56 protein-coding genes (2 of these 56 only partly in view) are annotated in these 56,641 nt (G+C 68.9%); 33 read left to right on the forward strand and 23 right to left on the reverse strand.

Translation table 11 applies throughout. The features are described from left to right. Positions 1 to 144: the final stretch of a 3-oxoacyl-ACP reductase FabG gene (fabG, locus tag DDQ50_RS11970; RefSeq protein WP_116756937.1), read on the forward strand. Its footprint begins 567 nt before the window's first position; only the last 144 of its 711 coding nucleotides appear in the window; its start codon lies beyond the left edge, outside the window; its stop codon occupies positions 142 to 144. A 29-nt stretch (positions 145 to 173) separates the two neighbouring features. Here the strand turns inward: fabG and DDQ50_RS11975 are convergent, their stop codons facing one another. Then, positions 174 to 1,184, reverse strand: coding sequence for a LacI family DNA-binding transcriptional regulator (locus tag DDQ50_RS11975; RefSeq protein ID WP_116756938.1), 1,011 nt, complete (start codon positions 1,182 to 1,184; stop codon positions 174 to 176). Between the two features lie 142 nt (positions 1,185 to 1,326). Between DDQ50_RS11975 and DDQ50_RS11980 the strand changes: the two genes are divergently transcribed. The 8 genes from DDQ50_RS11980 to DDQ50_RS12015 all read left to right on the forward strand — a co-directional run bounded on the left by DDQ50_RS11980 (position 1,327) and on the right by DDQ50_RS12015 (position 9,944). After that, positions 1,327 to 2,586 carry an ABC transporter substrate-binding protein gene (locus tag DDQ50_RS11980; RefSeq protein ID WP_165829796.1) on the forward strand — a complete coding sequence of 420 codons (1,260 nt, stop codon included), beginning with the start codon at positions 1,327 to 1,329 and terminating at the stop codon, positions 2,584 to 2,586. 92 nt (positions 2,587 to 2,678) lie between these two features. Beyond that, positions 2,679 to 3,569, forward strand: coding sequence for a carbohydrate ABC transporter permease (locus DDQ50_RS11985; RefSeq protein WP_116756940.1), 891 nt, complete (start codon positions 2,679 to 2,681; stop codon positions 3,567 to 3,569). Further along, positions 3,569 to 4,468 (forward strand): carbohydrate ABC transporter permease, encoded by a 900-nt coding sequence (locus DDQ50_RS11990; RefSeq protein WP_165829797.1) that lies wholly within the window; start codon positions 3,569 to 3,571, stop codon positions 4,466 to 4,468. Before DDQ50_RS11985 ends, DDQ50_RS11990 begins: the two co-directional genes overlap by 1 nt. A gap of 45 nt (positions 4,469 to 4,513) precedes the next feature. Next, entirely contained in the window at positions 4,514 to 5,557 is a 1,044-nt protein-coding gene (locus tag DDQ50_RS11995) for a zinc-binding dehydrogenase (protein ID WP_116756942.1), read from the forward strand. A gap of 2 nt (positions 5,558 to 5,559) precedes the next feature. Then, on the forward strand, positions 5,560 to 6,357 hold the full coding sequence (locus DDQ50_RS12000; protein ID WP_116756943.1) for a sugar phosphate isomerase/epimerase family protein: 798 nt from the start codon (positions 5,560 to 5,562) through the stop codon (positions 6,355 to 6,357). Positions 6,358 to 6,379: 22 nt separating this feature from the next. Then, entirely contained in the window at positions 6,380 to 7,087 is a 708-nt protein-coding gene (locus DDQ50_RS12005) for a ThuA domain-containing protein (RefSeq protein ID WP_276308396.1), read from the forward strand. Then, complete coding sequence (locus tag DDQ50_RS12010) at positions 7,084 to 8,916, forward strand: glycoside hydrolase family 2 protein (protein ID WP_240614354.1); 1,833 nt, start codon at positions 7,084 to 7,086, stop codon at positions 8,914 to 8,916. The genes DDQ50_RS12005 and DDQ50_RS12010 overlap by 4 nt, the downstream gene beginning before the upstream one ends. Positions 8,917 to 8,927: 11 nt before the next feature. After that, positions 8,928 to 9,944 (forward strand): glycoside hydrolase family 43 protein, encoded by a 1,017-nt coding sequence (locus DDQ50_RS12015; RefSeq protein ID WP_165829798.1) that lies wholly within the window; start codon positions 8,928 to 8,930, stop codon positions 9,942 to 9,944. Between the two features lie 31 nt (positions 9,945 to 9,975). Here DDQ50_RS12015 and serB read toward each other — a convergent pair whose 3' ends face one another. Then, on the reverse strand, positions 9,976 to 10,638 hold the full coding sequence (gene serB, locus DDQ50_RS12020; RefSeq protein WP_116756945.1) for a phosphoserine phosphatase SerB: 663 nt from the start codon (positions 10,636 to 10,638) through the stop codon (positions 9,976 to 9,978). Then, positions 10,635 to 11,876, reverse strand: a complete 1,242-nt coding sequence (locus DDQ50_RS12025; protein ID WP_116756946.1) for a glucose-1-phosphate adenylyltransferase — start codon at positions 11,874 to 11,876, stop codon at positions 10,635 to 10,637. The genes serB and DDQ50_RS12025 overlap by 4 nt, the downstream gene beginning before the upstream one ends. A gap of 58 nt (positions 11,877 to 11,934) precedes the next feature. Here DDQ50_RS12025 and glgA point away from each other — a divergent pair, with 58 nt between their 5' ends. From glgA to DDQ50_RS12065, 8 genes are all read left to right on the forward strand, one after another. Beyond that, the gene (glgA, locus tag DDQ50_RS12030; protein ID WP_116756947.1) at positions 11,935 to 13,140 is read left to right on the forward strand and encodes a glycogen synthase; all 1,206 of its coding nucleotides are present in this window, start codon (positions 11,935 to 11,937) and stop codon (positions 13,138 to 13,140) included. A 10-nt stretch (positions 13,141 to 13,150) separates the two neighbouring features. Next, positions 13,151 to 13,936: an ABC transporter ATP-binding protein gene (locus DDQ50_RS12035; RefSeq protein WP_116756948.1), complete on the forward strand. Its 786-nt coding sequence runs from the start codon at positions 13,151 to 13,153 to the stop codon at positions 13,934 to 13,936. A gap of 165 nt (positions 13,937 to 14,101) precedes the next feature. Further along, positions 14,102 to 15,103: an ABC transporter substrate-binding protein gene (locus DDQ50_RS12040; RefSeq protein WP_116756949.1), complete on the forward strand. Its 1,002-nt coding sequence runs from the start codon at positions 14,102 to 14,104 to the stop codon at positions 15,101 to 15,103. 69 nt (positions 15,104 to 15,172) lie between these two features. After that, positions 15,173 to 15,931, forward strand: coding sequence for a 5-formyltetrahydrofolate cyclo-ligase (locus DDQ50_RS12045; protein WP_116756950.1), 759 nt, complete (start codon positions 15,173 to 15,175; stop codon positions 15,929 to 15,931). Then, on the forward strand, positions 15,928 to 16,725 hold the full coding sequence (locus tag DDQ50_RS12050) for an ABC transporter ATP-binding protein (protein ID WP_116756951.1): 798 nt from the start codon (positions 15,928 to 15,930) through the stop codon (positions 16,723 to 16,725). Before DDQ50_RS12045 ends, DDQ50_RS12050 begins: the two co-directional genes overlap by 4 nt. After that, entirely contained in the window at positions 16,725 to 18,317 is a 1,593-nt protein-coding gene (locus tag DDQ50_RS12055) for an ABC transporter permease (protein ID WP_165829799.1), read from the forward strand. Before DDQ50_RS12050 ends, DDQ50_RS12055 begins: the two co-directional genes overlap by 1 nt. Positions 18,318 to 18,480: 163 nt before the next feature. Beyond that, positions 18,481 to 18,732, forward strand: a complete 252-nt coding sequence (locus DDQ50_RS12060; RefSeq protein WP_116756953.1) for a type B 50S ribosomal protein L31 — start codon at positions 18,481 to 18,483, stop codon at positions 18,730 to 18,732. Between the two features lie 71 nt (positions 18,733 to 18,803). Continuing rightward, positions 18,804 to 19,064 carry a hypothetical protein gene (locus DDQ50_RS12065; protein ID WP_116756954.1) on the forward strand — a complete coding sequence of 87 codons (261 nt, stop codon included), beginning with the start codon at positions 18,804 to 18,806 and terminating at the stop codon, positions 19,062 to 19,064. Positions 19,065 to 19,190: 126 nt separating this feature from the next. Here DDQ50_RS12065 and DDQ50_RS12070 read toward each other — a convergent pair whose 3' ends face one another. After that, positions 19,191 to 19,967: a 5-formyltetrahydrofolate cyclo-ligase gene (locus DDQ50_RS12070; protein WP_116756955.1), complete on the reverse strand. Its 777-nt coding sequence runs from the start codon at positions 19,965 to 19,967 to the stop codon at positions 19,191 to 19,193. 188 nt (positions 19,968 to 20,155) lie between these two features. Here DDQ50_RS12070 and DDQ50_RS12075 point away from each other — a divergent pair, with 188 nt between their 5' ends. Together DDQ50_RS12075 and DDQ50_RS12080 are read left to right on the forward strand one after the other, a co-directional pair. Continuing rightward, a complete protein-coding gene (locus DDQ50_RS12075) occupies positions 20,156 to 21,124 on the forward strand; it encodes a 5-formyltetrahydrofolate cyclo-ligase (protein ID WP_165829800.1) in 969 nt (322 codons plus the stop codon). Positions 21,125 to 21,150: 26 nt separating this feature from the next. Then, on the forward strand, positions 21,151 to 21,771 hold the full coding sequence (locus DDQ50_RS12080) for a GyrI-like domain-containing protein (RefSeq protein WP_116756957.1): 621 nt from the start codon (positions 21,151 to 21,153) through the stop codon (positions 21,769 to 21,771). Positions 21,772 to 22,020: 249 nt separating this feature from the next. On the opposite strand, the gene DDQ50_RS12085 is transcribed toward DDQ50_RS12080, so the two are convergent. Both DDQ50_RS12085 and treS read right to left on the reverse strand, forming a co-directional pair. Further along, positions 22,021 to 22,746, reverse strand: a complete 726-nt coding sequence (locus DDQ50_RS12085) for a 3'-5' exonuclease (protein WP_116757431.1) — start codon at positions 22,744 to 22,746, stop codon at positions 22,021 to 22,023. 242 nt (positions 22,747 to 22,988) lie between these two features. Further along, complete coding sequence (treS, locus tag DDQ50_RS12090; protein WP_116756958.1) at positions 22,989 to 24,713, reverse strand: maltose alpha-D-glucosyltransferase; 1,725 nt, start codon at positions 24,711 to 24,713, stop codon at positions 22,989 to 22,991. Between the two features lie 66 nt (positions 24,714 to 24,779). On the opposite strand from treS, the gene DDQ50_RS12095 reads away from it, so the two are divergent. From DDQ50_RS12095 to DDQ50_RS12105, 3 genes are all read left to right on the forward strand, one after another. Then, positions 24,780 to 25,688, forward strand: coding sequence for an alpha/beta fold hydrolase (locus DDQ50_RS12095; protein ID WP_116756959.1), 909 nt, complete (start codon positions 24,780 to 24,782; stop codon positions 25,686 to 25,688). After that, the gene (locus DDQ50_RS12100) at positions 25,685 to 26,767 is read left to right on the forward strand and encodes a glycosyltransferase family 4 protein (protein WP_116756960.1); all 1,083 of its coding nucleotides are present in this window, start codon (positions 25,685 to 25,687) and stop codon (positions 26,765 to 26,767) included. The genes DDQ50_RS12095 and DDQ50_RS12100 overlap by 4 nt, the downstream gene beginning before the upstream one ends. Before the next feature lie 398 nt (positions 26,768 to 27,165). Continuing rightward, entirely contained in the window at positions 27,166 to 28,536 is a 1,371-nt protein-coding gene (locus DDQ50_RS12105; RefSeq protein ID WP_116756961.1) for an HNH endonuclease signature motif containing protein, read from the forward strand. A gap of 456 nt (positions 28,537 to 28,992) precedes the next feature. Here DDQ50_RS12105 and DDQ50_RS12110 read toward each other — a convergent pair whose 3' ends face one another. The 3 genes from DDQ50_RS12110 to DDQ50_RS12120 form a co-directional block, all read right to left on the reverse strand. Next, positions 28,993 to 29,454, reverse strand: coding sequence for a YbaK/EbsC family protein (locus DDQ50_RS12110; RefSeq protein ID WP_116756962.1), 462 nt, complete (start codon positions 29,452 to 29,454; stop codon positions 28,993 to 28,995). Between the two features lie 8 nt (positions 29,455 to 29,462). Further along, the gene (locus tag DDQ50_RS12115; RefSeq protein WP_116756963.1) at positions 29,463 to 30,077 is read right to left on the reverse strand and encodes a histidine phosphatase family protein; all 615 of its coding nucleotides are present in this window, start codon (positions 30,075 to 30,077) and stop codon (positions 29,463 to 29,465) included. Positions 30,078 to 30,142: 65 nt separating this feature from the next. Beyond that, positions 30,143 to 31,006, reverse strand: a complete 864-nt coding sequence (locus DDQ50_RS12120; RefSeq protein WP_116756964.1) for a Sir2 family NAD-dependent protein deacetylase — start codon at positions 31,004 to 31,006, stop codon at positions 30,143 to 30,145. Positions 31,007 to 31,094: 88 nt separating this feature from the next. Here DDQ50_RS12120 and DDQ50_RS12125 point away from each other — a divergent pair, with 88 nt between their 5' ends. Continuing rightward, entirely contained in the window at positions 31,095 to 31,892 is a 798-nt protein-coding gene (locus tag DDQ50_RS12125; protein ID WP_116756965.1) for a TrmH family RNA methyltransferase, read from the forward strand. Between the two features lie 98 nt (positions 31,893 to 31,990). Then, positions 31,991 to 33,544, forward strand: a complete 1,554-nt coding sequence (locus DDQ50_RS12130) for an APC family permease (RefSeq protein WP_116756966.1) — start codon at positions 31,991 to 31,993, stop codon at positions 33,542 to 33,544. A gap of 226 nt (positions 33,545 to 33,770) precedes the next feature. Here the strand turns inward: DDQ50_RS12130 and DDQ50_RS12135 are convergent, their stop codons facing one another. Then, positions 33,771 to 36,410, reverse strand: coding sequence for a transglycosylase domain-containing protein (locus DDQ50_RS12135; RefSeq protein ID WP_165829801.1), 2,640 nt, complete (start codon positions 36,408 to 36,410; stop codon positions 33,771 to 33,773). A gap of 167 nt (positions 36,411 to 36,577) precedes the next feature. Here DDQ50_RS12135 and DDQ50_RS12140 point away from each other — a divergent pair, with 167 nt between their 5' ends. Continuing rightward, positions 36,578 to 37,840 carry a D-alanyl-D-alanine carboxypeptidase family protein gene (locus tag DDQ50_RS12140; protein ID WP_116756968.1) on the forward strand — a complete coding sequence of 421 codons (1,263 nt, stop codon included), beginning with the start codon at positions 36,578 to 36,580 and terminating at the stop codon, positions 37,838 to 37,840. Between the two features lie 4 nt (positions 37,841 to 37,844). Here the strand turns inward: DDQ50_RS12140 and DDQ50_RS12145 are convergent, their stop codons facing one another. After that, positions 37,845 to 38,636, reverse strand: a complete 792-nt coding sequence (locus tag DDQ50_RS12145; RefSeq protein WP_116756969.1) for an SGNH/GDSL hydrolase family protein — start codon at positions 38,634 to 38,636, stop codon at positions 37,845 to 37,847. Positions 38,637 to 38,827: 191 nt separating this feature from the next. On the opposite strand from DDQ50_RS12145, the gene DDQ50_RS12150 reads away from it, so the two are divergent. Then, complete coding sequence (locus tag DDQ50_RS12150) at positions 38,828 to 40,687, forward strand: DEAD/DEAH box helicase (RefSeq protein WP_116757432.1); 1,860 nt, start codon at positions 38,828 to 38,830, stop codon at positions 40,685 to 40,687. A gap of 5 nt (positions 40,688 to 40,692) precedes the next feature. Beyond that, complete coding sequence (locus tag DDQ50_RS12155; RefSeq protein ID WP_116756970.1) at positions 40,693 to 41,547, forward strand: MSMEG_6728 family protein; 855 nt, start codon at positions 40,693 to 40,695, stop codon at positions 41,545 to 41,547. 39 nt (positions 41,548 to 41,586) lie between these two features. On the opposite strand, the gene DDQ50_RS12160 is transcribed toward DDQ50_RS12155, so the two are convergent. Further along, the gene (locus tag DDQ50_RS12160; protein ID WP_240614356.1) at positions 41,587 to 42,447 is read right to left on the reverse strand and encodes an NAD(P)H-hydrate dehydratase; all 861 of its coding nucleotides are present in this window, start codon (positions 42,445 to 42,447) and stop codon (positions 41,587 to 41,589) included. Continuing rightward, a complete protein-coding gene (locus DDQ50_RS12165; protein WP_116756972.1) occupies positions 42,444 to 43,169 on the reverse strand; it encodes a histidine phosphatase family protein in 726 nt (241 codons plus the stop codon). The genes DDQ50_RS12160 and DDQ50_RS12165 overlap by 4 nt, the downstream gene beginning before the upstream one ends. Before the next feature lie 86 nt (positions 43,170 to 43,255). On the opposite strand from DDQ50_RS12165, the gene DDQ50_RS12170 reads away from it, so the two are divergent. Genes DDQ50_RS12170 through DDQ50_RS12180 form a run of 3 tightly spaced genes read left to right on the forward strand, consistent with a single transcriptional unit; the run spans position 43,256 to position 45,068 of the window. Then, positions 43,256 to 44,329, forward strand: coding sequence for a VIT1/CCC1 transporter family protein (locus tag DDQ50_RS12170; RefSeq protein WP_377940299.1), 1,074 nt, complete (start codon positions 43,256 to 43,258; stop codon positions 44,327 to 44,329). A 2-nt stretch (positions 44,330 to 44,331) separates the two neighbouring features. Then, positions 44,332 to 44,622, forward strand: coding sequence for an acylphosphatase (locus DDQ50_RS12175; protein WP_205663627.1), 291 nt, complete (start codon positions 44,332 to 44,334; stop codon positions 44,620 to 44,622). Further along, positions 44,619 to 45,068 carry a GNAT family N-acetyltransferase gene (locus DDQ50_RS12180; RefSeq protein WP_240614357.1) on the forward strand — a complete coding sequence of 150 codons (450 nt, stop codon included), beginning with the start codon at positions 44,619 to 44,621 and terminating at the stop codon, positions 45,066 to 45,068. Before DDQ50_RS12175 ends, DDQ50_RS12180 begins: the two co-directional genes overlap by 4 nt. A gap of 21 nt (positions 45,069 to 45,089) precedes the next feature. Here the strand turns inward: DDQ50_RS12180 and DDQ50_RS12185 are convergent, their stop codons facing one another. The 8 genes from DDQ50_RS12185 to DDQ50_RS12220 form a co-directional block, all read right to left on the reverse strand. Continuing rightward, positions 45,090 to 48,506 carry an error-prone DNA polymerase gene (locus DDQ50_RS12185; RefSeq protein WP_116756974.1) on the reverse strand — a complete coding sequence of 1,139 codons (3,417 nt, stop codon included), beginning with the start codon at positions 48,504 to 48,506 and terminating at the stop codon, positions 45,090 to 45,092. Positions 48,507 to 48,567: 61 nt separating this feature from the next. Next, the gene (locus tag DDQ50_RS12190; protein WP_116756975.1) at positions 48,568 to 50,145 is read right to left on the reverse strand and encodes a DNA polymerase Y family protein; all 1,578 of its coding nucleotides are present in this window, start codon (positions 50,143 to 50,145) and stop codon (positions 48,568 to 48,570) included. After that, entirely contained in the window at positions 50,146 to 50,892 is a 747-nt protein-coding gene (locus DDQ50_RS12195; RefSeq protein WP_205663628.1) for a hypothetical protein, read from the reverse strand. 95 nt (positions 50,893 to 50,987) lie between these two features. After that, on the reverse strand, positions 50,988 to 51,182 hold the full coding sequence (locus DDQ50_RS12200; RefSeq protein ID WP_116756976.1) for a hypothetical protein: 195 nt from the start codon (positions 51,180 to 51,182) through the stop codon (positions 50,988 to 50,990). After that, positions 51,179 to 51,418: a hypothetical protein gene (locus tag DDQ50_RS12205; RefSeq protein WP_133245964.1), complete on the reverse strand. Its 240-nt coding sequence runs from the start codon at positions 51,416 to 51,418 to the stop codon at positions 51,179 to 51,181. Before DDQ50_RS12205 ends, DDQ50_RS12200 begins: the two co-directional genes overlap by 4 nt. Before the next feature lie 131 nt (positions 51,419 to 51,549). Further along, positions 51,550 to 53,190, reverse strand: a complete 1,641-nt coding sequence (locus tag DDQ50_RS12210) for a RecQ family ATP-dependent DNA helicase (RefSeq protein ID WP_240614358.1) — start codon at positions 53,188 to 53,190, stop codon at positions 51,550 to 51,552. Between the two features lie 88 nt (positions 53,191 to 53,278). Further along, the gene (locus tag DDQ50_RS12215; RefSeq protein ID WP_116756979.1) at positions 53,279 to 53,602 is read right to left on the reverse strand and encodes a hypothetical protein; all 324 of its coding nucleotides are present in this window, start codon (positions 53,600 to 53,602) and stop codon (positions 53,279 to 53,281) included. Positions 53,603 to 53,720: 118 nt separating this feature from the next. Continuing rightward, positions 53,721 to 54,089 (reverse strand): VOC family protein, encoded by a 369-nt coding sequence (locus DDQ50_RS12220; protein WP_240614359.1) that lies wholly within the window; start codon positions 54,087 to 54,089, stop codon positions 53,721 to 53,723. A gap of 97 nt (positions 54,090 to 54,186) precedes the next feature. Between DDQ50_RS12220 and DDQ50_RS12225 the strand changes: the two genes are divergently transcribed. Next, a complete protein-coding gene (locus tag DDQ50_RS12225) occupies positions 54,187 to 54,669 on the forward strand; it encodes an 8-oxo-dGTP diphosphatase (RefSeq protein WP_240614360.1) in 483 nt (160 codons plus the stop codon). Positions 54,670 to 54,675: 6 nt separating this feature from the next. Here DDQ50_RS12225 and DDQ50_RS12230 read toward each other — a convergent pair whose 3' ends face one another. Further along, complete coding sequence (locus tag DDQ50_RS12230; protein ID WP_116756981.1) at positions 54,676 to 55,143, reverse strand: LysM peptidoglycan-binding domain-containing protein; 468 nt, start codon at positions 55,141 to 55,143, stop codon at positions 54,676 to 54,678. Positions 55,144 to 55,274: 131 nt separating this feature from the next. Between DDQ50_RS12230 and DDQ50_RS12235 the strand changes: the two genes are divergently transcribed. Further along, complete coding sequence (locus tag DDQ50_RS12235; RefSeq protein WP_240614361.1) at positions 55,275 to 55,970, forward strand: HNH endonuclease family protein; 696 nt, start codon at positions 55,275 to 55,277, stop codon at positions 55,968 to 55,970. A gap of 99 nt (positions 55,971 to 56,069) precedes the next feature. Next, positions 56,070 to 56,477, forward strand: coding sequence for a hypothetical protein (locus DDQ50_RS12240; RefSeq protein ID WP_116756983.1), 408 nt, complete (start codon positions 56,070 to 56,072; stop codon positions 56,475 to 56,477). Here the strand turns inward: DDQ50_RS12240 and DDQ50_RS12245 are convergent. Continuing rightward, positions 56,468 to 56,641 carry the final stretch of a DHA2 family efflux MFS transporter permease subunit gene (locus DDQ50_RS12245; protein ID WP_240614362.1) on the reverse strand. The gene runs 1,245 nt beyond the window's last position, so only the last 174 of its 1,419 coding nucleotides appear in the window; its start codon lies off the right edge, out of view; it ends in the stop codon at positions 56,468 to 56,470. The genes DDQ50_RS12240 and DDQ50_RS12245 overlap by 10 nt on opposite strands.

Below are 56,641 nucleotides of genomic sequence, written 5' to 3' on the forward strand. Positions count from 1 at the left end.
GAGTACAAGAAGCAGATCCCCGCCGGTCGTTTCGCGACGGCCGACGAGGTGGCGAAGGTCGTCGCATGGCTCGCCGGTGATGACGCGGGCTACATCTCGGGGGCCGTCATCCCGGTCGACGGCGGTCTCGGGATGGGTCACTAGCGCAACTGCGCCGAACGGCGCGGCGGCGGTCAGAGGCCCGTCGTGCTCGCTCTGATCTCGAGCCGGTAGCCGACTGAGACCTCGCGGACCGGAGCTGTCCGAGCCTCCTGGCGTTCGGCGAGGAGCCGGACGGCGCTGTCCGCGATCGCGCCGACGTCCCAGGCGACCGTCGTCAGCGGCGGCACCATGAATGCCGCCTCGTCGATGTCGTCGAACGCGGCGACCGCGACCCGGCCCGGCACGCTGATGCCCTCACGGGCGAGCCTGCTCAGCGCCCCGGCGGCGACGACGGCGTTGAAGCAGAGGACGGCGTCGGGCAGCTTGCCCGACGCGAGGATCTGCTGCATCGCCAGGTCGCCATCGGCGCGGGCGTATCCCTCCGCGGCGACGGACAGATCCTCGTCGGCGACGAGGCCCATCCTCTCCAGTGCGGCGCTGAAGCCCCAGTGGCGGAGCTGGCTGGTCTGCAGGGACGCGTCGGGACGCAGCCCGATGGTCGCGATGCTGCGGCGGCCCGAGTCGAGGAGGTGCTGGGTGATCTCACGCGCCGCGGCGACGTTGTCGGACACGACGTGGTCGGCCGATCGTGCCAGATCGCGCTCGCCGATGAGGACGATCGGGGTGTCGCGGCCGCGCTCGGCGATGTCGACGGCGGTCAGCGACTCGGGGTGCAGGATGATGCCGTCGACGAGATAGGGCATGGTGTCGACGAGGGCGTCCTCGGAGGTCTTCCGTCCGCCGGTCTCCTCGATCAGGACCGTCCACCGCTCCTCCGCCGCGCGGGAGATGACGCGCCCCGCGAGTTCGGCGAAGTACGGATTGTCGAGACCCGGCACCGCGAAGGCGATGAAGCCCGTTCGACCGCGGCCCATGCTCCGGGCGGACAGATTCGGTCGATAGCCGAGCTCGGAGATCGCCGCTTCGACCTTCTCCCGGGTGCTCGCGGAGATGTGCGGATAGCCGTTGACGAAGTTCGAGACGGTCTTCTCCGAGACACCGGCGCGCGCGGCGACGTCGACGAGTCGCGGTCGTCCGGCCATGGCTGCACCTCCTTCATCCTCTGCGGAGACTACAGAATTTACAGCGCTGAAGGAAATCCTTGCGCCCGCGATCTACAGCGCTGTAACGTTCCGCGCAGACAGTCCGATGACGGGCCTGCCCACAGCTGACAAGGAAGTCACGATGAGGAAACAACTGATAGTCGCCGCGGTCGCGCTCAGCGCGATGACTCTCGCCGGATGCACCGGCGGAACCGGGGGAGGGGGAGGCGACTCCGACCCCGACAGCATCCGGTTCCTGATCGGACAGCCCGAGGACAACGCCGACCTCGACCTCACCAAGGCAGACCTCGCCGCCTTCACCGAGGCGACGGGCATCGAGGTCAAGCTCGACGTCGTCCCGTCCGAGAACATGCGCACCGTCCTCCAGACCCAGCTGCGCTCGGGGGAGGGACCCGACGTGTTCGGCTACGACACCGGCCCCGGATTCGCGGGAGCGCTGGAGGAGGCCGGCCTGCTGTACGACCTCACCGACGCCTACGCGGACAACGACTGGCCCATCTACGACTTCGCGCAGGAGCGCGTCACCTTCGGCGGCAAGATCGTCGGCATCCCGAACGACATCGAGAGCGTCGGTCTTTTCTACAACAAGGACATCTTCGACAGCCTCGGTCTCGCGCAGCCCGAGACCCTCGACGACCTGACGGCCGCCGCGGATGTCATCCGCGATTCCGGCGTCATCCCGTTCGCGGTCAGCGACAAGGAGGGCTGGCAGGGCGGGCACCTGCTGAGCATGGTCCTCTCCAGCGAGGTCGGCGGAGACGCGATGGAAGGTCTCATCGCCGGCGATACGAGCTGGGAGTCGCCCGAGGTGGTGGATGCGCTCGACGTGCTCGCCAGCTACAACAGCGACGGCCTCTTCACCCCGTCACCGACCGCGGTGACCTACGACAACGCGAACGCCCTGTTCTACTCGGGCAAGGCCGCCATCAACCCGACCGGCAGCTGGCTCGCCCAGGACATCGAGCGGAACGTCGACTTCGGCGTCGGCTACATCCCGTTCCCCGCACAGGACGGCCCCGGCATCTTCAGCGGCGGTCTCGGATCGGGCCTCTTCATCTCGGCGACGACCACCAAGGCCGACGCGGCGATCAAGTTCCTCGACTGGAACGTCACCCAGGAGCACGGCCGCTGGCAGGTCGAGGAGCAGCAGAGCATACCCGCGTTCCCCGTCGACACCGAAGGCATCGAGGCGACCCCGCTCTTCACCCAGATCATCGCCGACGCCGCGAAGATCGCCGACGGCACCGGTGACTTCGGCTACAACGTCGACGTGCTCATGTCCGACACCTTCAACGAGGCGATGTGGGACGGCATCCAGGCGATCCTGACCGGCCAGAAGGACGCCGACCAGGTGGCTGCCGATCTCGAGAAGAACTTCTGAGCATCGTGACGACCTCGCAACTACCCGTTGCCACCGCACGGGTCCGCCCTCGGAGACTGAGGGCGGCCCGTCCGGGCAGCACGGCGCCCGCGGTGACCCGGCGGGCGCAGACACGGCTCGGCATCCTCCTCGCGGCGCCCGTCGCGATCATGACCATCGTCTTCTTCCTCTTCCCGCTCGTGAACGCGGTCTACTACTCGCTCGTCGACTTCAACGGCATCAACCCGAACCCCGCGTTCATCGGGCTCGCGAACTTCGCGGAGATGATCTTCGACCCGGAGGTCTGGCACGCGCTCGGCAACAACCTGATCTGGATCATCGGCGGCACCGCCGCGCCCCTGATCATCGGCCTGCTCGTCTCGGTGCTCCTCTGGACCACCCGTCGGGGAGCGACGATCTACCGGATCATCTTCTTCCTGCCGTACGTGCTGCCGGGCGTCGCCATCGGCATCGTCTGGGGCTGGATCTACGACCCGGTCAGCGGTTGGCTCAATCAGGGGCTCACCGCGATCGGACTCGGCGGACTCGCCCGCGGCTGGCTCGGAGACCCGAACATCGCGCTCTACGCGGTGCTCGCGACCGCGGTCTGGGCTTCGACCGGATTCGTGATCGTCATCCTCCTGTCGGCCCTGCGCAACGTCGACGTCGAACTCGTCGACGCCGCCAAGATCGACGGCGCGAACCCGCCGCAGCGCCTCTGGTACGTCATCCTGCCGCAGATCATGCCCGTGTTCCTCATGGTGCTGACACTCACCCTCGTCGGCGGCTTCAGCGTGTTCGACATCATCTTCATCATGACCGGCGGCGGCCCCGCCGGCGCGACGAACACCATCGGCACCTACGCCTACAGCCAGGCGTTCGAACTCAGCCGCATCGGCTACGGCACGACACTCGCACTGCTCATCACGGTGCTGTCCGTTCCCTTCGCCGTCGCTCTCAACCGACTCCAGCGTCGACTCTCGCTCGACGGAACGGGTGCATGATGACCAGCTCCACACTCGCCCCCCGACGCCCGAACACGGCCGACCGGCAGGTGCCGACGAAGCCGGAGCTCCGGACGCATCGACTGCGTCCGCAGTTCGGCCGACAGATCCTGCTCATCGTCCTGGCGGTCTTCACCCTGTTCCCGGTGCTGCTCGTCATCTCGACGACGCTGAAGACGCCCGAGGACGTACGGGTCAATCCGTTCGGCTTCTTCTCGACGATCTCGCTGCAGAACATCATCGACGCGTGGACGGTCGGCCGGTTCAGCGACTACCTGCTGAACAGCATCCTGCTGACCGTCCCGAGCACCGCACTCGTCGTGATCTTCTCCACGATGGCCGGGTACACATTCGCCCGCCTGCCGTTCCGGGGGAGGGGTGCGCTCTTCTACCTGGTCGTGCTCGGTCTGCTCGTGCCCTTCTTCACCTACATGATCCCGCTGTACTTCCAGCTGCGATCGATGGGGCTGCTCGACACCCTCGCGGGCGCCGTCCTGATCCTCACCTCGACGGGCCTGTCGTTCGGCACCTTCTTCATGCGCGCCTTCTTCTCCGACCTCCCCGCGGAGCTGGAGCAGGCGGCTCGAGTCGACGGAGCGTCCGAGCTGCAGATCTTCCTGCGGATCATGCTCCCGCTCGCCCGGTCCGGCATCGGTGCACTGACCGTTTTCACGTTCCTCGGCAACTGGAACAACTTCCTCGTGCCGCTGCTCTACCTGCCGGGAGGCGACTTCCGCCCCCTCACCTCGGGCCTGTACATGTTCACCGGCGGGCGCTCGCTCGACATCGGGCCGCTCGCCGCGGGCACGCTCATCACGATCCTGCCCGTCATCGTCCTGTTCATCGTCCTGCAGCGTCAGGTCACCCAGGGCTTCCTCTCCGGAGCGGTCAAGGGCTGACGCCCGCCGCCTCCGGTCACCAGCCAACGAAAGGAAACACCACCCATGGGCCGTATGGTCAGCTTCATCTCCCCCCGCCTCGCCGAGGTCGTCGACGAGGAGTCGACCCCGCTCGCCTCCGACGAGGTCCGCATCGCGACGCTCTACTCCGGCATCTCCGCCGGTACCGAGCTCACCGCGTACCGGGGCACCAACCCGTACCTCAACAAGAGGTGGGACGAGGACCGTCGGCTGTTCGTCGACGGCTCGACGAGCTTCGAGTACCCGGTCAACGGTTGGGGTTACGAGGAGGTCGGCGAGGTGACCGAGATCGGCAGCGACGTCACCGACGTCGCGGTCGGCGACGTGATCTGGGGAACATGGGGCCACCGCTCCGAGACGGTGCAGAAGGCCGACCGGGCGGCGAAGCGCATCCTGTCCGCAGATGCGGACCCCCGCATCGGGATCTTCTCCCACATCGGCGCGATCGCCCTCAACGTCATCCTCGACGCCGACATCCACGTGGGGGAGACCGTCGCCGTGTTCGGCCTGGGCGTTCCCGGACAGCTCGTCGCCCAGCTCGCCCGCCTCAACGGTGCCCGGGTGATCGGCGTCGACGGCGTCGCCGCTCGGCGCGACCTCGCACTCCAGCTCGGCGCGGACGAGGTCATCGACGCGACGGCCGGCGGAGTCGCGGAGCGCATCCGCGAACTGACCGGCGGTCGCGGAGCCGATGTCTGCCTCGAGGTCTCCGGCAACTACCACGCCCTCCACGAGGCGATCCGCTCCGTCGCCTACAGCTCCCGCGTCTGCGTCGCCGGGTTCATGCAGGGCGACGGGATGGGACTGCGCCTCGGCGAGGAGTTCCACCACAACCGCGTCGCCGTGATCGCATCGCAGATCTCCGGTGTCGCACCCGCGCTCAAGCACCGCTGGGACGAGTACCGGCTGCAGAAGACCGCGGTCGACCTCGCCGTTTCCGGCAAGCTCAAGGTCATCGAGCTCATCTCCCACACCATGCCGCTCGAGCAGGGCCGCGAGGCGTTCGAGCTGCTCGACGAGGCGCCCCGCGACGTGCTGCAGGTCGTCCTCGACGCGAAGGCGGTCTGAGCATGGCGATCCGTCTCGCCGCACAGGAGTCGACCTGCGAGGGCGACACCCTCGAGGAGAAGTTCGCGTTCGCCCGGTCGGTCGGGTTCGACGGCATCGAGCTGTCGGGACGCGGTGACGGGGTCTTCCTGTCCCGCGTCGACGAGCTCCATGCCGCCTGTGCCGCCGGGGTCGAGATGCCGAGCGCCGTCGCCCACGTCGACACGTTCATCGGCGACTTCGACCCCGAGGTGCGCCGTGCCGCCATCGACGAGCTGAAGGACCTGCTCGGCGTCGTCGCCGCAGCCGGGGGCAACGGTTTCGTTACCCCGCACGCCTTCGGTCTGTTCTCCCGTCATCTGCCGCCGTTCCAGCCGCCGCGCAGCGACGAGGAATCGCGGCGCCAGCTTCTCGAAGCTCTCGACGAGGTCGCCGCCCATGCCGCAGGTCTCGGGGTGGTCGTCTACCTGGAGCCGCTCAACCGGTTCGAGGACTTCGTCGTCAACACGCTCGCCGACGCGAGCTTCTACATCGACGAGATCGCCTCGCCCGGGCTCGCGCTCGTGGCGGACACCTGGCACATGTCCATCGAGGAGTCGGACATCGGCGCCGCGATCCGTGCTGCCGGCGACCGCATCCAGCACGTCCAGCTCGGCGACAGCAACCGGCTCGAACCGGGCGCGGGGCACTACGACTGGGACGAGACCCTCGACGCGCTCGACGACATCGGCTACGACGGCTGGCTGGCGATGGAATGCGGACTCAGCGGACCCGCGCGCGACGTGCTGCCGCGGGTGGCCCGCCTCCTCCGGCGCGAGTGAGACGACGGTGTTGAGGATCACGGTGTGGAACGAAGGCGTCCACGACACGCATCCCGAGATGCTCGAGCGCTACCCCGACGGCATGCACGGAGCCATCGCGGCAGGTCTCGCCGAGCACCTGCCCGATGCCGAGATCAGGACCGCGACCCTCGCGGATGCCGAGCAGGGACTGCCCGACTCGCTGCTGGAGTCGACCGACGTCCTGCTCTGGTGGGGGCACGTCGCCCACGACCAGGTCGACGACGCGCTCGTCGAACGGGTGAAGCAGAGGGTGCTCGCCGGAATGGGACTCCTGGTGCTGCATTCCGGGCACTTCTCGAAGATCTTCATCTCGCTGATGGGGACGACCTGCTCGCTCGTCTGGCGCAACGCCGGCGAGCGGGAGGTCGTCTGGACGGTCGCCCCGGGGCACCCGATCGCGGAGGGAGTGCCCCAGCCGATCGTGATCGAGCAGCAGGAGATGTACGGCGAGCACTTCGACATCCCGACGCCCGACGAGCTCGTGTTCATCAGCTCCTTCGCGGGCGGCGAGGTGTTCCGCTCCGGCGTCACCTACCGTCGCGGCCGAGGGCGGGTGTTCTACTTCAGCCCCGGTGACGAGGCGTACCCGGTCTACCACCACCCCGACGTGCGCCGCGTACTCGCGAACGCCGCCCGGTGGGCGATGCCACCCGCCGTCCAGTCCCTGCCCGGCGTCACCAACCCGGAGTCGGGCTGGTACCTGCCATGACAGTGATCGACGCCGAGGGTGCGGTCCACCCGCGCCCTCAGCTGACACGTGGCCGGCACGCACTGCTCGACGGCGCCTGCGGTTTCGCCTTCGACGCCGACGACGCGGGGATCCGCGAGCGGTGGATGGACGACGCCGAACGGTTCGACCGCACCATACGTCTGCCGTTCAGTCCCGAGTCCGCCGCCTCGGGCATCGCCGACACCGGGTTCCACCCGATCGTCTGGTACCGCATCGAGGTGACCCGCGAGCAGCTCGTCGCGGCGGGTTGGCCGACCCAGGGAGAGCGTCTCTTCGTCAACTTCGGCGCCGTCGACCGGATCGCGGACGTCTGGTTCGACGGACAGAGGGTCTGCCATCACGAGGGAGGCCACACCGCATTCGCGTTCGACGTGACCGACGTGATCGACCCCGACGCCGCGATCCATGTCCTCGTGGTTCGCGCCCAGGACGACCCGTTCGATCTCGAAGCGGCGCGCGGCAAGCAGGACTGGCAGGAGTCGCCGCACTCGATCTGGTACCACCGCTCCACCGGCATCGTGCGCAGCGTCTGGCTCGAGGCCGTCCCCGCCCTTCATGCCGTAGCGGTGCACTGGAGCGCGCGCCCGCAGCAGCACACCGTCGGGCTGGACCTCGAACTCAGCCGACGCGCGGCACCCGGCACGACCGTCAGCGCGACCGTGTCTCTCGGCGGCGTCGTCCTCGGTGGCGCGATCGCCGAGGCGACCGGTGACCACGTTCTGCTCGAGCTCTCACTGCCCGCCCTCCGCAACGGGCAGGCGCTCGAGGACTTCGTCTGGTCTCCCGAGACCCCGGTGCTGATCGACGCCGAGATCGTCGTCGAAGAGGGAGGGCACGGGGACGCGAGCGGCAGCCCGGCGACGGGGGTCGACCGGATCGGGTCCTATTTCGGCATCCGCTCCGTCGCCGTCGACGGTCGACGGCTGCTGCTCAACGATCGGCCCTTCACCGTGCGGGCCGTTCTCGAACAGGGCTACTGGCCCGACTCGCACTTCACCGCCCCCTCGGAGCAGGCGCTCCGCGAAGAGGTCGAGCTGATCAAGCGGCTCGGCTTCAACTCAGTCCGCATCCACCAGAAGATCGAGGACCCCCGCTTCCTGTACTGGTGCGACCGTCTCGGACTCTGCGTGTGGAGCGAGGCCCCCGCGGCCTACGAGTACACGCCGCGCGCCGTCGAGCGGTTCACCGCCGAGTGGACCCGGTCCGTTCGGGCGGCCGCATCGCATCCATCGGTCATGGTCTGGGTGCCGGTCAACGAGTCGTGGGGTCTGCAGCAGATCTCGCACGACCCGCGCCAGCGTGCGTTCTCGCGCGCTCTCGCCGACCTCACCCGTGCTCTCGACGACAGCCGTCCGGTGGTCTCGAACGACGGATGGGAGCACACCGATTCGGATCTCGCCACCGTGCACGACTACGAGTCGTCGGCCGACGTTCTGCGCGAGAGGTACCGCGACCACGACGCGGTCGACACCCTGCTGTCGGGCATCGGGCCGGCAGGCCGGCGGATGGGGACCGGATTGGTGGGCAAGCCCGCGATCCTGTCCGAGTTCGGCGGCATCCGATACGACGTCACCGGAGCCGACGGCACCTGGGGGTACTCGACCGTCACGACAGCGACGGAGTTCGACCACTGCCTCCGGGCGGTCTTCGACGCCGTCACCGGGGCCTCCGGGCTCGACGGGTTCTGCTACACCCAGCTCACCGACACCGAGCAGGAGACCAACGGGCTCTGCGACCCCGCACGGACGCCGAAGATCCCCGAGGCGCACATCCGCGCGATGGTGCTCGGGCACCCGTTGCCGGCCTGAGGGGACCGGGAGTGGCCGAGCGACGAGGGCGGCGCGCACTGGCGCTGAGCGGTGCGGCCGCCCTCGCCCTGTGCCTCCTGTCGGCGTGCACCGGCACGACGACGGACGGGTCGGCCGTGGACATCGATCTGCCGGAGCCGTTCCTCATCGACGCTGACTTCCCCGATCCCGACCTGCTCGAGGTCGACGGCGGGTACGTCGCCTACGCCACCCAGTCGGAGGACTCGAACGTCCAGGTGGCGGTATCCGACGACCTCGAGTCGTGGGCCCTGCTCGAGACGGATGCGTTCCCGGACCTGCCGGAATGGGTCATCCCCGGGGACACGTGGGCGCCGGAGGTGAGCGCGTGGGGGGACGGCTACCTGCTGTTCCACACGAGCACCGACCTCTACACCGGGCGTCAGTGCATCGGTCTGGCCGCCTCGGCATCACCCGTCGGGCCCTTCGTCGAAAGCAACGACCGGGCGCTCGTCTGTCCCGAGGACGGCGCGATCGACGCGAGCCTGTTCATCGATCCCAGCGGCTCGCCCTACCTGCTGTGGAAAGTCGACGGGAACTGCTGCGGCGGGAACGGCAGCATCTGGATCTCGCCCGTCGATCCCGGCGCCCTTGACTCGGCGGTCGCCGGCGTCGCCGCTGCGTCCATCCTGGTGGGCGAGCCGATCCGGCTCCTCGACACCGACGAGCTCTGGGAGGGCGACGTGGTCGAGGCTCCGACTCTGATCAGCCGACCCGACGGGCGCTACGTGCTCTTCTACTCGGGCGGCGCCTACGACGGCCTCGAGTACGCGATCGGGTGGGCGTCCTCGGATTCGGCGACCGGGCCGTTTGTCAAGTCGAGGGAGCCGCTCCTGACGACGGAGAGCTCGGACTTCGCCTTCATCGGACCCGGCGGTCAGGACGTCATCGGCGACACGATGGTGTTCCATTCATGGGATCCGGATCATGCCTATCGGGGCATGCATACCGCTCCGCTCGAATGGACCGACGACGTCCCGAGCGTCGTGCTGCCCCGCCGACCCGACTGATGCCGCCGCGCTGACGCCGAGCGGCTGCGCGTCAGCCGCGCAAGCCCAGGAGGGGCAGGATCTGGCTGAGGTCGCGCACATCGACCGCGACATCGGCGGCGGTGCGCACGGGAGCCTTCGCATCGAAGGCGATCGAGAGTCCGGCGATCCGCATCATCTCGAGGTCGTTGGCGCCGTCGCCGACCGCAACCGCGTGCGCGAGGTCGACACCGGATGCGGCCGCCCACTCGCGCAGAGCCTCGGCTTTGCCCGCGGCGTCGATGACCGGACCGATCACCTCACCGGTGAGGACCCCATCGCGGACGCCGAGCCGGTTGGCCCGGTGGAAGTCGAGCCCGAGGTCGGCGGCGAGAGGATCGAGCACCTCGTGGAACCCGCCCGAGACGACCCCCACCCGGCCACCCGCAGCGTGCACGCCCTCGATGAGGGGAACCGCACCCGTCGTCAAGCGCACTCGGGCGCGGACGTCGTCGATCGAGGACGCGTCGAGACCGCGCAGGGTGATGACCCGCTCGCGGAGACTCGTCGCGAAGTCGATCTCGCCATTCATCGCACTCGCGGTGATCGCCGCAACGGAGTCGCGGCTGCCGGCGAGGTCGGCGAAAAGTTCGATGACCTCGTCCTCGATGAGGGTCGAGTCGACATCGAGCACGACGAGAGGCGCGGGGAGCGAGGGCGCGAGCCCCCGCGTCACGCCGATACGCGTTCTCCCTTGCCGACGACGGTGATGCCGGTATCGGTCACGGTGAACCCGCGAGACCTGTCGAGCTCGTGATCGATACCGACGCGCGCACCCTCCTCCACGACCACGTTCTTGTCGAGTATCGCCCGCGAGACCACGGCGTTCGGATAGACGCGAGTGCGATCGAATAGGACCGAATCGGTCACGACGGCGCCCGATTCGATGGTCGACCACGCGCCGAGTACGCTTCGCTCGATGCGGGCGCCCGAGATCAGGGATCCGAGCGACACGATCGAGTCGACCATCGTCCCGTTGTTGCCGAGCGCGTCGCGCACGAACTTGGCGGGCGGCGAGTTCAGCTGCTGCGTGAAGATCGGCCACGACCGGTTGTAGAGGTTGAAGACCGGGAGTGCGGCGATGAGGTCCTGGTGGGCCTCGAAGAAGGACTCGATCGTCCCCACGTCGCGCCAGTAGAAGCGATCGCGGTCGCTCGCGCCGGGGACCTCGTTGCGGTTGAGGTCGTAGACGCCGGCGTCTCCCGAGGCCACGAAGGCCGGGATGATGTCGCCGCCCATGTCGTGATTCGACGACGGCAGGTCGCCGTCACGTCGGACCGCGTCGATCAGGGCCTCGGTCGTGAAGACGTAGTTGCCCATCGAGGCCAGGACCTCGCCGGGGGAGTCGGGCAGACCCTTCGCGTTCTTCGGCTTCTCGAGGAACTCGGCGATGACCTCGGGGTTGTCGTCGTCGACCTGGATCACACCGAACTGGTCGGCGAGAGCCATCGGCTGGCGGATGGCCGCGACGGTGACACCGAGGCCCGACTTGATGTGGGCGTCGATCATCTGACTGAAGTCCATGCGGTACACGTGGTCGGCACCGACCACGACGACGATGTCGGGCTTCTCATCGTTGATCAGGTTGAGGCTCTGCAGGATCGCGTCGGCCGAACCCGTGTACCAGCGCTTGCCGAGACGCTGCTGCGCCGGCACCGAGGCGACGTACGAGTTGAGCAGACCCGACAGACGCCACGTCTCGGCGACGTGACGGTCGAGGCTGTGCGACTTGTACTGGGTCAGTACGACGATCTGCGTCATCCCCGAATTGATCAGGTTCGACAGAGCGAAATCGATGAGGCGGTACGTGCCGCCGAATGGGACTGCGGGTTTCGCCCGATCGGCCGTCAATGGCATGAGGCGTTTACCCTCGCCACCAGCCAATACGATGCCGAAGATCTTCTTCGATGCCATGGGCTGAGTGTATGCCTTCGCGCCTGCGAGTACCCACTCGCTGAGATAGCGTTGGCACGTGCGAGTTGATCTTCTGACGAGGGAATATCCACCTGAGGTGTACGGCGGAGCGGGGGTGCATGTCGCCGAACTGGTCAAGGCCCTCCGTCTCGACCTCGAAGTCCAGGTGCGTTGCTTCGGCCTTCCGCGCGATGAGCCCGACACCCACTCCTACCTCGTGCCGCAGCAGCTCGCGGGAGCGAACCCGAGTCTCGCGACGCTCGGCGTCGACCTGCAGATCGCTCAGGACACCGCCGGCGCCGACATCGTGCACTCGCACACCTGGTACGCCAACGCGGCCGGCCGGATCGGCTCCCTCCTGCACGGCATGCCCCACGTCGTGACCGCGCACAGCCTCGAGCCGCTGCGTCCCTGGAAGGCCGAGCAGCTCGGAGGCGGGTACCGCGTATCCAGCTGGATCGAGCGCGAGGCGTTCGAGAACGCCGACGCCGTCATCGCGGTGAGCGACGGCATGCGCCGCGACATCCTCCGCTCCTACCCGAACCTCGACGAGTCGCGCGTGACGACCGTCTACAACGGCATCGATCTGGAGGCGTGGCATCCGGTTGTCGACCCCGACCTGGTCCGGTCCCTCGGCATCGACCCCGACCGCCCCTCCGTGGTCTTCGTCGGTCGGATCACCCGGCAGAAGGGCCTCCCGTACCTCCTCCGTGCAGTCCGTGCGCTGCCGGGCGATGTGCAGGTCGTGCTCTGCGCCGGAGCGCCTGACACGCCCGAGATCATGGCCGAGGTCACCGACGCGGTCCGCGTCCTCCAGAGCGAGCGCACCGGCGTCGTCTGGATCGACCGTCTGCTTCCCCGCAACGAGCTGAGTGCGATCCTCACCTCGGCGACCGTCTTCGTCTGCCCCTCCGTCTACGAGCCGCTCGGCATCGTCAACCTCGAGGCCATGGCCTGCGGTGCCGCGGTCGTCGGCACCGCGACCGGCGGCATCCCCGAGGTCGTCGACGACGGCGTCACCGGGAGACTCGTGCCCATCGAGCAGCTCGACGACGGCACCGGCACTCCCATCGACCCCGACAGGTTCATCGCGGATCTGGCCGCCACGCTCATCGAGGTCGTAAGCGATCCCGAGCGCGCCCGCCGGTACGGCGAGGCCGGTCGTCGCCGCGCGGAGGAGAAGTTCAGTTGGACGCAGGTCGCGGCCGACACCCGACGCGTGTACGAATCGGTGCTCAGCGGCGGCTCACTGGCGCGTGGATAGGCTTCTGAACATGAGCACGGTCCTCGAACTGTCCGACGTCACCATCACCCGCCAGGGCACGACCATCCTCGACTCCGTCTCGTGGACCGTCGACAGCTCCGAACGGTGGGTGATCCTCGGACCCAACGGCGCAGGCAAGACCACCATGCTGCAGGTGGCCGCCGCGCTCATCCACCCCTCGCTCGGTACCGCCACCGTTCTCGACCAGCGCCTCGGCTCGACCGACGTGTTCGAGTTGCGGCCCCGCATCGGTTTCGCGTCGACGGCGATGGCCCGCCGTGTGCCGGCGAGCGAGCTCGTCATCGATGTCGTCCTCACCGCCGCCTACTCCGTCACCGGACGCTGGAACGAGCAGTACGAAGAACTGGATGTCCGCCGCGCGAGCCGAGTGCTGTCGGAGTGGAAGCTCGGACACCTCGAACAGCGCCGCTTCGGCGACCTGAGCGACGGCGAGCAGAAGCGCGTCCAGATCGCGCGAGCCGTGATGACCGATCCCGAGCTGCTCCTGCTCGACGAGCCCGCCGCGAGTCTCGACCTCGGTGCCCGCGAAGAGCTTCTGCAGCTGCTCGGCGGATACGCGAGCTCGCCCTACGCGCCCGGCATCATCATGGTCACCCACCACGTCGAGGAGATCCCCCCGGGGTTCACCCACGCACTGCTGCTCTCGAACGGCAGGATCACAGCTGCCGGGCCGATCGAGGAGGTCATCACCTCGGACGTCCTGTCCGAGGCGTTCAGTCTCCCGCTGACGGTCGACCACGTCGACGGCCGCTTCTCCGCTCGCGCCACCGCCTGACCTCCGCTCTCCTACTCGACCACCAGGTCGGGAGGGGCGTACACATTCCGACTAAACATCTAGACGTTTAGTTGTTTACACGAAGGAAACAACTCCGATACGGGGTGGACACGACAGCTTCGTACTGTCGTGCTCACGCAGCTTCCCCCCTTCGATCGGAGTGTCATGTCACCCCTCTTCCCCCGACCCGCACGTCGCGCCGCCGTCGCGTTGATCGTCGTCGGCACCATCGGGTCCCTCGCCGCATGCTCCTCGTCCTCCGATGATGCGGCGGCGGAGACCGACGGTCTCACCCCCCTGACTCTGCAGTCGTCCTGGATCAACGACGCCGAGTTCATGGGCTACTACATCGCCCAGGACAACGGTCTCTACGAGGACGAGGGCATCGACCTCACCTACCTGCCGGGCGGGCCCAGCGTGATCCCCGAGAGCTCGCTCCTCGCCGGCGACGCCGACATCGCCATCACCAGCCCCGACACCACGATCAGCGCGATCGCCGACCAGGACGCCCCGTTCGTGATCATCGCCGCCCAGTACCAGCAGAACCCGCTGGGAGTCGTGAGCCTGGCGTCGTCGGGCATCGACGGACCCGAGGACCTCGTTGGAAAGACGGTCGCCGTCCCCGATGTGAACCGGCTCGCGTTCGACGCGATGCTCACCATCAACGACATCGACCCGTCGTCGGTCACGGTTGTGCCCTACTCGTACGACCCCACGCCGCTCGTCAAGGGGGAGGTCGACGCATCCCTCGACTTCGTGACGAACGTGCCGTTCACGATCAGCGAGATGGGGGAGACGGCGAGCTCGTTCACGCTCTACGACGCCGGCTACAAGATCCCGAACGACACGATCGTGGTCACGAAGGATGCACTCGAGAACAACCGCGAGGCCATCGCCGCATTCCTCAAGGCCACCGTCGCCGGCTGGGAGGAGAACTTCGTCGACACCGACGCGTACCCGACCAAGTTCGAGAACTCCTGGTTCGAGGGCACCGGCCGGTCGATCGACAACGAGCTGTTCTTCAACAAGGCCCAGCAGCCGCTGATCGAGTCGGCCGACGGCATGTTCGCCATGACGGACGACACCATCCAGGACACGATCGACTCCCTCGCCCTCGTCGGCATCACCGCGACCCCGGACATGTTCGACACGTCGTTCTTTGAGTGATCGACGGCGGTGCCGGCCCGCTCGGGTCGGCACCGCCTCCATCCTTCCGGACACCACGAGGAGACACCCATGACGCTCGACCCCGCACAGCTGTACCGAGACAGGATCTGGTCGGTCCTCGACCGGGTCGGCCGCCCCGACTCCCGATTCCACTGGGACTTCTCGTCGTTCATCGCCGACTTCGAGGGAAGCGACCGGGCGACCGGTCGCGTCGTCGCGCTCGACGCCTGGCGTGAGGCGGACCGGGTCTTCATCACACCCGACAACTCGACGGAGCTGCTCCGCCGAGAGGCGATCGCCGCGGGTAAAACGCTGCTCGTCACCACCTACGGCATCCGGCGTGGATTCCTGCAGCTCGACCCGGGCGTCGTTCCACCCGCCGAGATCAGCTACGCGGCGACGCTCGACGGTCTGGATCGCTACGCGACGCCGGTCACGCTGCGCGAACTGCGCGGGGGAGCGCCCCTCCGCCTGCTCGTCACCGGCGGTTCGGCGGTGAGCCGCAACGGCATCCGCTTCGGCAAGGGGCACGGGTACTTCGACCTCGAATGGGCGATGCTGTCCGAGATCGGGCTGACCGACGGTGCATCCGAGGTCGTCGACATCGTGCACGACGAGCAGTACGTCGACGAGGAGCTCACCGGTGAGGACCACGACGTCGCCGTCGACTGGATCGTCACCCCCGAACGCGCGATGAAGGTCGAGAACCTCGACCGGGCTCCCGGCCACGTCTTCTGGGACAAGATCCCCGGCACCGAGCACGAGAACCTCCCGCCGATCATCGAGCTCCGCGCCGAGCGCGACGCGACGGCGGCGGTCCGCCAGTGACCGGGATCGCGCTCGACGCGGTCACGCGGCGCTACGAGACGGCCGGCGGCGGAGTGCTCGCGCTCGACGGCATCGACCTGGAGCTGCCCGAGTTCTCCTTCACCGCTCTCATCGGCGCCTCGGGGTGCGGCAAGTCGACGCTGCTCCGTCTGCTCGGCGATCTCGACGCCCCGACGAGTGGAACGGTGACGGTCGACGGCGAGTCACCGTCGCGACTGCGCAAGCAGGGGCGCATCGGCGTCGCGTTCCAGGACCCGTCGCTGCTGCCGTGGCGATCCGTGCGACGCAACATCGCCCTCACCCTCGAGGCCTCGGGACGCAGGGTCGACTGGGCGCGGGTCGACGAACTGATCTCCCTCGTCGGACTGCAGGGCTTCGAGAGGTCGAAGCCGGCACAGCTCTCGGGCGGCATGCGTCAGCGCGTGTCCATCGCACGTGCGCTCGTGCTCGAACCCGAGCTGCTGCTCCTCGACGAGCCGTTCGGGGCCCTCGACGAACTGCTCCGCGCGTCGATGAATCTCGAACTGCAGCGGATCTGGCTCGAGCGCCCGTCCACGACGGTGATGGTCACGCACTCGATCTCCGAGGCCGTGTTCCTCGCCGACCGGATCGTCGTGATGGGATCCCGGCCGGGACGGGTGCACGAAGTCGTCGAGGTGCCGTTCGCTCGCCCCCGCGACTCGGCGCTTCTCAGCTCTCCCGAGTTCCACGAGCTGTGCGACGTCGTGTCCTCCACGCTGTCCGCTGCCATCACGGCGAGCGGGGCTCGTGACGCGGCGGCACTCGACTCATGATGACGACCGCGGCTCCGCGAACGATGCCCGGCCTGTCCCGCACCGCGCGGCACCGCATCCGCGTCGCGGCGATCACCCTCGTGGTGCTCGCCGCCTGGGAGGTCCTCGGACGATTCGGTCTCGTCGCGGGCGGTGCACTTCCCGCCCCGTCGGCGATCCTCGAGGCCTGGTGGGCCGACTGGGAGGAGTACCCCCGTCACATCCTCGCGACGGTCGGCACGGCCGCCGCCGGCTTCGCGATCGGCAACGGGGTGGCGATCGTCATCGCCATCGCCACCCAGCTCGTCCCCGCGATCGACCGGCTCATCCGCCCCCTCGTCGTGGTGCTGTTCTGCCTGCCCGTGGTCGTGGCCGCGCCCATCCTGGGCATCGCCTTCGACGACCCCTGGCCGAAGATCGCGCTCGCGGTGCTGCTCGTGTTCTTCCCCACCCTCATCGCGACCCAGGTCGGATTGCGCGGGGCGCCCGGGGACGCGGTCTCCGTCGTCCGCTCCGCGGGCGGCGGGGCGTTGCGGGCGCTGTTCCTCGTGCGACTGCGCGCCGCCGTGCCCGAGATCCTCTCGGGTCTCCAGATCTCGGCCCCGGCAGCCGTGCTCGGCGCGATCCTCGGCGAGTTCATCGGCGGACGCTGGGGTCTCGGCATCTACCTCGTCGGATCCATCAGCAGCGGGAACCCGGCGATCATCTGGGCCATCGGCCTGACGGCGACGGCGCTCTCCGCGATCCTCTACGGCGTGCTCGGCCTGGTCCGGCTCTGGTACGGCAGTACCGAGAAGCTGCTCACGCTCGACCTGCCGAGCACACGGCGGGTGGCGGGCTCGGCGTTACGGAAGGCCCTCGAACGCGTGGGCTGGCTCATCGCCGGCCTGGCCGTCCTGATCGGCGCCTGGTATGCGTTCATCGCGTCGACGGGATTGCCGGTCACGCTCATGAACTCGCCCACCGAGGTGTTCAACACCCTCGTCACAAGTGATCGCGCACCCGAGCTCCGCGCCGAGCTGGGGGAGGCCTTCCTGTCCAGCCTGAGCCCTGCCGTGATCGGAAGCGCGGCGGGCATCCTGTTCGCGTTCGTTCTCGCGACCCTGTTCGCGACGTTCCCGTCGATCGGCGCCTCCGCGATGCCGTTCGCGTTCATCAGCCAGACCGTGCCGCTCGTCGCGCTCGCCCCGCTCATCGCGCTGGCGTTCGGACGCGGACCCGCGACGGTCGTCGCGGTCACGGTCTCGGTCACCTTCTTCCCGAGCCTGGTCACGATCATGCAGGGGCTCGCCGGGGCTCCGTCCGGACCGCTCGATGTGCTGCGATCGGTGAACGCCGGTCGGTTCGCCGTGCTCAGCAAGGTGGTCGTCCCGAACGCGGTGCCCCATCTGCTCGCCTCGGTGCGGCTCGCGGTACCGCGTGCCCTGACGGGCGTCCTGATCGCGGAGCAGCTCATCACGGGCACCGGTCTCGGCGGGCTGCTCTCGCAGGCCCGCGGGTATCTCGACTACCGGCTGATGTGGGCCATCGCGGTCGTCGTGGCCGTGTTCTCGCTCATCGTCTACGGTCTCGCTCAGCTCGCCGAGGACGGGGTTCTGAAGCGACGACGCTGAATCAGCGACACCGTTCGCCGAGGCCCGTCATCGCTGGCGACCTCGGCGGTCTCCTGCTATCCTTGTCTGTCGGCCCTCTCGGGCCCCCAGGCCTTCCGCATTCTGCGGGACGGCGGGCTCACCGCCCGCCCCGCCACCTTCCGCTTTCGATCAAGGGTTCATCATGAAGTCCGGCATTCACCCCGATTACGCCACCGTCGTCTTCCGCGACCTCGCCTCGGGTGAGAGCTTCCTCACCCGGTCGACCGTCTCCTCGGGCAAGACCATCGAGTGGGAGGACGGCAACACCTACCCGGTCATCGACGTCGAGATCTCGTCGGCCTCGCACCCGTTCTACACGGGCAAGCAGCGCATCATGGACAGCGCCGGCCGCGTCGAGAAGTTCAACCAGCGCTTCAAGAACTTCGGCAAGTAACCCGAGCCGTTCTGCATTCGAAGGCCCCGTCGGACGACGGGGCCTTCGCTGTATCCGGAATGGAGGCCCCGGTGAACGACATCGTCTTCCTGGCCGTGTGGACCCTGATGGCAGTGGGGTTCACGATCCTCGGCGCATTCTTCCTCCGACACCTGGATGCGGTCACCGATCGGTTCCGGCGGCTGGGGACCGGCATGTTCGGAGACGGGATCGCCGATCGGATGTACAGGCGGGGCAACCTTCGCCTTGGAGCCATCGCGTTCGTGATCGTAGGCCCGATCTTCGTCGTCATCGGCATCGTCAGCCTGATCGGTGAGGTCTCCGCGCTGTAAACCGTCGAATCTCCCGCGCCGTCTCACCCTCCACGACGACACGCATCGGGGAGATCGCGGCCCGCACGGGCGAGAATCGACCGCAAACGCGACCTCTGGGCCGCGATCCCCTCGATTCGGGCGGGGTCAGAGGCCCATGGCCTTGAGGGCGCGCACCGGCGGCATGCTCGCGAACTGGTCAGCGCGCAGGCGATCCCAATCGATGCCGATCGGCTTCGTGCGATCGTTCTTCACCTCGATGACACGCGTGGGAGTGACGATCCAGTCGACGATCGTGTCGTTCGCGGAAGCCGACAGCTCCTCGTCGACGACCTGCACGTCGTGGCAGGCGACCACTATCGGGGTGTCCTGCGACGCGACGCCGAGGGCGGAGAGGATGCCCCACTCGATGTCGAAGTAGCCGTGCCCCTTGCCGAACCGCACGCCGTCCACGTTGACCGCCCGGCAGCCGCTCACGACGAAGTCGAGCGGACCGAGTGCGCGGATGCCGTCGAGATCGATCGGGGAGGAGAGCAGGTCGGCGCCGTCGAGGGTTCCGGCGAGACGCTCGAAACCGGCGGTGACGCTTCCGGGAGCGAAGTGCCGGAAGCCGAGTCGCACCGCGATCGTCTGGATGAGGTCGCGCCCCTCGAGGATCAGCGCCGTGCGGACCCCCTCGAGGTTGTTGTCGGGGGTCGCGTAGACCGTGCCGTCTCCGGACCAGAACGGAAGGTCCGTCAGGGTGTCGACGAGAAGCTCGCTACCCGGGTAGGCGGGGATGAAGTGCTCGATCTGATCGACGAAGCGCGTGTCGGGCAGCGCAAGGGGACGGAGAGCGGCGATCACCTCGTCGCGCACGCGCCGGCGCTGTTCGGCGTGACTCTCGACGCTTCGCGGGGTCGCGGAAAGTGCGGTCTCTGTCATGGCAGCCTGGTCCTCTTCACTCGGGGTCGGGTGGGATGTCCACAGCGGCTGCCACCAACCTGCTTAGACTATCAATCCGACCGCAAACATCTAGACGTTTCGATGCGGGCGACCGAGGCGCAGAGGCCGACACGATCCACGGATCGCCGGATGATGCGTTCCTCACGTACCGTGAAGGAGTGACCGCAATGGGCTCTGCAGGAGTACCGCTGCTCGAGCGATCCGCCGAGCTGCCCCCGCTGTACCGTCAAGCGCTGCAGGCGCTCGAGACGCTGGCGATGGCCACCTCGTTCGATGACCTCAGCCCGCTCCCGCCCGAGCCGCAGCTCGCGGCACGCCTCGGCGTCTCCCGCGGCACACTCCGTCGCGCCACCGATGAGCTCGCGCGCGAAGGGCTCCTGCGCATCCAGGCCGGACGCGGCACGTTCGTCAACAAGCAGACCCAGATCCGCCGGGTGGTGCGATCGCAGCTGATCGACCATGTGAAGCCCGACTCGCGGTTCGACCTCGACATCACCCAGTTCGTGCCCGACTTCGACGGCAGTGACGAGTGCACCCGCCAGACCCTCGAGCTCGACGCCGTCCGTGATGCGACCACCATCTTCGTGGCGCCCGACAACAGCCTCATCGGTCTGCGCCGATCGCTCCTGCTCCAGGGCAAGCGACTGCTCGTGCCGACCTTCGGCGGCCGCCGGGGAATGTTCCTGATCGACGGCAGCATCGGCGACCCCGCTGCGCTCGCCGGTGCGGCCACGCTCGACGGCATGGAGGAGCACGGTCGGGTGCTCGAGCTCCGGGAGCTCCGCGAACTCGGACATGTCGACGTCATGGTCACGGGCGCTGTTGCCGTCACCTCCGGCGGCGTCCATGTCGGCGGCGGTGAAGGCTACCTCGATCTCGAGTGGGGGATCCTCCGTGAGCTCGATCTCGTCGATGACGACGTGCCGGTCATCGCGGTCGTGCACACCACCCAGTTCGTCGACATCCCGCTCGACCCCAAGGCGTCGGACTGTCTGATCGACATCGTCGTCACTCCGGCCGAGACCGTGCGGCTCGATCACGCCGCCGGCAAGCCGTCCGGCCTCGATCGCGAATGGATCCGCCACCGCCGAGCGGCCGTGTCGAGCTACTTCCAGCAGCTGAACACCGACCGCTGACCTCGGCCGATCGTCGCGGTGCCGAGATGACGAAGACGGATCTCAAGAAGCTGATCGGCAGTTACACCGCGCACGCGGGGCGGTTCGAGGTGGTCACGGTGCCGCCGATGCGGTTCCTGATGGTCGACGGCCACGGCGACCCCAACTCGTCGGCGGAATACGCGGATGCGCTTGCGACGATCTATCCGGTCGCGTACCGGCTGAAGTTCCTCAGCAGGAACGAGCTCGATCGCGACTATTCCGTGATGCCTCTCGAGGCCCTCTGGTGGTCCGACGACCTGACATCGTTCACGAGCGCTCGCGATAAGTCCCGTTGGGACTGGACCACGATGATCATGATTCCCGACTGGATCACGGATGCGCACGTCGCGACCGCGCGGCGAGGGGTCGAGCTGAAGGGCGGGGCTCCCGCGCTCGATCGGCTCCGGTTCGAGCTGTTCGACGAGGGGGCGGCGGTGCAGACCCTGCACATCGGCCCGTACGACGACGAGGGCCCGACCCTCGCTGCCCTGCACGACGACGTCATCCCGGCCCAAGGGCTTCGGATGGTGGGCAAACACCACGAGATCTACTTGAGCGACCCCCGCCGCTCAGCCCCAGAGAAACTGAGGACGATCCTCCGCCAGCCGGTGACGTCAGCCACCTGAGCCCACCCGCCCGTTGAGCTCGTCGAAACGAAGGCACGCGCGCGGACCCCGGACTGATGCGCATCGCTCCGCTCAGCGAACGCCGAGCCCCGCCCGTCGAGCGCCGCCCCGCCCGTTGAGCGCCGCGAAACGAAGGAACGCACGCGACCCGAACTCGTGCGCATCGCTCCGCTCAGCGACCGGCGCAGCCCGCCCGTTGAGCGCAGCCCGCCCGTTGAGCGGAGCGAAACGAAGGGCCTGCTCAGCGGGTCAGTATTCGAGCTGGAGCTCGCGGACCGGCCAGAGGTCCGAGGTCGTGAACTGCGGATCCTTCACGCGGCGCATGTACGCGATGAAGCTCTCCGTCTGCTCGCGGCACCACGCCACCTGCAGTGCGTGCAGTTCATCGGCGGAGAGCCACAGCTCCGCGGCATAACGGCGGGCCAGAGCCTGAGCGACCCGGCCGGCGGCGATCGCGTCGGCGCTCGAGTCGTGAGCGTCGACGAGGCTCACCCCGTAGCAGTCGGCCGCAGCCGTGAGGGTGCGCTTGCCGCGTCGGTACTTGTCCACCGCCTTGTCGACGACGAGCGGATCGATCACGAGCAGCGAATCGTCGAGGGCCCGATGCCCGTGACGCACCGCCTCGTGCATGAGCAGGGTCAGGTCGTAAGGGGCGTTGTAGATGACGACGGGGATACGCCGATCGCTCAGATCGCGCAGCGCGTCGAGGATCTCGCCCACCACGTCGGGTGCGGGGCGCCCTTCGGCCCGCGCACGCTCAGTGCTGATGCCGTGGACAGCGGCGGCACCCTCGGGGATCTCGACCCCGGGATCGGCGAGCCAATCACGACGCTCCACCGGAACACCATCGGAACCTAGGACGCCGACATGGGCGCTCACGATCCGAGACGTGGCGGGATCGATCCCGGTCGTCTCGAGGTCGAACACCCCGAGCATCGCGGCCCAGGGCGGGATCTCGCCGGCGGTGAAGACCATGGGGGAGTCGGCCTCGACCGCGGCGGCCACCTCGGCCACCGCATCGGGACGGAACGACGACCCGGGAAGGGTGATCGGTTCGGTGCGCAGCGACTCGAAATCGAGTCCGTCGAGCGTGAGGTCTGTGTCCACGCCGCCAGGCTAGGCACGACCTCCGACGTCGACCGGTATCACGCGCCGACGTCGAACGAATGCCGAGACCGGTTGGGGGCGACGGGCGATACCCGACCCCGCCCCCTGGCTCAGAACTGCGCGGACGGATCCCAGATCTTCAGCCAGTAGAAGGCCTGGCTGCCGAGAGTGAACGTCACCGTGCCGTCGTCGGCGACCCGGGGGAACTCTCCGCCGCCGAACAGGTCGGTGAGACGGGCACCGGCGTGGTCGGCCATCGTGACCTTCACGGTGATCGGATTGTGCGAGAAGTTGAAGACGCACAGGACGTCCTCGGCAACGTCGCCCATGTGCTGCGCACCCGTCGACGCGCCCTCGTACGACCTCACGAAAGCGAGGGCCGACTCGTGGTCCGTGTCCTGCACCTCGAGCGAACCCAGCCCGAACGTCGGGTGGGCCTTGCGCGTGTGGATCACGTTGCGCACCCAGTGCAGCATCGACCGCGACTGGGCCAGCTGCGCCTCGACGTTCACGAGTGTGTAGTTGTAGACCAGAGATTGCACGACGGGCAGGAAGAGCTTGCCGGGGTCGGCGGACGAGAACCCGGCGTTGCGGTCGGGCGTCCACTGCATCGGCGTGCGGGAGGCATCCCGGTCCGGAAGCCAGATGTTGTCGCCCATCGCGATCTCGTCGCCGTAGTACAGGAACGGGCTGCCCGGCAGGGAGAACAGGAGCGCATGGGCCAGCTCCAGCTCGGCCCGTGAGTTGTCGAGCAGCGGGGCGAGGCGCCGCCGGATGCCGATGTTGGAACGCATCCGCGGGTCGTACGCGTACCAGCCGTACATCGCCTGGCGGTACTCCTCGGACACCATCTCGAGCGTCAGCTCGTCGTGGTTGCGAAGGAACACCCCCCACGCGGCGCCCACCGGCACATCGGTCGTCTCCCCGAGGATCCGGACCAGCTCGGTGGCGGTCTGCGCCCGCAGCGAATAGAAGATTCGCGGCATGATCGGGAAGTTGAACGCCATGTGGCATTCCGGCTCCTCCTCGGTGCCGAAGAACGCGGCGACCTCACGCGGCCACTGGTTGGCCTCGGCGATGAGGATGCGACCGGGGTAGTCGCGGTCGATCATCGCGCGGAGACGCTTGATGTACTCGTGCGTCGCCGGCTCGCCCTCGCCGTTGCCGCCCTCGGACTCGTACAGGTACGGGATCGCATCGAGGCGGAGGCCGTCGACACCCAGGTCGAGCCAGAAGCGGACGATGTCGAAGATCGCCTCCTGCACCGCGGGATTCTCGAAGTTCAGGTCGGGCTGGTGCGAGAAGAACCGGTGGAAGAAGAACTGCCGGCGGACCGGGTCGAACGTCCAGTTCGACTCCTCCGTGTCGACGAAGATGATGCGGATGTTGTCGTACTTCTCGTCGGTGTCGCTCCACACGTAATAGTCGCCGTACGGCCCCTCCGGGTCCTCCCGGGACTGCTGGAACCACTCGTGGGCGTCGGAGGTGTGGTTGAGCGGGAAGTCCATCACGATGCGCATGTTGCGCTCGTGCGCCTTCTTGACCAGCTCGCGGAACTCGTCGATCGTGCCGAACTCGGGCAGCACCGACTTGAAGTCCGACACGTCGTAGCCGCCGTCGCGGAGGGGTGACTGGTAGAACGGCGGCAACCAGAGCGCATCGATGCCGAGCCACTGCAGGTAGTCGAGCCGCGCCGTCAGTCCGCCGAGGTCGCCGGTGCCGTCGCCGTTGCTGTCGGCGAACGACCGGACCATTACCTCGTAGAACACCGACCGGCGATACCACTGAGGGTTCAGGGCCAGTCCCGGCAGGGTGATCGGTGCAGTGAAGCTCACGGCTCTCCTTCAAGGCGGCGGCGGTGTGCTCAGTCTAGATAGGCAATCCTGCCTAAACTGAAACGGATGAAGCAGGTCGTTTCGCCCTACGAGTCGGTGCTCGACCAGGCGGTCGGCCGACCGCGATCGACGACCGTGCTCGGCAGCCGCACCGCCTACTGGGAGTACGGGGCCGAGTCGCCGGAACGCAGTCTGGTGCTCGTGCACGGTTTCCGCGGCGATCACCACGGTCTCGAAGCGATCGCCGCTCATGTGGCCGCACTCGACCCCGGCCTCCGCGTCATCGTGCCCGACCTTCCCGGTTTCGGTGCGTCCGAGCCGCTGCGCGAGGCAGAGCACGACATCCACGGATACGCCGCGTGGCTGCGCCTGTTCACCGACGCCGTCGATGCGAACGGGTCGCCGGTTCTCGGGCACTCGTTCGGCACCATCGTCGTGTCGGCCGCTCTCGCCTCCGGCCTCGCCGCGCCGCGCGCGGTGCTCGTCAACCCGATCGCAGCCCCGGCGCTCTCCGGACCGAACGCGATCGGCACCCGTCTCGCGATCTTCTACTACTGGCTCGGCTCACGACTGCCTGAGAAACTCGGCTTCTGGGTGCTCCGCTGGCGTGTCGTCACCCGCGGCATGAGCGTCTTCATGGCGAAGACCCGCGATCCCGCTCTCCGCCGGTGGATCCACAACCAGCACGACCTGTACTTCGGCGCGTTCGCGAACCGCCGTGTCGTCCTCGACGCCTTCCGCGCCTCGGTCAGTCACGACGTCAGCGAATACGCGCGCGGCATCGGCATCCCGGTGCGACTCATCGTCGCCGAGAAGGACGAGATCACGCCCCTCTCCGCGCAGCGCACGCTGGTGTCGCTGTTCCCGAACGCATCGATGCATGTCGAGATGAACGTCGGACACCTCATCCACTACGAGCGCCCCGCCGAGACGGCTCGCGAGATCGAGACGTTCATCGGCTCGGCCGAGTCGTGAAGATCTTCTTCGACTGCCGGTACGTCAAGACCGACGGCAGTCACGACGGGATCGCCCGCTACTCCGAGCGTCTCGTCGCGTCACTCGGCGCCGGTCACGACGTGACCATGCTGATCAACGACGAACGGCAGCTCGCCGTCCTTCCCGATCTGCCGTGGAAGCGCATCTCGTCGCCCACGTCCCCGCTCGAGATCCTCGTCGCGCGTGAGGTCAACAAGCTGAAGCCCGATGTCGTGTTCAGCCCGATGCAGACGATGGGATCCTTCGGGCGGCGATACCCGCTCGTCCTGACTCTGCACGACCTGATCTACTACCGGCACCGCACCCCGCCGCGCAGCATGCCGACCTGGCTCCGACTGCTGTGGCGCATCTACCACCTCGCGTGGTGGCCTCAGCGGCTGCTGCTCAACGGCGCGGACGCCGTGGTCACCGTGTCGGAGACGACCAAGGGGCTCATGGAGGAGCATCGGCTGACCCGCCGTCCGATCGAGGTCGTCTACAACGCCGCCGACGGGGCGACCGTCGGTGCAGGGACGGGGACTCGGACGCGCCCCGACGGTGGCGTGCTCGTCTACATGGGCGCGTTCATCGGCTACAAGAACGTCGAGGCGCTCGTCCGCGCGGCCGCCCGCCTGCCCGGATACGAACTGCATCTGCTGAGCCGGGTCTCCGACGCCGACCGGCGCCGCCTCACCGCCCTCGCACCCGATGCCCGACTCGTGTTCCACAACGGGGTCACCGACGAGGAGTACGCGGAGATCCTCTCCCGCGCGACCGCTCTGCTCACCGCGTCGCTCGACGAGGGGTTCGGCATCCCGGTGATCGAGGCGATGCGAGCGGGCACCCCCGCCGTGGTCAGCGACATCCCGATCTTCCGCGAGATCGGGGGAGACGCCGCGATCTACGTCGATCCGCACGACGATGCATCGATCGTCGACGGCATCCGCTCCCTCGAGGACCCCGACGCGTGGAAGACACGGTCGGTCGCGGGGGTGACCCAAGCCTCGAAGTTCTCCTGGACCGCCTCTGCCGAGGTCTTGAACGCCCTGCTGGAGCGAGTAGCCACCCGCCCCCACTGACTCGGATATTCCGGGCGCTTAGGCGTGTTCGCTCCGGCGTAGAGGTTTGTCCGGAACATGCGGTTCCGCGTTCGTGATCACTCTTGGGCGGGGTCGTCGATTGAGTACGCGGTTCGGTGATCATTGGGCTCGGCGCGGGTTCTACTGATGCCGGGATGGGATCGGGATGGATCCGTGTTGGTGTGTTGGGGTGCGGTGTGCTGTGGGGCTGGGATGGGTGTTCCGGGCGTGTGCGCACGTTCCGGCCGGCCCCGGTGCCCGGAACGTGCGCGCACCCGCAGCACTCGTTTCCTTGCTGCTGACTGTCCGGAATAGGGTTCAGGTAGTGGTCTAATAAACCGTTGATCAGGGCTTATCTGGTCCGGTCAGTGTCGGTGGTTGGCGGCAGAATCAGGGGTATGAGCAGCCCCGTCGACCTCCTGAACGAGCGGGTGGGTGCGCTCGCGGGGCTCGTCGAGGGAATGCCGTGGGCTGACACCGCCGAGCTGGGGGAGCTGCTGGCGGGGGCGAAGGATGCCACCGTCCTCGATCTCGCCGCCCGGGTGGGGGAGGTCGTCCGGTTGGCCGACGCGGTCGCCGCCCGCATCGCGGGGGAGATCGAACGCCGCTCCGACCGGACCCTCGAGGCCCCGCTCGCGACCCGGTTGGGGGAGCGGAACGCTCCCGCGGTGCTCGCGTCGATCACGGGGGTGCACGCGACCCGGGCGAGGGATTGGTGCGAGGTCGGCACCCGCCTCGCCGGCCGGACCACGCTCATCGGCGAACCGCTACCGTCACTCCACCCGGTCGTCGCCGCGGGACTCGATCATGGGTCGTTGAGTCTCGATGCGGCGCGGGTGATCCTCACAACGCTCCGGCAGGTCGACCCCTTCGCCACTGTCGAGGACCTTGCCGGGTTGGAGGAGTTCCTGGTCGGCCAGGCGGGAGAGTTGCCGTTGACGGACCTGACGAAACTGTGTCGTGCATTGCCCGACCGGTTCAACCCCGACGGGATCGAACCCCGCGAAGAAGCCGCCCGCGCACGCGCCGACTTCAGTGTCATCGCCCACCGAGACGGCACCTATAGCAGCGTGATCCACTGGGATGCTGAATCCCTCGGGATCGCCCAAGCGGCCCTCCACGCTCGGATGAACCCCCGCAAGGTGACCTTCACCGACCCCGACACCCCTGGGGGTGATGAGGCGATCCGCGACACCCGGACCATCGGGCAGCGTCGTCTCGACGCGCTGACCTCGATCATGCGGGACTCTTTGCGCGCCGATACCGGGGACAGCAACGGCATCGACACCACCATCCTCGTCACCATCCCCCTCGAAGCACTCATGACCGGGGTCGGGACGGCGACCCTGTTCGGTGTTGATGCTTCGATCAGTGCCCGGACGGCACGGCGGATGGCGTGCGATGCGAAGATCCTCCCCGTCGTCCTCGACGGGAACTCCCAACCCCTCGACCTCGGCACCGCCCGCCGCCTCTTCAGCCCCGCGCAACGGCAGGCGATGGCCGTTCGGGACGGCGGGTGCATCTGGCCCGGCTGCGACGAACCGCCCTCACGGTGTCAATCCGCGCACATCACACCCTGGGCTGCCGGAGGACCCACCAATATCAGCAACGGGGTCCTGTTGTGTCCGTTCCATCACCGAAGATTCGACCTCGACGGATGGGACCTCGACACCGACCCTGCTACTGGGACCCGATACTTGATCCCACCAGCCTGGGTCGACGCCCGGCGCACACCACGACGCATCAGCCCGCCAGCCGTCGCTGCCTGAGATCCCTGCGTTTCGCTGCGCTCAACGGGCGGGCAGTACCGTCCGCCTTGCGGCCCTCGTTTCGACGGGCTCAACGGGCGGGGGCCCCGGCGCGGCTCGGGGCCTTCGTTTCGGCGAGCTCAACGGGCGGGCAGGGCGCCGTTCCTCGGGTCCTGCGTTTCGCTGCGCTCAACGGGCGGGGGTGGAGCGCGTCTCGGGTCTGCGTTTCGGCGGGCTCAACGGGCGGGCAGGGCGCCGTTCCTCGGGTCCTGCGTTTCGCTGCGCTCAACGGGCGGGGGTGGAGCGCGTCTCGGGTCTGCGTTTCGGCGGGCTCAACGGGCGGGGTATGAGGCCTGCTTTGGGTCCTTCGTTTCGACGGGCTCAACGGGCGGAGCCCCAGCGCGGCTCCTGGCCGGCGTTTCGACGGGCTCAACGGGCGGCGGGGCTGGTGCTCGGCTCGACGGGCACGTCGGGTGGTCAGTGGATGCGGGTGATCTCGGCCGCTGTCAGTGCCACCAGGCGGGCGGGGAGGATCGGGAACACCGCGTTCGGCATCCCCGCCGCCGCCCACAACTCGTCGAGCTCGAGCAGATCCTCATCGATCAGCGTCCGCAGCGGCGCCGGATGACCGAGCGGCGGCACACCGCCGATGCTGTACCCGGTCGCCGACTTCACCAACGCGGCATCCGCCTTCTCGAGCGGCGCACCCAGGTACTCCGCCACCAGGTCGGTATCCACCCGATTCACGCCGGACACCAGCAGCAGGATCGGCTCGCCATCCACCCGGAACACCAGGCTCTTCACGATCGCCGCAACCGGCACACCCAGAGTCGCCGCCGCGTCAGCCGCAGTATGAGCCGTCTCGGCAGTCTCCTGCACAGCGCCGCTCTCCCCGAGCGACAGCAGAGTCTCCCGGAACCGGATCGCGTTCTTGTGCACGCCGCCTCCTACAGCCCCTCGACCTGAAGCGGATCCGTCTCGACCTGGCCCGGCTTCCACTTCGTCCCGTTGAACTCGATCAGCCCGATCTCACCATCGGCGTACGCGAAGTGCTGCGACGACGCGTTGCTGATCATCTGCCCCGGCTCGGGCCACGCGTACGCGGTCACATCCCGAACCAGCGAGCCGATCACACCTCCATGCGTCACCACCAGCACCGACTGGTCGGGGTGACGCTCCGCCAACTCCACCAGCGCCGGCCGGGCACGCGCAACGACATGCGAACGCTTCTCCCGACCCTGGATGTGCTCGCCGCGCTGGCGAAGCGCATCCAACTCGACCCCGCTCAGCCCCTCCGCCGTGCCGTACGAGCGTTCACGGAGATCGTCGATGATCTCGATGTCGTCGAGCCCGATCTCCGCGGCGATGATCTGCGCCGTCTCCAACGCCCGCGACAGAGGGCTCGACACGATCGCGTCCCAATGCTCTGCAGCGAGACGCTGACCGGCTTCCCGCGCCTGGCGACGGCCCGTGTCGTTCAGCGGGATGTCGCTCGTCCCCTGGATGCGCCCCTGCAGGTTCCAGTCGGTCTGGCCGTGGCGCACGAGTTCGAGACGGGTCATCAGTGGGGCTCCGGGAAGTCGGCGCATGCGCGCAGGGGTGGTGGGGTTCGAGGACGTGCGGCAGGTCAGGTGATCAGACGTTCGACCAGCCCCGCCAGGGACTCGGTCGTGCCGGCATCGAGCTTGATCGTGGCCCGGGTGTCGCCCTTGGTCGCCCCACGGTTGATGATCACGATGGGGGAGCGAGCACGGCGGGCGACCTCGAGAAGTCGGATACCGGAATTCACGGCAAGCGACGAACCGGCGATGATCAGCGCATCCGCCCGTCTCACCAGCGCACTCGCCTCCGCGAACTTCTCACTCGGCACGAACTCGCCGAAGAACACCACCTCGGGCTTCAGCACACCGCCGCAGACAGTGCACTCGGGCACGACGAACTCGGACACATCGGCGACCTCGGCGTCGCCGTCGGGGTTGATGGTGACCGAGTCGGGCTGCTCGAGCCACGGGTTCGCCGCCTCGATCCGCTCGGCGACGCTGGCACGCGCGAAGGTCTGGCCGCAACGCAGGCAGCGGACCCGATCGACGGTGCCGTGGAGGTCGACGACGTGGCGGGAGCCGGCCTTCAGATGCAGGCCGTCGACGTTCTGGGTGACGACGCCGTTGACCAGGCCGGAGGCTTCGAGATCGGCCAGAGCACGGTGGCCATCATTCGGTTCCGCCGAGTCGAAACGCTTCCAGCCCAGATGGCTGCCCGCCCAATAGCGCTGACGGTAGGACGCCCCCGAGAGGAACTGCTGGAACGACATCGGCGAACGCTTCGGCGCACCCGCACCGCGATAGTCGGGGATACCCGAGTCCGTGCTCACCCCGGCACCCGTGAGAACGGACACACTGCGCCCGCGGAGGAGCTCGGCGACCCGGTCGAGGTCGCGCGAAAGGGAGGCCGCAGAATCGGCGCCCTGAGCCGAGGACGCTAGCGTGGTCATCGTTCCTCCCGAGTCCAGCGTAGACAGGCGCGGGAGCAGGTGGCGACCAGACGCCGCCGGCATCCCCTCTCGAGAGAGTGATATCCGCGTGCAGATCGTCCGACTCGACTCGCTCGACGCGCCCGAGCTCGACGACTACTCCCGCCTCACCGACGTCGCCCTCCGCCGTCGCACCGAGCCGGCCGGCGGTCTGTACCTCGCCGAATCGACGAAAGTCATCGCCCGCGCCCTCGCAGCAGGGCACCGTCCGCGTTCGGTCCTGACCCGCGAGTCGTGGCTGCCCGAGCTCGAGCAGCTCCTCTCCGGCTACCCCGACCTCACGGTCTACGTGGGGGAGGACGCCCTCCTCGAGCAGCTCACCGGCTACCACCTCCACCGCGGCGCTCTCGCCTCCATGCACCGGCCCGTCCTGCCGGAACCCGCCGAGATCCTCCGAGATGCGAAGCGGGTCGTGATCCTCGACGGACTCGTCGACCACACCAACGTCGGAGCGATCTTCCGATCCGTCGCAGGCCTCGGAGCGGACGCCGTGCTCGTCACTCCGCGCTGCGCCGACCCGCTGTACCGCCGCAGCGTGCGGGTGAGCATGGGAACGGTGCTCCAGGTGCCGTGGACCCGGCTCCCCGAATGGCGCGAGGCGACCCCGCTGCTCCACGAGCACGGCTTCGAGATCGCGGCACTCGCCCTCGGCGACGGAGCGATCCCGCTCGATCGCTACCGACCCGGTGAGAAGGTCGCGCTCGTTCTGGGAACAGAAGGCGACGGACTGGGCAGGCACGCACTCTCCTCAGCGGACACGATCGTGACCATCCCGATGCTCCACGGGGTCGATTCGCTCAACGTCGCCGCAGCCGCAGCCGTGGCGCTCTGGGCCATCACGCGCTGAGGCCCCACCGGGTTGCTTCGTCGCTATGCTCGGCTCAGCGCACTGCCGTCACCGTCGACGGGTCGCAGAACGCAGCCATCCAGCGAGGAAGTGACTGTATGACGCAGCAGACCGGCTCCGAACCCGTCATCGCCGACGGAGGCGGCAAGGGGCTGCGTGCCGGATCCCTCGGCCTCATCGGATCGACCGTGATCGGCCTCGCCTCCACAGCTCCCGTCTACTCGCTCGCGGCGACCCTCGGCTTCATCGTCATCGCGGTCGGCCCCCAGACGCCGATCGCGATCATCCTCGCCTTCATCCCCATGTTCTTCGTCGCCTTCGCCTACCGAGAGCTGAACCGGGCGGTCCCCGACTGCGGAACCACCTTCACCTGGGCCACCAAGGCCTTCGGTCCGCGGATCGGCTGGCTGGGCGGCTGGGGAGTGGCCGTCGCCGGCACCATCGTCCTCGCCAACCTGGCGCAGATCGGCGGCTACTACTTCTGGCTGCTGGTCGCGCCCGACGTGGCGGAGAACACGATCGCCGTCACGGCGACCGGCGTCGTCTTCATCGCCCTCATGGTCTTCGTCAGCTACCGCGGACTCGAGATCGGCGAGGTGCTGCAGAACATCCTCATCGCCATCCAGTACCTGGCGCTCATCCTGTTCGTCGTGTTCGCCCTCGTGGCGGTGGCGAACGGCACGGCCCCCGAGGGCGCGACTGCACCGCAGCTGTCCTGGTTCGACCCGTTCGCCTTCACCGACCTGTCGGGCTTCACCGAGGCCATCCTGCTCGCCCTCTTCATCTACTGGGGCTGGGACACCTGCCTGGCCCTCAACGAGGAGACCAAGGACCCGCAGCGCATCCCCGGCCGAGCCGCACTGCTCTCGACCGTCATCCTCGTCTTCACCTACGTGGCGGTCGCCGTCGCCGCGATGGCGTACGCGGGCCTCGGCACCACGGGCATCGGCCTCGGCAACTCCGAGAACGCCGACGACGTCTTCTACGCCGTCAAGGACGCCCTCTTCGGACCCTGGGCGTGGCTGCTCGTCGTCGCCGTCATGGTCTCGGCGGTCTCGTCCACCCAGACCACGATCCTGCCGACCGCCCGCGGAACCCTCGCCATGGCGGTCTACAAGGCGCTCCCACCGAAGTTCGGCACCGTCCACCCCCGCTTCAAGACACCGGCGTACAGCACCTTCGTGATGGGTGCCGTCGCCATCGTCTTCTACGTCGGCATGACGCTCGTCAGCGAGAACATCCTCGAGGACACGATCGCGTCCCTCGGCCTCGCGATCGCCTTCTACTACGGCATCACCGGGTTCGCGTGCGTCTGGCTGTTCCGCAAGCAGGCGTTCACGTCGGCCCGGAACTTCGTCTTCCAGTTCCTGTTCCCGCTCCTCGGCGGCGTGCTGCTGACGGCGGCATTCGTGAAGTCGGCGATCGACATGCTCGATCCCGAATACGGCTCGACGACGCTGCTCGGCGTCGGAAGCGTCTTCGTCGTCGGAGTCGGCTCGCTGCTCGTCGGCGTGGTGCTGATGATCGTCTGGTCGTTCTTCCCCGCCTCGAAGCCGTTCTTCCGCGGCGAGAGCCTCAATCTGCAGACCGACGTCATGGTGCCGGATGCGGAGCACCCGAAGGGCCGCTCGGTCGACGGCGGGCTGATCTGACGGAGGACCGACGCTGCGCGGAGGGGCACGGAACGGCCTCCGGGCCTGTTCGAAGTGTTTCCAGCCCTGCGATCAAGGTCGAGTAGCGCGAAGCGCGCGCCGGGACCGGTCGTGCAGGCCGCAGGCCGTCCCAAAACAGACTCGGCCCGGCCCGCAATGAGGAAGGAACGTGCGCGACAGGTTCACCTGCCGCGCACGTCCCTCGTCTACCACCGCTGGAGCGGCGCTAACAGGTGCGTTTGGTTACCGTGACCCGGACGGCGACATCGGATCTCGCGGCCGTGCCCGGTGAGGGATCCTGCGACTTCACGAGCGCCGGCGAATTGGGCTGCAGAGCGCCGTCGACCTCGCACTGGATCGTCGGAGCCGCGGTGAACCCGGCACTGGCCAGAGCTCCCGCCACCGCGTTCTGCTGGACCCCGGTCAGGTCGGGCAGAGCCTTCAGCAGTCCGTTGCTCGTGTAGACGGTGACGATCGAGCTCTTGCTGGTCTGACCCGACGGGGTGGTGCCGGAGACGGTGCCGACCGGCAGGTCGGAGTCCTGCTGTCCGCCGTCGAGGAACCCGAATCCGGCGCCCTCGATGATCGCCTTCGCCTGATCGATGCTGAGACCTCGGACATCGGGAACGGTCGCCTGCTGCCCGCGCAACAGCTCCTGCGATGCCGCCGGGAACTCGTCGCCGCCGTACTTGGCGTTGAGCGCGCTCATCACCCGGGGGGCGATCCGGTGCCGGGCGCTCGCGGCCTGTCCGCTGTCGAGGTAGTAGTTGCGCTCGTTGACGTGACCGGTGACGTTGAAGACCCCCGTTACGGTCGCGGCCTTGGTGGTCGCTCCGCTCATCCAGGTGGCCTCGGCCTCATCGGTCGTACCCGTCTTGCCCAGCGTGGGCGCGCGGTTCGTCAGAGACGAGTAGGTGGGGCTGCCGGTACCGCGCTGGAACGCCTGCTGCAGGGCGTACGCGGCCGTCGCGGCCACCTCGGGCTCGAGGGCCTTCGTGCACTTCGACGGCGGGACCGGAACCTCGGTGCCATCGGGCGCGACAATCCGTTCGATCGCGATCGGCTCGCAGTAGGTACCACCCGATGCGATCGTCGCGAAGGCGCCGGCCATCTGCAGAGGAGCGACCTCGTTGGTGCCGAGAACCGAGCTGGGCCCGTGGACGAGTTCGCCCGAGCGCACGCTGTAGGTCTCGTTGCCTTCGGCATCCAGGACGGGGTTGCCGGCGTCGTCGGTGATCATGTCCTCGACGCCGCGGTCGGCGCGGTACACGCCCATCGCGTTGGCGGTGCCGCTGATGCCGCAGAGATCGAGCTGCTTCGACATCGCGATGAAGCCGGTGTTCTCCGAGTTCATCGTGTTGTAGAGCGCCGTCCAGAACCCGCCGTTGCCGCCCTCGTCGTTGCGGGGGTTCCAGCTCTCGCCGAGCACGTACTTGCCGTCGGGTGAGCAGGAGTCCTTCCATGCCGTTCCGCGGAGGTCCTTGCGGCGGGCGTCGACACCCTCGTTGAGGCCGTGCCCCTCCTTCAGCCATTCGAGCAGCGTGAAGATCTTGTAGGTGGAGCCGGGCTGGAAGCCCGTCGATCCGCCGTAGTCGTAGTCGGCGTTGTAGTTGATGGCCGTCGCGGTCGGGTCGGCGGCGAGGTCCTCGGGATCGACCGAGTACCTCTTGTTCTGGGCCATGGCGAGGATCTTGCCGGTGCCGGGCTGCACGGTGACGACGGTCGCACCGATGTCGAAGTCGTCGAGGTGCCACGGCACGTTGTCGTTGATCGCGGCCTCGGCAGCGGCCTGCACGTCGACGTCGAGAGTCGTGTACACGTCGTAGCCGGCGGTGATGAAGTTGCGCAGACGCGCCTTCGGGTCGTCGCCGAAGAACTCGTCGTTCTTGAACACGCGGGTCACGTAATCGCAGAAGAATCCGGAGCCGCCGGCGAGGGCGCATCCACCCGACGGGGGCTGGATGGACGGCTCGACGGGAGCGGCGACGGCGTCGTCGTGCTCTTGCTGCGTGATCATCTTCTCCTCGAGCATGTTGCCCAGGATGTAGTCGCGGCGCGACTTGTTCGCCGCGTAGCCGTTCGCGGCGCCGTTGGTCTCGCTGTCGGGGTAGTCGAGTCGGTACTTCTCGGGGTTGTTGACGATGGCCATGAGGCTCGCCGACTGCTGCAGTGTCGCGTTCGCGGCGCTGGTGCCGAAGTAGTAGTTGGCCGCGGCCTCGATGCCGTAGACGGTGCCGCCGAAACCGGCGATGTTGAGATAGCCGAGGAGGATCTCGTCCTTCGTGTACCGCTTCTCGAGACCGATGGCGTACTTCATCTCGCGGATCTTGCGGGACTCGGTCTGCACCGTCGCCGCCTCGTAGGCGGCCGTGATCTCGTCCTGGTCGGTCAGGTCCTTGATCGCGTTCTGGATGTTGACGTTCTTCACGTACTGCTGCGTGATCGACGAACCACCCTGGATGGGACGACCGAGAGCGTTGTTCAGGACGGCGCGAACGGTGCCCTGGAGATCGATGCCGCCGTGGTCGTAGTAGCGGGGGTCCTCACCGGCGACCGCGGCATCCTTGACGAAGCCGTTGACCTGATCCCAGCCGACCTCGATGCGGTTCTGCTCGTAGAAGTAGGCGAGCAGCTTGGGGGAGCCGTCGGAGTTCGTCGCGTAGATGTTGGTGCGCTGCGACAGGGGCTGGATCTCGAGGTAGTCGGGCAGATCCTCGAAGATGCCGATGGTGTCGTTGGCGGCGACACTCGTCAGGGCGAGAGCAGGAGTGATGGCCACGGTCGCGAGGACTCCGGCAGCGACACTCATGCCGATGAAACCGAGGAGTCCGGCGATCCGGCTGGGCGTGCGTGCAAACGGCGACAAGGTTGGGCCCCTTTCGCCGGAAAGAATACGTGAGCGCACAGACGGTTCTGCCGTTAGCGCGCCGATCGTAACGATTCTGTTGCGACGAGGAGTTGCCGTCGGCACGCATGCCGGGGATGGCAGCGGGTCGGGAAGGGCCCTCAGAGGTTCTCGCATAGCCTGACGGGGTGTCAACGCGCCCAGATCCGACGCGACGACAGGTCTCGCGGCAGCAGCTGTACCGGCGTCGCCGCATCGCCGCCGCGATCGTCCTCGTCCTGACCCTCGGCATCGTGTCGGTCGCCATCTACCTGCCGACCGCTGCCGCCGCCGAACTGCCCGACGCTGCACCGACCGTTGAGACACCCGCGTTCGCACCGGCCGCTCCGGTCGCCGCGGCGTTCCCGGGCTACGGTCGCGGCGCGATAGGCGCTGTCGGATTCGACGGTGTACTCGCGTCGGCGGGTGACCAGGGGCAGTTCCCGATCGCGAGCATCACGAAGGTCATCACCGCTCTCGTCGTTCTGTCGGCCAAACCGCTCGCCGACGGGGAGGCCGGCCCCGACATCACCTTCACGGACGCCGATGTCGACATCTACTACGACGTGCTCGCGCAGAACGGCTCGCTCGAGCCGGTTCGCGAGGGGCTCGTGCTCTCGCAGCGCCAGGTCATGGAGACCATGCTGATCCCCTCGGCCAACAACTACGCTGAGTCGCTCGCGGTCTGGGCGTTCGGGTCGGTCGATGCCTACCTGACCGCGGCGAACGCCTGGCTCACCGAGCACGGTCTCACCGACACGGTGGTCGTCGACACCAACGGTCTGTCGCCCGGCGACCTGAGCACTCCGGCGAACCTCGTCGCGCTCGGCCAGCTCGCCCTCGCCGACCCGGTCATCGCCTCGATCGTGCGCACCCCCACGGCGCAGGAGCCCTACATCGGCGAGATCGACAACACCAACAAACTCCTCGGCATCTCCGGCGTCGACGGCATCAAGACCGGCACGACCGATGAGGCGGGCGCCTGCCTGCTCTTCTCGACCGACGTGGTGGTCGGCTCGCAGTCCGTGACGGTCGTCGGGGTGATCCTCGGCGCCGACAGCCATCCCGAGCTCAACGACGGCGTGCTCGCCCTGCTCGAGAGCGTCACGCCCGGGTTCCACGAGGTGACCCTGACGACCGCGGGGCAGCAGTACGCCGCCTATTCGACGCTGTGGGGCGAGTCCTCGACCGCGGTCACGACCGAGGCGCGTACGGCCCTCGTCTACGGCGACGAGACGGTGACCGCCGCGGTCGTGGCGGCCCCGGTCGAAGCCGCAGCCGCGGGCACCCAGGTGGGAACTGTCACGTTCACGGTCGGCGACGAGACCATCGACGTTCCGCTGACCCTCGCGGCCTCCATCGATGCACCGGACTTCTGGTGGCGGGTCTCGAACCCGCCGTGGACCAGGTGACGATCTAGTCCCGCGGGCCGTCCACCCGATAGGGGACCGCCTCGGGACGCTTGGGCAGGATGTTGTCGCCGGATGAGACGCGGCGGATGCGGCGGATCACCCACGGCACGAAGTACTCGCGCGCCCAGACCAGGTCCTCGCTGCGGGCGGCGCGCCAGGTCGACGGCGGCAGCGGTTCGGGGCGCATCGGCTCGAGCTCGTTCTCGACCCCGAGCGTGTCGAGCACCATGCGGGCGACGGTGTGATGGCCGAGCGAGTTCAGGTGCAGGCGGTCCCGGGTCCACATGCGGGCGTCCTGCACGTCGGTGAGCGCCCACTGGTCGGCGACGAGCGCGTGATGACGGAGCGCCTCGCGGCGGAGGTTCTCGTTGTAGATGGCGACCTTGCCGCGGAGGCGGGACAGCACGGGCGAGAAGCCGACGTCGACGCCGGTGAAGATCACGACGGTGGCACCGGTCGCGGCGAGCCGGTCGAGCGCGTCGCCGAACTTGCGTGCGAGCTGGTCGGGTTCCGTTCCGGGCCGGATCACGTCGTTGCCGCCGGCGGAGATGGTGATCAGGTCGGGTTTCAGCGCGATCGCCGGTTCGATCTGGTCGTCGATGATCTGCTGCAGCAGCTTGCCCCGCACGGCGAGGTTGGCGTACGAGAAGTCGGGCACGCTCTGCGCCAGGACCTCGGCCACGCGGTCGGCCCAACCGCGGTTCCCGCCCGGGCTGGCGGGCTCGGGGTCGCCGATCCCTTCGGTGAATGAATCGCCGAGAGCGACGTATCGACGCCATGGATGTCCGGACGTCACAGCACACCTCCACACCACGTTCGAGCGGGCCGGTCGACACGCCGACGATGCCCGCTGTTATGCATTCAACCACTGCTGCCACCCGGTCGCGCGACCCGGGACGGGTACCATTTGATCAAGTGAGCAACCCGCAGCAGATCCCCGACGAGCAGGCCCGGGGTGGGGGACTCGAGGCGATCGAAGGGTTCCCGATGACGGATCGGGCCTCGGCGACCGACGGCCGGAACGGCGCCTCGGCCGAGCACGACGCCCACCCTCACGCCTGGACCCAGGTGGGCCCAACCGACCATGCTTGGACGGGGGGACTCTCCCCGTCGTTCCCCGAGCGGGCGGCGTGGGGCACGGCCGGCAAGCTCCGTGCGTGGCAGGAGGAGGCGCTCACCCTCTACTTCGAGCGCGAGCCCCGCGACTTCCTCGCGGCCGCCACCCCCGGCGCCGGCAAGACCACCTTCGCCCTGCGTCTCGCGAAGGAGCTGCTCGCCCGCGGTCAGATCGATCGCATCACCGTCGTCGCACCGACCGAGCACCTCAAGAGCCAGTGGGCCGACGCCGCCGAGCGCGTCGCCATCCACCTGAACCCCTCCTTCCGAAACAAAGACCGCTGGTACGGGCGGCACTTCCACGGGATCGCCGTCACCTACGCGCAGGTCGTCGCCGACGCCGCCCTGCACCGGGAACTGACGGTGAGCGCGCGCACGCTGGTGATCCTCGACGAGGTCCACCACGGTGGTGACGCGCTCAGCTGGGGCGACGCCATCCGCGAGGCGTTCGAATCGGCGGAGCGACGGCTCTCCCTGAGCGGCACCCCGTTCCGCTCCGACACGGCGCCCATCCCGTTCGTCGAGTACGGACCCGACCAGCACGGAATCCGCGTCTCGCGCACCGACTACGCCTACGGCTACGACCGGGCGCTGCAAGACGGCGTCGTCCGCCCGGTGCTCTTCATGGTCTACGCGGGCAGCATGCGCTGGCGGACCTCGGCGGGTGAGGAGATGGAGGCGAAGCTCGGCGAGGGCAACACCAAGGACATCACCTCCCAGGCCTGGCGCACCGCGCTCGATCCGTCGGGGGAGTGGATCCCCTCGGTTCTGCGCGCCGCCGACCTGCGTCTCACCGAGGTGCGCCGCGGGGTGCCCGACGCCGGTGGGCTGGTCATCGCGACTGATCAGTTCGTCGCCCGCGCCTACGCACGAATCCTCGAGGAGATCTGCGGCGAGGAGGTCACGGTCGTCCTGTCCGACGACAAGGGCGCATCGGACCGGATCGCCGAGTACGCCGCGAACGAGAAGCGCTGGATGGTTGCCGTCCGGATGGTGTCGGAGGGCGTCGACATCCCCCGGCTCGCCGTGGGCGTCTACGCGACCTCGTCGGCGACGCCGCTGTTCTTCGCGCAGGCCATCGGCCGCTTCGTGCGCGCCCGTCGGCGCGGCGAGACCGCGTCGGTGTTCCTGCCGAACGTACCGAGCCTGATGGCGCTGGCGAACAGCATGGAGGTGCAGCGCGATCACGCCCTCGACCGCCGCGACTCCGACGAGAACCCCAACGGTCCGGGGCTCGAGGACGGCCTGCTCCAGGCGGCCGAGAGGTCCGACAAGGCATCCGACGCGCTCACCCAGGAGTTCGAGTTCCAGGCCGTCAGCTCGGACGCGATGTTCGACCGTGTGCTCTACGAAGGCGGCGAGTTCGGCTTCGAGGCCGACACGGGCAGCGACGAGGAGCTCGACTTCATCGGCATCCCGGGTCTGCTCGAACCCGACCAGGTGAGGGATCTGCTCCGGCACCGGCAGTCGCGTCAGCAGGGCCGGCGGGAGGCGAAACCGCAGCGCGAGGCCGGATCCGCCGAGCCTGCGCCGATGTACCGCAACCTGAAGGAGCAGCGGGCCCTGCTCAACTCCCTGGTCGGGTTGTGGTCGAAGACGTCGGGCGACAGCCACGGCATCATCCACGCCGAGCTGCGCCGCATCTGCGGCGGCCCCGCCGTCGCCCAGGCGAGCGTCACGCAGCTGCAGTCCCGCATCGAGCTGATTCGCAAGAGGATGGCCGGACACTAGTAAAGATGCAGACCTTCCTGCCGTTCGAAGATTTCGATGCATCGATGCGCGTGCTCGACCAGGCGCGTCTCGGCAAGCAGCGGGTCGAGACGCTGCAGGTACTGCGGTCGCTGCTGCTGCCGAGCTACGGCTGGCAGAACCATCCGGTGAGTCGGATGTGGCGCGGCTTCGTTCCGGGACTCACCGCCTATGGTCTGTCGAACGTTCGCGAGTGGACGGCTCGCGGCCACGCGGACAGCACGTCAGCGCTCATCCGCGAATTCGCCCCCGAGGTCGACGGTCTGACGCAGGAGGCCCTCGCGGCGCGCGGCCTCCTGCCGCGCTGGGTCGGGGACGAGGAAGTGCACCGCAGTCACCGCTCCAACCTGATCCGCAAGGACCCGAGCTTCTACGAGCCGCTCTTCCCCGGCACTCCCGGCGACCTCGAGTACGTCTGGCCCGGCGTCGGCATCGGCACGACGACGGGTCCCGAGCTCGGCGATCCGGTCTGGATCGTGCGAGCGCAGGACGATGCGGAACTCGATCTCTGGCGCACGCAGGACTTCGTCGCCGTCGGCGAGCTGTCGCCCCGGGGCAAGGACACCCCCGCCTGGAGAGCCCAGGTCACCGCGTTCGTCGACGCGATCGTCCCGGGAAGCGTCGCGGGAGTACTCGTCGGCAACGCGGATCGAGTCGAGCGGGTCGAGGTCAGCGGCGAGCTCGGCAGTTCGGTGACCGACGACGGTCGCGCCTACCTGACCCGGGAAGCGCATTTCGTCGGGTCTTGGGATCGCTCCGACTTCGCGATCCCGGCGACCCTGCAGGACCCGCGCTCGGTCTTCGAGACGAATCTCGCCGCGTCGCCCGGTTCGGCCCGGTAGATCGCGCTCAGAGAGGCGGAACCGGGCGACTCGGCGGTCTCAGGTCAGCTCTGCCAGCAGGCCGGGCAGTTCGACGGTCAGCTCGCGGGCCAGGAAGCCGAGCGGGCCGACCCTCTCGGAGAGCCGGTCACCGGCTCGGGCGTGGAGGTAGGTCGCCCAGCAGGCGGCTTCAGCCAGGTCCGTGCCTCGGGCGGCGAGCCCGGCGAGGGCTCCCGCGAGCACGTCTCCGCTGCCGGAGGTGCCGAGGCCCGGGCCGCCCGCCTCGATGCTCCAGAGCGCACCGTCGGGACCCGCGATGAGGCTCTGGCAGGAGACCACCGCGCCGAAGCGGTCGGCGATCTCGAGCAGGTCGGAACCGAGGCAGTCGATCTCGCGGCCTAGCAGGAGGCCCGCCTCGGTCGCGTTCGGCGTCAGCGCGAGGCGCCCCGTCAGGCTGTCGCCGAGGGAGTCGTCATGGGTGAGGGCTCCGAGTGCGTAGGCGTCGAGCAGCACCCGCGCCTCCGGGCCGATCATGGGGATGAAATTGCGCAACAGCTCGACCGTCTCGTCGGCGTCGTCGAGTCCGGGCCCGATGACGATGCAGTCCGCGTCGATCTCGTCGGTCAGACGCCATGCCGCCGACGAGGCGACGGCGCCTGCCCGTGTCTCGGGGAGTCCGGTGACTCCCGCCTCGGGGAATGCGACCGCCAGCGCGGGGGCGACGGCATCCGCGACGGCGAGAGTCAGCCGCCCGGCCCCTACCCGCAGAGCGGACATCCCGGCGAGGGCGACGGCTCCGGGGGTCTTCCGCGCGCCGCCGATGATGAGGACGTCTCCGCGATCCTTCTTCGACGAGCCGGGCGCGGGCAGCGACCATCCCCGCAGGGTGTCGGCGTCGATCGGTTCCGGGTCGGTGCTCACGCCGGTTCCCCGGAGTGCTCGGTGACCTCGGCGTCGTGGCGTGCGAGGTGGTCGATGTCGCCGGCGGCCGTCGCCACCCATTCGCCGTCCCGGTCCCGTTCGAGGCGCGTGATCGATGCGTTGGGGAGCGGGTAGCGGCGCACCTGATCGAGCAGGTCGGCTTCGTCGAGCCGTTCCGAGACGTAGCGGATCAGCGAGACGACGGCGTCGTGGCAGACGATGAGCACCCGCTGGCCGTCGCATTCCCGGTCGATGTCGTCGAGGACGCTGCGCACCCGCAGGGCGACATCGGCCCACGACTCGCCCCCCGGCGGCCGGTAGTAGAACTTGCCGAGGAAGCGCCGTCGAGCCGCTTCGTCGGGATGAAGGCGGTCGACGCCGCGGGAGGTAAGACCGTCGAGGATTCCGAGCTCGCGATCGCGGAGTCTCTCGTCGACACGGGTGGGGAGGGCGAGACCGACGACACCGAGCGCGATCTCCGCCGTCTCCCGTGCCCTTCTGTACGGAGAGACCCAGACGACGTCGGGTCGGTCACGGCTCTCCGGGTCGGTGAGGTGCCGCCCGAAGGCCTCGGCTTGCTCGCGGCCGGTGGCCGAGAGCACCACATCGGCGTCGCGCGCGGGGACGGAAATCCTGTCGGACTGTCGACGCTCGGCGTCGGAGGCGGCGACGTTGGCCTCGCTCTCACCGTGTCGGACGAGGAGGAGTTCGAGGGCGGCCATGGGGCGACACTAGCGGCCGGTTCCGGAGGTCGAGCCGTGAGGTCCCTGGTGATGGCCGGGGCATCTGGGACAATCGTCAGGTGACGATCGCCTCCGCATCATCCGAGCCCTCGTCCGCAGACGTCAGACGCTGGCGGCGCTACCTCGCCGACGAGCGCGCGGAGGCCCTCGTCTACCGCGACCTCGCCTCCCGGCGGGAGGGCGAGGAGAGGGCGATCCTGCTGGCTCTCGCCGACGCGGAGGGTCGGCACGAGCAGCACTGGCGCGATCTTCTGGGTTCCCGGTTGCGGTCGGAGCCTCCGATCGGTCTCCGCACCCGGGTGCTCGCCTTCCTCGCGCGCCGGTTCGGTTCGGTCTTCGTGCTCGCCCTGGTGCAGCGCGCCGAGTCGCGCACGCCCTACGACGACGACACCGACGCCACCGATCAGATGGCCGCCGACGAGCGGATCCACGAGGAGGTCGTCCGCGGGCTCGCCGCGCGGGGACGCAGTCGGATCTCGGGCACCTTCCGAGCCGCGGTGTTCGGCGCCAACGACGGTCTCGTCAGCAACCTGGCCCTCGTCCTCGGTATCGGCGCGACGGGCGTGTCGCCTCAGACCGTTCTCTTCACCGGCATCGCCGGCCTCCTCGCGGGGGCCCTGTCGATGGGCGCGGGGGAGTACGTCTCGGTGCGATCCCAGCGCGAGCTGCTCTCCGGCTCGGCACCCAGCGCCCTGGCGAACCGCGCCGTCGCGGATCTCGATGTCGACGCCAACGAGCTCGCGCTGGTCTACCGCGCCAGAGGGATGAGCGAGATCGACTCGCTGGCGAAGGCCGCCTCAGTTCTGGCGGGCCGGGAATCGCTTCCCGGAGTCGCGACGGGCGCTGATGAGCACGAGGCGATCGGCAGCGGCTGGAGTGCCGCGCTGTCGAGCTTCGTCTTCTTCGCCTCCGGCGCGATCATCCCCGTCATCCCGTACCTCATCGGTCTGTCCGGCCTGCCGGCGATCGTGCTCGCGTCGGGCCTCGTCGGGGTCGCGCTGCTGGCGACGGGGACCGTGGTCGGGCTGCTGTCGGGCACGTCGCTGCTCTGGCGCGCGATCCGGCAGCTGCTGATCGGTCTCGGCGCCGCGGCGGTCACCTACCTGCTCGGACTCGTGTTCGGTGCGAGCCTCGGATGACCATGACAGACATGGATCAGGAGGGTGCTGTCGCTCGCAAGGTGCTCGTCTCGGGTCGCGTGCAGGGTGTCGGATTCCGGGTGGCGACCGTGGAGGCCGCCCGCCGTATCGGTGTGGCGGGCACGGTGCGGAATCTGTTCGACGGCAGGGTGGAGGCGATCATCGAGGGCGCACCCCAGGTGGTGGAGCAGATGCTCGACTGGCTGCGCTCGGGTCCGCCGACCGCTCGGGTCGAGCAGGTGCAGGTGACGGAGGCGCGCCCGACCGGCGCCTCGGGATTCGAGTTGCGGTGAGCATCCCCACCCTGCATGTGGCGGGGCTCGCCGAGATGCAGAGCCGCACCCTCTACCAGCTGCTCCGACTGCGGATCGACGTGTTCGTCGTGGAGCAGCATGCCGCGTACGCCGACATCGACGGTCGCGACGCCGAGCCCGGCGCACTGCTGGTCTGGGCCGAGGACGAGTCGGGGACCGTCATCAGCACCGCTCGGGTGCTGCGGGAACCGGGCGGGATGCGGATCGGCCGGGTCGCGACGGCTCCGTCGGCGCGCGGGCGGGGGATCGCCGCGGCGATCATGAGGCACTCCATCAGCCTCTGCGGGGATGCGGAGATCCTGCTCGACGCCCAGGCGCAGCTCACCGACTGGTACGCCGGGTTCGGCTTCGAACTCGCGGGCGGGGAGTACCTCGAGGACGGCATCCCACACTTCCCGATGCGCCGACCCGCGGTGGGCGCCTGACCCTCCGCCGAGGCGACGGCGTCAGCGGAAGTCCCGGGAGACGTTCCGGACCCCGATGGTCAAGGGCTCGAAGCGGTCGGCGAGCACGTTGACGACGCCCTCGGGTGTGCGCTCGAGCACACCGCGGATGATCATGGCGGGTGCCTCCCGGGCGATGCGGCGGAAGCGCTGCCACACCCCAACGCTGCAGATCACGTTGACCATGCCCGTCTCGTCCTCGAGGTTGATGAACGTGACGCCCGACGCGGTCGCGGGGCGCTGCCGGTGGATGACGACGCCGCCCACTTCGATGCGCCGCCCCGTCTCGGCGGTGCGCAGACTCTCGGAGGACAGCACTCCCCGTTCGGTGAGGCGGGTGCGGACGAAGGTGATCGGATGCTCGCCCGGGGAGATGCCGGTGGCCCACAGGTCGGATGCCACCTGTTCTGCGTCGGAGAGGATCGGCAGAAGGGGAGGCTGCACCGTCATCACGGTGCCGGGCAGGTAGTCGGCTCGCTCCTTCGCCGCGGCTCCCGCCCCCCAGAGGGCCTCGCGCTGGCCGAGACCCATCGAGGAGAAGGCGTCGGCCGCGGAGAGCGCCTCGATCTGCGCCGCCGTCAGGCGGACCCGACGGGCGAGGTCGGCCTGGCTGGTGAAGTCGCCGCCACGGTCGCGTTCGTCGACGATGCGCTGCGCCACCTTCTCGTCGATGCCGTTCACCTCGGTGAGCCCGAGCCGCACCGCGTGATGGGCGTCGCGCCGGTGGAGGTGGTAGTCGATCGGTGCGGTCCTGTCGAAGCGGGCGGTCACGTCGGGCTGCAGATGATCGAGGCAGGAGTCGCGCCCGCTCGGGCCGGTCTTCTCGCCAAGGGGTTCGAGGTCGGCCCAGACACCGGAGCGCAGGATGTCGGGGCGAAGCACCTCGACCCCGTGCCGTTTCGCGTCGGCGGTGAGCGACTGCGGGGAGTAGAACCCCATGGGCTGTGCGCGCAGCAGCGAGGCGAGGAACAGTCCTGGATAGTGCAGTCGCATCCAGGCGCTCGCGTAGACGATGAGGGCGAAGCTGATCGAGTGGCTCTCGGCGAAGCCGAAGTCGGCGAACGCCTCGATCTGCCGGTAGATGAGCTCTGCCGTATCGCCGAAGATGCCGTTCTCGGCCATTCCGGCGAAGAGCTTCTCCTTCAGCGACTCGATCTTCTCGAGCCCGCGTTTCGACCCCATCGCACGGCGGAGCAGGTCGGCGTCCTCACCCGTGCAGCCGCCGACGACCATGGCGATCTGCATGAGCTGCTCCTGGAAGATCGGCACCCCCAGCGTGCGCTTGAGCACCGGCTCGAGCTTGGGGTGCAGGTAGCTGACCTGCTCCTCGCCGACCCGGCGTCGCACGAACGGGTGGACCGCCTTGCCCTGGATCGGACCGGGCCGGATGAGGGCGACCTCGACGACGAGGTCGTAGAAGCGACGCGGCTGCAGGCGGGGCAGGGTGGCGATCTGCGCTCGGCTCTCGACCTGGAACACCCCGACGGAGTCGGCCCTGCAGAGCTGGTCGTAGACCCCCTGCTCCTCGCGGGGCAGAGTGCCGAGATCCCAGCGTTCGCCGAAATGCCGGTCGGCGAGGTCGAAGGAGTACTGCAGGGCGGCGAGCATGCCGAGGCCGAGCAGGTCGAACTTGACGAGCCCCATCCACGCGCAGTCGTCCTTGTCCCATTGCAGCACGGTGCGGCCCGGCATGCGCGCATGCTCGATGGGGCAGACCTCGCCGACGGGACGGTCGGTGAGCACCATTCCGCCCGAGTGGATGCCGAGGTGCCGGGGGAACTTGAGCACCTGGCTGGCGAGGTCGACGACGGGGCCGGGGATGTCGTGGTCGTCGCTGTGCACGACACCTCCCCAGCGCTCGACCTGCTTCGACCAGGCATCCTGCTGCCCGGTCGAGTGCCCGAGTGCCTTCGCCATGTCGCGCACCGCGTTCTTCGGACGGTAGGTGATGACGTTGGCGACCTGGGCGGCGTTCTGCCTGCCGTACTTGTCGTAGACGTACTGGATGATCTCCTCGCGCCGGTCGGAGTCGAAGTCGACGTCGATGTCGGGCTCCTCGTCGCGCATGCTCGACAGGAATCTCTCGAACGGCAGGCCGTAGAAGATCGAGTCGACCGCGGTGATGCCGAGCAGGTAGCAGACCGCCGAGTTCGCGGCGGAACCGCGCCCCTGGCAGAGGATGCCGCGGCTCTTCGCCTCTTTGACGATGTCGTGGACGATGAGGAAGTAGCCGGGGAAGTCCTTCTTCTCGATCACGTCGAGTTCGCGTTCGATCCGTTCGACGGAGCTCTGCGGTGCCCCCGGGTAGCGGATCGGGATGGCCTCGCGCACGAGGTGCCGCAGCCAGCTCATCGGCGTATGCCCCTCGGGCACCTCCTGCTTGGGCAGGCCGGGGCGTGCGCTCTTGAGCGAGAAGGACAGGTCGGCGGCGAGGTCGACGGTGTTCTCCACGGCGCCGGGGTAGCGGGCGAAGCGGGCCGCCATCTCGGCCCCGGTCCGCAGGTGGGCGCCCGAGTTGGCCGGCAGCCAGCCGTCGAGCTCGTCGAGACTGCGCCGGGCGCGCACCGCGGCGAGTGCGCTCGCGAGACGGTGCCGTTCGGGCGTGGCGTAGTGGACGGCCCCTGTCGCGACCATGGGCAGGTGCCGGGCGGCAGCAAGTCGGGCGAGCGCGTCGTTGCGCAGCGAGTCGCCGGACAGTCCGTGATCGGTCAGCTCGACGACGACGCTGTCACGGCCGAACAGCTCGACGAGACGGTCGAGTTGACGCCCCGCAGCCTCGAGGTCGGGGGAGGCGGGATCACCGAGTGCGCTGCGGACGAGTCCCTTGCGGCATCCGGTCAGCACGACCCAGTGCCCGTCGGCTCGGGCGGCGAGGTCGTCGAGACCGAACCGGGGGCTGCCCTTCTCCGCCCCGGGCGCCAGTTGGGCGGCGGTGATCGCGGCGGCGAGCCGGTGGTGCCCCTCCTGACCGCGCGAGAGCACGACGAGGTGGGCGCCCTCGGGATCGGGCACCCCGTTCTGCGGCGCCGTGAGCCCGAGGGTCAGCTCGGCGCCGAAGACGGTGCGGACCGCGTGCTGCTCGGCCGCCTCGGCGAAACGGACGGCGCCGTACAGCCCGTTGTGGTCGGTCAGGGCGAGGCCCTCGAGTCGGAGTCGCAGCGCCTCCTGGAGGAGCTCCTCGGGAGAGGAGGCGCCGTCGAGGAAGCTGAAGTTGGAGTGGGCGTGCAGTTCGGCGTAGGGGACGACCGGACCCTCGACCTGAGGTATCTCGACGGCGGGCGGGCGGTACGGCGGGCGCTTGAGGGTCCAGGCCGGGCTGTCGCCCCCATCCGCCTCGAGCGGGCGCGTGTTCGGGCGGGACGCCTCGGAGAGACGCCGCTCGAGCTCCGACCAGGGGATCGGAGGGTTGTTGTAGCCCACACGTAAGTTTCGAACATGTGTTCGAGTTGCGCAACTCGGCCGTGCCGCTCAGCTGTCGGCCTCAGTCGTAGCGTGCCTCCACCCAGCAGGCGCCGCCCTCGATCACCACCAGCCAGGCGTCCCCCTGGGCGTCGACCACCTGGAACCGATGCAGCGAACGCGCCGCGTTCGGATCCCACCAGCGCTCCTCGACCGGCCACGGGCCCGCCCAGGACCCGACCCCCACCGTGCGGCCGGCGCCCGGGGGAGCGAAGCGGGCGGGCGGGCCGTTCACGGCACCGCGCTCGTCGACGGTGACGGGGTCGCCCGACGGGGTGAGGAGGATGCAGGGACGCGGATCGGGGAACACGGTCGACGGGGGCATGCCGAGCAGTGCGCCCGGCCATGGTCTGTCGGCAGGACGGGCGATGAGCTCGCGGTCGCCCCACGGCACGAGCACCTGACGATCGGCGAGCATGCGTCCGCCGCCGACGGCGACGGTGACGACCGCGGTGTGGCCGAGCATGCTCTGCACGCGGGACAGGCCGTGATGCAGTGCCGCATCGGGGCCACCGCCCCAGAGCCCCGGCTCGTGGTGCACCGCCTCGTCGACACTGTGCGGCAGGATGCGCACGCGCACGACGGGGGAGCGCAGACCGCTGTCGATCGCGCCGGTGCCCTGCAGCTGCCAGCGCACCCTGTCGACGACCTCCGCGGGAGTGAACGATCGGGGATGGAGCCAGGTGCGGGCCGACAGCTCGCCGGACTCGGAGGTGATCTCGACCCGCAGCCCGGTGCAGACGAGCCGCATCTCGGCCAGCCGGTCGAGGAACCGGTCGGCGGAGGCGCGCACTCCGAAGGTGACCTGGTCGACCCGGTCGAGGGGCGGCTCGAACGCGGTCTCGACGTCGAGTTCGTCGGGTGGGATGCGCGGGATGACCCGTCGCCCGTCGAGTCCGCGGGCGAGCCGGTGCGCCGTCATGCCCTCGATGCCGAAGCGTTCGCCGACCTGCGCCTCGGGCAGCTCGGCGAACATGCCGAGGTTCGGCAGGCCGAGCCGCCGGAGCAGCATGCCGAGCGCGGGCAGCCCGAGCACGGCGACGGGCAGCGGTGCGAGGAATGCCGGGGACCCGCCCGGCTCGACGATCGAGACGCGCCCCGATCCGAGACGAGCCGCCTGCTCGGCCGCGAAGGGTCCGTCGGCGATGCCGATGCGGGAGCCCGCCACCCCTGCGTCATCGAGGTGCGCGAGCAGGGACTCAGCTGCAAGACCCTCGTTTCCGAAGTAGCGGGCGGGCCCTTGGGCGCGCAGCGCGGCGATGCCCGGACGGAGCACCTGCACGCCCGGCATCAGCTCGTCGATGCGGTCGAGAACCGGTTCGAAGGCGCGAGCATCGAGTGCGGGATCGAACGGGAGGGTCAGCAGGGATGCGCAGCGCGACTGCGCCTCGCGGACCCGCAGCCCCCGTCGAACCCCCTCGGAGCGCGCCGCGGCGGAGCAGGCGTGCACCTCGCCCCTGTCGATCAGCGCCAGCGGCGCACCGAGCGGGATGCCATCGGCCCGGGCGGCGGCGAAGGCGGGCCAATCCGGTATCCACAGCACCATCGTGCGGGTCACCTGATGCGGGTCGGCATCGCCGACCAGGGCATGCGCGGCCATCTAGACGGCTCGTCGCAGGGGTGCGGACGCGAAGTCGATCTCATCGGGTCGCGCCCCGTCGATGCGCGGATCGGCGATCGACGGCGAGGGAGCCGCGACGGGCGAACCCGGCCCCGAGCCGGCGGGAAGCCAGACGTGCTTGCTGCGCGCGGGGCGGCCCCGCGTCTCGACGAGCACCTCGACGCGACGCCCGGTGATCATGCCGTGACCGTCGCCGATGCCGCTCCACTGACTGCCCTGCAGGGTCAGTCGTGCCTCGCTGCCCGGCCAGTCGCCGAGTGAGACGAGAGCGGCCTCGCGTTTGCGCAGACGGGCGGCGAGCCGTGAGGCATCGGAGTCGGACACGCGTCGCTGCGGCCGCACCACCACGACGGTGAGCACGTCGACGATGGCCGCCGTGACCGCGAGCCACTGGTCGCCCGGGTCGGGCACGAGCACGAGCCGTTCGAGGTCGATGCCGTGGGCGAGCGCCGCCTGCACACCGAACTCGGGAACGCCGATCACCCCGCACCAGGCGCCGGCGGCGGAGGGGGCGGCGAGCATGCTCATCGCGAGACTCAGCGACCCCTGCACGGAGTAGGCGCCACCTGCACGCATCATGCCGTCGGGGAGGAGCCCCTGGAACATGGGGTGGGTGGCGAGGGCCTTGGTCTGCAGGGTGGTCGCCTGCATCTCGCGGATGCGCGACTGCAGCTCGCGGACCTTGCCGAGCGGGTCGGCGGGGTCGGCGAGTGATGCTGCGCTCACGACTGCCACAGCCCAGTTTCGAACATGTGTTCGAGTCTGTCAAACGCCGCCGACACGGGCGGCGACCCCGTCAGGAGACGGGACCAGCCAGCCGGTCAGGCCCCTTCGACCTCGGAGGGGTCGGGCCCCTCGGGGTCGGCGCGGGTGTCGTCGAGGGTGAGGAGTCCGTCGGGATCCTTGGGATCGTCGACTCCCGTCAGCCTCTCGCCGACGGAGGCGCTCCCGTCGCCGTCGAAGACCGGCTTGTCCTCATGGTCGGGCGGGGGCAGCTGACCCTCGCGCGGTGTCACGAACGGTCCTCGACGGGGCCCTCGTCGTCGAGGCCGACGATCTCGTCGTACTCGAGGTCGTTCTCGTCGTAGGTGGGGGTCGCCTCGCCCGGCGCCCCGCCGGTGGGACCGTCGTTGCCGTCGCCGAGTCCGTCGAACACGGTCTCGCCCGCGACGGCGTCGTTGGTGACCGTCTCGTTCGCGAGGGCGGCCAGCCGCTCCTTGTCGAAGCCTTCGCCGTAGGGTGCGTCGCTCATCTTCTTCTCCTTGCTCGGAACCTTCACGGTATCGATGGCCGAGGTCGCAGCGATCCTCGCCCGGTGTGCTCGCAGAGGGCTCCCAGCAACGGGCCCGCCCGATCGGACCGCCACTGCTGCGGCGAGACGACTCAGACGCGTTCGAGCAGGTCGTGCTCGGCGATCGCCTCGAGGGACAGCACGCGGTACCCCTCTGTGCCGAAGAAGACGGTGATCCGGTCGTCCTCCACCTTCATCACGGTTCCGGAACCCCACTCGCGGTGCCGGACCGTCGCGTCGACGGGGAAGGGACCGGCATCCTGATCCGCCCCGTCGAGGTGCTCGTAGGCGGTGCCGGAGGTGCAGGTGTCGCAGTTGCCGCACGGCTCATCGCGCTCCTCGCCGAAGTAGCCGAGCAGGAAGATGCGTCGGCAGCTCAGCGTCTCCGCGTACGAGCGCATCATGGCGATCCGCGATTCGTCGATGTTCGCGCGGTTCTCCGCCTGGGTCACCGCGGCGGCGACAGCCTCGCCGACTCCCATGTCGGAGACCGCGCTGATGCCGTCGTCTCCGTCGACGGCGGCCCCGGCGTCGATCAGCAGGGACAGGCTCGGGCCGAGCTGACGACTCGACAGGAGGGTCGCCTCCGCGAGTTCGGCGGCGCTGACCGGCCGCTCCACCGAGGCGAGCGCGGTGGCGATCCGCTCGAGCCGGCTCCTGTTGGGCGAGTTCCCGGCGAAGAAGGACCGCAACGAGAGGTCCTCGGAGCGGTAGTGCAGCCGGGCGAGAGCGGGCTCGCCGTCGCGACCGCTCCGGCCGACCTCCTGGTAGTACTCGTCGACCGACTCCGTGACGGCCGCGTGCAGGACGAATCGGATGCCGGCTTTGTCGATGCCCATCCCGAAGGCCGATGTCGCGACGACGACGTCGTACTCGTCGGCACGGAACCCTTCGTGCAGGCCGCGACGATCCTTCGCGCCGAGGCCTCCGTGGTAAGCCGCGGCTCGAAGCCCCCGGGATCGGAGCTCCTCGGCGTACCGCTCGGTGTCGCGCCGGGTGCCGACGTAGAGGAGCCCGGGTTTCTGGAGGGATTCGACGTCCTCGACGACGGCGGCGCGTTTGGCGTCGTCGTCGGAGTGGCGGACGACCTCGAGTCGGATATTGGGTCGGTCGTAGCCGCGGCTGATGAGCACGGGATCGCGGAGCTCGAGGCGATCAACGATCTCCTGGCGGACGGGCCCGGCCCCCGTCGCCGTCATCGCGAGCACGGTGGGGCGGCCGATCGCATCCACCGCATCGTGGAGGCGCAGGTAGTCGGGCCGGAAGTCGTGACCCCACGACGACACGCAGTGCGCCTCGTCGACGACGAACAGGGACACGGATGCGGCGGCGAGGCGCTCGATCACGTCCTCGCGGGCGAGCTGCTCGGGTGAGAGGAAGAGGTACCCGACGCGGCCCCCCTCGACCTCGCGCCACGCCTCCTCGTTGGCGCGCTCGCCCTGAGCCGAGTTGATCGCGTACGCGGTGGGAGCGGTCGGACGGTCGCGGATCCCGGCGACCTGGTCGTCCTGGAGCGCGATCAGCGGCGAGACGACGACGGTCATTCCGGGCAGCAGAGCCCCCGCGACCTTGTACACGGCGGATTTGCCGTAGCCCGTCGGCATGATGGCGAGCACGTCCCGGCCGTCGAGCACCTGGGCAATCGCGTCGGCGAGGCCCGGTCGGAGTTCGGTCCAGCCGAAGAGTTCGTCTGCGGTGTTGGAGATCCGATCGGTCGTGGTCGATGAAGTCACAGATGCATGCTCACACGTCGAGGCTGACAGCATGCACGACGGATGATCGGACGTCGCAGCGGACCGACCGGAGGAGCTCGGGAAGCGGTCAGGCGGCCTTGGGGTCGATGCGGCCGATCATGGACCACACGGTGCGGGTGAGCTCGGGATGCTCGAGCGCGATGAGGCGGAGGATCCCGAATTCGAACTTCTCGGCTCGCTCCGGGGGAGCCGACGGGTGATACGCCTGGGAGCGCTGCTCGGTCAGGCCGAGGGCGGCGATGGTGTCGCCGCGCAGGATCCGAACGACCCGCTCGTCGACGCTCGGCAGCTCGGGGATGAACTGCCACGGATCCTCGCCGAGACGGCAGCGGTGCTCGATCTCGGCCTGCAGCTCGTCGCGTGCCTCCGCCCGCAACGTCGCCAGTTCCATCTGCGCCACCCCGGCCCCCTTCCCTCGTTCCGACCCTACGTCACACCCCATGGGCGTTTTCCCGGGACCGATCCGCGTGTCACGGACACGAAACATGACGGTTACGAAGGCGAGCGCCTCAGAGGATCTGCGCGACGATGACCTCGATGCCGGTGGGATCGACGAGGCGGGCGATCCGCTCGCCCCACGGCTGGTCCTCGGCGGCGGTCGTGACGACGGCTCCGATCGCGAGCGCGCGGGCGACGAGCGCGTCGACGTCGTCGACGTAGAACCAGAGCGACACCTGGCTGGGACCGCGGGTCGGGTCGGGGTGCAGCCCCAAGCCGATCTCGGCCGCCCCGATGTGCAGGGACAGGTAGGTGGGCGCGTCCTCGGGGAAGCGGTAGACGACCTCGCCGCCCATCACATCGCGGTAGAAGCCGAGGAGCTGCGGGAGGTCGGCGGAGACGACGATCGGGAATCCGCTCCGGCGGCGTGGTTCAGTCACGGTGTCCTCTTCGAGTGGTGTTCACGCCATCTTGGTGCACGCGGACGATCGTCGGCGACACGTCGGAAACATGAGCGGCGCGCCGTACGCTGATGCGGTGTTCGAAGTCGCCGTCACCTACCTGCTGCGCAGCACGGACTCGGGGGTGGAGGTGCTGCTCGGCGAGAAGCTGACCGGGATCGGACGCGGCAAGGTCGTGGGTCCGGGCGGCAAGCTCGAACCGGGGGAGAGCGCTGTCGCCGCCGCCGTGCGCGAGGTGTCGGAGGAGGTCGGCCTCACGGTCGGGGAGGCGGACGCGAGGCCCATCGCGCGCCTGGAGTACTCGTTCCCGCACCGCCCGGAGTGGAGTCAGGCGTCGACCGCGTTCGTCGCGACCCGCTGGTCGGGTGAGCCGCGCTCGAGCCGCGAGCTCTCGCCGGTCTGGTTCCCGATCGGCGCGCTGCCGCTCGAGCGCATGTGGGCGGATGCCCGGCTGTGGCTGCCGAGGGCTCTCGCGGGCGAGTTCGTCAGGGGCGAATGCTCCTACGGCGAGGACAACGACTCGGTCGCGGACTGGCGGGAGATCGCCTCTCCGCGGTAGGCCGGGTCAGCGCGTGGTCTGCCAGTCGAGGTTGATGATCTGCCCGATGTAGAGCGTCTCGCCCAGGTTCGGGATCGACGGGTTCATGCGCAGCAGCTGCTGCTGCGGTACATCGAATCGCTGGGCGATGTCGAAGAACGAGTCTCCGCTGACGACGGTGTAGGTCAGGAGATAGCCGTTGCCGTCGGCGCTCGCGGCGCCCTGGGCGCCCGGGATCGCGCCGGTGTCGTTCGCGGGGCCCTCGACGACGACGGGGGCGGGCGCGTTGGGCACGACGGGTGCCTCGACGGGCGCCTCCGCCACCGGGGTCGGAGTGGGGGTGGCCGTGACGACGACGGTCTCCGCAGGTTCCGGCGTCGCTGTCACGATGACGGTCTGCACGGGGGCGGGGGCCGTGCAGGCCGAGACGCCGACTCCGACGGCACCGAGCAGCAGCACGGTCAGGGTCGCCGTGCCTCGGAGACGCAGAGCCATGCGCCGAGCGTATCCGGGCGCACTCCTGTCCCGCATCCTCGTCCGTGTGCCGTGTCCGCACGGTCGGGTCGACCTCGCGCATGCTGGCGCGCCGGACGTGGATCGAGGCGGTGCCGACCTAGCCTTGCGGCGTGACGGCGCGTACTCGGGGCAGGCGGATGGGCCCGGCGGCTCTTGTCGTCCTCGCCATCGTCGTCGCGCTCTCCCTGTGGGTGGCCGCGCGGGGACAGAACGCCGACGCCCAGGGGGCTCCGTCGGAGTCGTGGGCGGGGGGTTCCGACCTCACCTCCGCCGTCCTCGCCCTTCCGGCAGCGGGCGGATCGGTTGCGGGATACGAGAGGGACGCGTTCGGCGATGGCTGGAAGGATCCGGATCGGAACGGCTGCGACGCCCGCAACGACATCCTGGCGAGGGATCTGACCTCGGTGACCTTCCGCCCCGGCACGCACGACTGCGTCGTCACGAGCGGCGTCCTCAGAGACCCGTACACCGCGACCGTCATCGACTTCGTGCGCGGCGACTCGACCTCCGAGCTCGTGCAGATCGATCACGTCGTCCCGCTCAGCTGGGCGTGGAATCACGGCGCTGCGGTCTGGGACGATGCGACGCGCGAGCTGTTCGCCAACGATCCGGTCAACCTGCTCGCCGTCGACGGCCCGACCAATTCGTCGAAGTCCGACTCGGGTCCTGCCGAATGGATGCCGCCCGACCCCTCGTATCACTGCGCCTATGCGAGCAGGTTCACCGAGGTGCTGACGGAGTACCGGCTCGGCATCGACGACGCCGACCGAGCGTCGCTGCTCGACATCGCGGCCGCCTGCGCCTGAGGGGCGACATCCTCCACACCCCCGGACTGCGCACGAGTTCTCCTCGGCAGGCGGCGCGATCGGCGGGGCGCCGGATCCGCGCTGGAAGAGTCCCGTGGCATGACGAACGATCTCTTCACCGAACCCGTGTCCACCGGCGACGACCTCCTGGAGCGTGTCGCCGGGCTCCTGGGAACCGCTGTGCGCCACCAGTTCTGGCTGCTGTTCATCGATGCCGACGGGCGGCAGCTGCAGACCCTCGTCCCCATCGACGGCGTACCCGACTCACCGGGCCCGCAGGAGGCGCTCCGTTTCGCCCCCATGCTCGACTGGCTCGCCGAGGGCGAGGGTGCGCATTCCGTGGCCTTCGTGATCGAGCGGCCGGGGGATCGCGAGTTCGGTGAGAACGATCTCGCCTGGGCACGCGTGCTCGCCGAGGCCGCGTCGTTCATCGAGCTGCCGGTGCGCGGACTCGTCGTCATGCACACCGACGGGGTGCGCTGGCTTGCGGCCGACGACTACGCCTGACTCGGAGCAGTCCCGTCCGAAGGCCTGGCACCGTCGGCAGCGGACTCCGCGGCCGGGTCGATCTTGGCGGCGCGGTTGCTGATGCCGATCGCCGAAGTGACGGCGCCGAGAACGAGCAGCGTCGCCGCGACGACGAGCACCCGGCGGAACCCGTCGAGGTCGAG

Origin of the sequence: Amnibacterium flavum (assembly GCF_003097495.1) — a bacterium.
Classification (GTDB): Bacteria; Actinomycetota; Actinomycetes; order Actinomycetales; family Microbacteriaceae; genus Naasia; species Naasia flava.

Excerpts from the sequence above, each read along its gene's own strand:
- DDQ50_RS11975 (WP_116756938.1), bottom strand. The coding sequence starts at position 1,184 with ATGGCCGGACGACCGCGACTCGTCGACGTCGCCGCGCGCGCCGGTGTC.
- DDQ50_RS11980 (WP_165829796.1), top strand. The coding sequence starts at position 1,327 with ATGAGGAAACAACTGATAGTCGCCGCGGTCGCGCTCAGCGCGATGACT.
- DDQ50_RS11990 (WP_165829797.1), top strand. The coding sequence starts at position 3,569 with ATGACCAGCTCCACACTCGCCCCCCGACGCCCGAACACGGCCGACCGG.
- DDQ50_RS11995 (WP_116756942.1), top strand. The coding sequence starts at position 4,514 with ATGGGCCGTATGGTCAGCTTCATCTCCCCCCGCCTCGCCGAGGTCGTC.
- DDQ50_RS12000 (WP_116756943.1), top strand. The coding sequence starts at position 5,560 with ATGGCGATCCGTCTCGCCGCACAGGAGTCGACCTGCGAGGGCGACACC.
- DDQ50_RS12010 (WP_240614354.1), top strand. The coding sequence starts at position 7,084 with ATGACAGTGATCGACGCCGAGGGTGCGGTCCACCCGCGCCCTCAGCTG.
- DDQ50_RS12025 (WP_116756946.1), bottom strand. The coding sequence starts at position 11,876 with ATGGCATCGAAGAAGATCTTCGGCATCGTATTGGCTGGTGGCGAGGGT.
- DDQ50_RS12035 (WP_116756948.1), top strand. The coding sequence starts at position 13,151 with ATGAGCACGGTCCTCGAACTGTCCGACGTCACCATCACCCGCCAGGGC.
- DDQ50_RS12040 (WP_116756949.1), top strand. The coding sequence starts at position 14,102 with ATGTCACCCCTCTTCCCCCGACCCGCACGTCGCGCCGCCGTCGCGTTG.
- DDQ50_RS12045 (WP_116756950.1), top strand. The coding sequence starts at position 15,173 with ATGACGCTCGACCCCGCACAGCTGTACCGAGACAGGATCTGGTCGGTC.
- DDQ50_RS12055 (WP_165829799.1), top strand. The coding sequence starts at position 16,725 with ATGACGACCGCGGCTCCGCGAACGATGCCCGGCCTGTCCCGCACCGCG.
- DDQ50_RS12060 (WP_116756953.1), top strand. The coding sequence starts at position 18,481 with ATGAAGTCCGGCATTCACCCCGATTACGCCACCGTCGTCTTCCGCGAC.
- DDQ50_RS12070 (WP_116756955.1), bottom strand. The coding sequence starts at position 19,967 with ATGACAGAGACCGCACTTTCCGCGACCCCGCGAAGCGTCGAGAGTCAC.
- DDQ50_RS12075 (WP_165829800.1), top strand. The coding sequence starts at position 20,156 with ATGGGCTCTGCAGGAGTACCGCTGCTCGAGCGATCCGCCGAGCTGCCC.
- DDQ50_RS12080 (WP_116756957.1), top strand. The coding sequence starts at position 21,151 with ATGACGAAGACGGATCTCAAGAAGCTGATCGGCAGTTACACCGCGCAC.
- DDQ50_RS12085 (WP_116757431.1), bottom strand. The coding sequence starts at position 22,746 with ATGGTCTTCACCGCCGGCGAGATCCCGCCCTGGGCCGCGATGCTCGGG.
- DDQ50_RS12095 (WP_116756959.1), top strand. The coding sequence starts at position 24,780 with ATGAAGCAGGTCGTTTCGCCCTACGAGTCGGTGCTCGACCAGGCGGTC.
- DDQ50_RS12105 (WP_116756961.1), top strand. The coding sequence starts at position 27,166 with ATGAGCAGCCCCGTCGACCTCCTGAACGAGCGGGTGGGTGCGCTCGCG.
- DDQ50_RS12115 (WP_116756963.1), bottom strand. The coding sequence starts at position 30,077 with ATGACCCGTCTCGAACTCGTGCGCCACGGCCAGACCGACTGGAACCTG.
- DDQ50_RS12120 (WP_116756964.1), bottom strand. The coding sequence starts at position 31,006 with ATGACCACGCTAGCGTCCTCGGCTCAGGGCGCCGATTCTGCGGCCTCC.
- DDQ50_RS12130 (WP_116756966.1), top strand. The coding sequence starts at position 31,991 with ATGACGCAGCAGACCGGCTCCGAACCCGTCATCGCCGACGGAGGCGGC.
- DDQ50_RS12150 (WP_116757432.1), top strand. The coding sequence starts at position 38,828 with ATGACGGATCGGGCCTCGGCGACCGACGGCCGGAACGGCGCCTCGGCC.
- DDQ50_RS12155 (WP_116756970.1), top strand. The coding sequence starts at position 40,693 with ATGCAGACCTTCCTGCCGTTCGAAGATTTCGATGCATCGATGCGCGTG.
- DDQ50_RS12165 (WP_116756972.1), bottom strand. The coding sequence starts at position 43,169 with ATGGCCGCCCTCGAACTCCTCCTCGTCCGACACGGTGAGAGCGAGGCC.
- DDQ50_RS12175 (WP_205663627.1), top strand. The coding sequence starts at position 44,332 with ATGACAGACATGGATCAGGAGGGTGCTGTCGCTCGCAAGGTGCTCGTC.
- DDQ50_RS12190 (WP_116756975.1), bottom strand. The coding sequence starts at position 50,145 with ATGGCCGCGCATGCCCTGGTCGGCGATGCCGACCCGCATCAGGTGACC.
- DDQ50_RS12205 (WP_133245964.1), bottom strand. The coding sequence starts at position 51,418 with ATGAGCGACGCACCCTACGGCGAAGGCTTCGACAAGGAGCGGCTGGCC.
- DDQ50_RS12215 (WP_116756979.1), bottom strand. The coding sequence starts at position 53,602 with ATGGAACTGGCGACGTTGCGGGCGGAGGCACGCGACGAGCTGCAGGCC.
- DDQ50_RS12230 (WP_116756981.1), bottom strand. The coding sequence starts at position 55,143 with ATGGCTCTGCGTCTCCGAGGCACGGCGACCCTGACCGTGCTGCTGCTC.
- DDQ50_RS12240 (WP_116756983.1), top strand. The coding sequence starts at position 56,070 with ATGACGAACGATCTCTTCACCGAACCCGTGTCCACCGGCGACGACCTC.